The sequence below is a fragment of the Allosediminivita pacifica genome (assembly GCF_003054175.1).
GTDB lineage: Bacteria > Pseudomonadota > Alphaproteobacteria > Rhodobacterales > Rhodobacteraceae > Allosediminivita > Allosediminivita pacifica.
This window is the reverse complement of sequence record NZ_QBKN01000011.1, coordinates 54,518-106,827: the sequence shown is the minus strand read 5'-3', so window position 1 is coordinate 106,827 and position 52,310 is coordinate 54,518. Positions and strand designations below refer to the sequence as shown.

The 52,310-nt window shown below is 67.1% G+C and carries 63 protein-coding genes, 2 tRNA genes and 1 pseudogene (2 of these 66 running past the window's edge); 26 read left to right on the top strand and 40 right to left on the bottom strand.

The window, feature by feature from the left end; genetic code table 11:
* Positions 1 to 880 carry the 5' portion of an alpha/beta hydrolase gene (locus C8N44_RS10530; RefSeq protein ID WP_107976228.1) on the bottom strand. It extends 143 nt beyond the left edge of the window, so the window shows 880 of its 1,023 coding nt (coding positions 1-880); its start codon is at positions 878 to 880; the stop codon falls past the left edge of the window.
* Positions 881 to 1,051: 171 nt separating this feature from the next.
* On the opposite strand from C8N44_RS10530, the gene C8N44_RS10525 reads away from it, so the two are divergent.
* Entirely contained in the window at positions 1,052 to 1,354 is a 303-nt protein-coding gene (locus C8N44_RS10525) for an FtsB family cell division protein (RefSeq protein ID WP_107976226.1), read from the top strand.
* A gap of 2 nt (positions 1,355 to 1,356) precedes the next feature.
* Here C8N44_RS10525 and C8N44_RS23365 read toward each other — a convergent pair whose 3' ends face one another.
* The gene (locus C8N44_RS23365; protein WP_158274037.1) at positions 1,357 to 1,494 is read right to left on the bottom strand and encodes a hypothetical protein; all 138 of its coding nucleotides are present in this window, start codon (positions 1,492 to 1,494) and stop codon (positions 1,357 to 1,359) included.
* Between the two features lie 221 nt (positions 1,495 to 1,715).
* On the opposite strand from C8N44_RS23365, the gene pdhA reads away from it, so the two are divergent.
* From pdhA to C8N44_RS10505, 4 genes are read left to right on the top strand one after another with little or no spacing between them, the layout of a single operon-like run.
* On the top strand, positions 1,716 to 2,723 hold the full coding sequence (pdhA, locus tag C8N44_RS10520) for a pyruvate dehydrogenase (acetyl-transferring) E1 component subunit alpha (RefSeq protein WP_107976224.1): 1,008 nt from the start codon (positions 1,716 to 1,718) through the stop codon (positions 2,721 to 2,723).
* Positions 2,724 to 2,727: 4 nt separating this feature from the next.
* Positions 2,728 to 4,083, top strand: a complete 1,356-nt coding sequence (locus tag C8N44_RS10515; protein WP_107976222.1) for a pyruvate dehydrogenase complex E1 component subunit beta — start codon at positions 2,728 to 2,730, stop codon at positions 4,081 to 4,083.
* A 5-nt stretch (positions 4,084 to 4,088) separates the two neighbouring features.
* Positions 4,089 to 4,343 (top strand): hypothetical protein, encoded by a 255-nt coding sequence (locus C8N44_RS10510; RefSeq protein ID WP_107976220.1) that lies wholly within the window; start codon positions 4,089 to 4,091, stop codon positions 4,341 to 4,343.
* A gap of 20 nt (positions 4,344 to 4,363) precedes the next feature.
* A complete protein-coding gene (locus C8N44_RS10505) occupies positions 4,364 to 5,491 on the top strand; it encodes a dihydrolipoamide acetyltransferase family protein (protein WP_107976218.1) in 1,128 nt (375 codons plus the stop codon).
* Positions 5,492 to 5,504: 13 nt separating this feature from the next.
* Here the strand turns inward: C8N44_RS10505 and cysE are convergent, their stop codons facing one another.
* Positions 5,505 to 6,314 carry a serine O-acetyltransferase gene (gene cysE / locus C8N44_RS10500; protein WP_107976216.1) on the bottom strand — a complete coding sequence of 270 codons (810 nt, stop codon included), beginning with the start codon at positions 6,312 to 6,314 and terminating at the stop codon, positions 5,505 to 5,507.
* 75 nt (positions 6,315 to 6,389) lie between these two features.
* Between cysE and C8N44_RS10495 the strand changes: the two genes are divergently transcribed.
* Complete coding sequence (locus C8N44_RS10495) at positions 6,390 to 6,734, top strand: TraR/DksA family transcriptional regulator (RefSeq protein ID WP_308421227.1); 345 nt, start codon at positions 6,390 to 6,392, stop codon at positions 6,732 to 6,734.
* Here C8N44_RS10495 and C8N44_RS24260 read toward each other — a convergent pair.
* From C8N44_RS24260 to C8N44_RS23825, 18 genes are all read right to left on the bottom strand, one after another.
* Positions 6,644 to 7,012 (bottom strand): DUF7742 family protein, encoded by a 369-nt coding sequence (locus C8N44_RS24260; RefSeq protein WP_444541752.1) that lies wholly within the window; start codon positions 7,010 to 7,012, stop codon positions 6,644 to 6,646. The genes C8N44_RS10495 and C8N44_RS24260 overlap by 91 nt on opposite strands.
* A complete protein-coding gene (locus C8N44_RS10485) occupies positions 7,009 to 10,911 on the bottom strand; it encodes a baseplate multidomain protein megatron (protein ID WP_107976212.1) in 3,903 nt (1,300 codons plus the stop codon). The genes C8N44_RS24260 and C8N44_RS10485 overlap by 4 nt, the downstream gene beginning before the upstream one ends.
* Positions 10,911 to 11,345: a C40 family peptidase gene (locus C8N44_RS10480; RefSeq protein WP_107976210.1), complete on the bottom strand. Its 435-nt coding sequence runs from the start codon at positions 11,343 to 11,345 to the stop codon at positions 10,911 to 10,913. The genes C8N44_RS10485 and C8N44_RS10480 overlap by 1 nt, the downstream gene beginning before the upstream one ends.
* Positions 11,342 to 12,220, bottom strand: coding sequence for a DUF2163 domain-containing protein (locus C8N44_RS10475; RefSeq protein WP_107976208.1), 879 nt, complete (start codon positions 12,218 to 12,220; stop codon positions 11,342 to 11,344). Before C8N44_RS10475 ends, C8N44_RS10480 begins: the two co-directional genes overlap by 4 nt.
* Positions 12,220 to 12,852 (bottom strand): DUF2460 domain-containing protein, encoded by a 633-nt coding sequence (locus tag C8N44_RS10470; RefSeq protein WP_107976206.1) that lies wholly within the window; start codon positions 12,850 to 12,852, stop codon positions 12,220 to 12,222. The genes C8N44_RS10475 and C8N44_RS10470 overlap by 1 nt, the downstream gene beginning before the upstream one ends.
* 10 nt (positions 12,853 to 12,862) lie before the next feature.
* Positions 12,863 to 13,510 carry a phage tail tape measure protein gene (locus tag C8N44_RS10465; protein ID WP_107976204.1) on the bottom strand — a complete coding sequence of 216 codons (648 nt, stop codon included), beginning with the start codon at positions 13,508 to 13,510 and terminating at the stop codon, positions 12,863 to 12,865.
* Positions 13,507 to 13,704 carry a rcc01693 family protein gene (locus tag C8N44_RS10460; RefSeq protein ID WP_107976201.1) on the bottom strand — a complete coding sequence of 66 codons (198 nt, stop codon included), beginning with the start codon at positions 13,702 to 13,704 and terminating at the stop codon, positions 13,507 to 13,509. Before C8N44_RS10460 ends, C8N44_RS10465 begins: the two co-directional genes overlap by 4 nt.
* Positions 13,701 to 14,021, bottom strand: coding sequence for a gene transfer agent family protein (locus C8N44_RS10455; protein WP_107976199.1), 321 nt, complete (start codon positions 14,019 to 14,021; stop codon positions 13,701 to 13,703). Before C8N44_RS10455 ends, C8N44_RS10460 begins: the two co-directional genes overlap by 4 nt.
* A complete protein-coding gene (locus tag C8N44_RS10450; RefSeq protein ID WP_107976197.1) occupies positions 14,021 to 14,434 on the bottom strand; it encodes a phage major tail protein, TP901-1 family in 414 nt (137 codons plus the stop codon). Before C8N44_RS10450 ends, C8N44_RS10455 begins: the two co-directional genes overlap by 1 nt.
* Positions 14,435 to 14,455: 21 nt before the next feature.
* Positions 14,456 to 14,863 carry a DUF3168 domain-containing protein gene (locus C8N44_RS10445; protein WP_107976195.1) on the bottom strand — a complete coding sequence of 136 codons (408 nt, stop codon included), beginning with the start codon at positions 14,861 to 14,863 and terminating at the stop codon, positions 14,456 to 14,458.
* Positions 14,860 to 15,198, bottom strand: coding sequence for a head-tail adaptor protein (locus C8N44_RS10440; protein WP_107976194.1), 339 nt, complete (start codon positions 15,196 to 15,198; stop codon positions 14,860 to 14,862). The genes C8N44_RS10445 and C8N44_RS10440 overlap by 4 nt, the downstream gene beginning before the upstream one ends.
* Positions 15,195 to 15,788, bottom strand: coding sequence for a head-tail connector protein (locus C8N44_RS10435; protein WP_107976191.1), 594 nt, complete (start codon positions 15,786 to 15,788; stop codon positions 15,195 to 15,197). The genes C8N44_RS10440 and C8N44_RS10435 overlap by 4 nt, the downstream gene beginning before the upstream one ends.
* Positions 15,789 to 15,884: 96 nt before the next feature.
* Positions 15,885 to 17,066: a phage major capsid protein gene (locus tag C8N44_RS10430; RefSeq protein WP_107976309.1), complete on the bottom strand. Its 1,182-nt coding sequence runs from the start codon at positions 17,064 to 17,066 to the stop codon at positions 15,885 to 15,887.
* Positions 17,067 to 17,097: 31 nt separating this feature from the next.
* Positions 17,098 to 17,643, bottom strand: coding sequence for an HK97 family phage prohead protease (locus C8N44_RS10425; RefSeq protein WP_107976189.1), 546 nt, complete (start codon positions 17,641 to 17,643; stop codon positions 17,098 to 17,100).
* Between the two features lie 23 nt (positions 17,644 to 17,666).
* Positions 17,667 to 17,912, bottom strand: coding sequence for a GTA head formation protein, RCAP_rcc01685 family (locus C8N44_RS10420; RefSeq protein ID WP_107976187.1), 246 nt, complete (start codon positions 17,910 to 17,912; stop codon positions 17,667 to 17,669).
* Complete coding sequence (locus C8N44_RS10415) at positions 17,887 to 19,086, bottom strand: phage portal protein (protein ID WP_107976185.1); 1,200 nt, start codon at positions 19,084 to 19,086, stop codon at positions 17,887 to 17,889. Before C8N44_RS10415 ends, C8N44_RS10420 begins: the two co-directional genes overlap by 26 nt.
* Positions 19,087 to 19,222: 136 nt before the next feature.
* Positions 19,223 to 20,539, bottom strand: a complete 1,317-nt coding sequence (locus C8N44_RS10410; RefSeq protein ID WP_373282705.1) for a DNA-packaging protein — start codon at positions 20,537 to 20,539, stop codon at positions 19,223 to 19,225.
* Positions 20,493 to 20,843 (bottom strand): hypothetical protein, encoded by a 351-nt coding sequence (locus tag C8N44_RS23825; protein WP_244641061.1) that lies wholly within the window; start codon positions 20,841 to 20,843, stop codon positions 20,493 to 20,495. The genes C8N44_RS10410 and C8N44_RS23825 overlap by 47 nt, the downstream gene beginning before the upstream one ends.
* Before the next feature lie 280 nt (positions 20,844 to 21,123).
* Between C8N44_RS23825 and C8N44_RS10405 the strand changes: the two genes are divergently transcribed.
* From C8N44_RS10405 to C8N44_RS10385, 5 genes and pseudogenes are all read left to right on the top strand, one after another.
* Entirely contained in the window at positions 21,124 to 22,311 is a 1,188-nt protein-coding gene (locus C8N44_RS10405; protein WP_107976181.1) for a pyridoxal phosphate-dependent aminotransferase, read from the top strand.
* Positions 22,301 to 23,134 carry an isocitrate lyase/PEP mutase family protein gene (locus C8N44_RS10400; RefSeq protein ID WP_107976179.1) on the top strand — a complete coding sequence of 278 codons (834 nt, stop codon included), beginning with the start codon at positions 22,301 to 22,303 and terminating at the stop codon, positions 23,132 to 23,134. Before C8N44_RS10405 ends, C8N44_RS10400 begins: the two co-directional genes overlap by 11 nt.
* Positions 23,131 to 23,367, top strand: a pseudogene (locus C8N44_RS10395) (TfoX/Sxy family protein); the annotation flags it as partial. The gene C8N44_RS10400 and the pseudogene C8N44_RS10395, both read left to right, overlap by 4 nt.
* 162 nt (positions 23,368 to 23,529) lie before the next feature.
* Positions 23,530 to 23,709 carry a YqaE/Pmp3 family membrane protein gene (locus C8N44_RS10390; RefSeq protein ID WP_107976175.1) on the top strand — a complete coding sequence of 60 codons (180 nt, stop codon included), beginning with the start codon at positions 23,530 to 23,532 and terminating at the stop codon, positions 23,707 to 23,709.
* A 3-nt stretch (positions 23,710 to 23,712) separates the two neighbouring features.
* Positions 23,713 to 24,156: a DUF4112 domain-containing protein gene (locus tag C8N44_RS10385; RefSeq protein WP_107976173.1), complete on the top strand. Its 444-nt coding sequence runs from the start codon at positions 23,713 to 23,715 to the stop codon at positions 24,154 to 24,156.
* A gap of 1 nt (position 24,157) precedes the next feature.
* On the opposite strand, the gene C8N44_RS10380 is transcribed toward C8N44_RS10385, so the two are convergent.
* The 6 genes from C8N44_RS10380 to C8N44_RS10355 all read right to left on the bottom strand — a co-directional run bounded on the left by C8N44_RS10380 (position 24,158) and on the right by C8N44_RS10355 (position 29,572).
* Positions 24,158 to 24,697, bottom strand: a complete 540-nt coding sequence (locus tag C8N44_RS10380; RefSeq protein WP_107976171.1) for an NUDIX hydrolase — start codon at positions 24,695 to 24,697, stop codon at positions 24,158 to 24,160.
* A gap of 40 nt (positions 24,698 to 24,737) precedes the next feature.
* The gene (ndk, locus tag C8N44_RS10375; RefSeq protein ID WP_107976169.1) at positions 24,738 to 25,160 is read right to left on the bottom strand and encodes a nucleoside-diphosphate kinase; all 423 of its coding nucleotides are present in this window, start codon (positions 25,158 to 25,160) and stop codon (positions 24,738 to 24,740) included.
* Between the two features lie 126 nt (positions 25,161 to 25,286).
* Positions 25,287 to 26,495, bottom strand: coding sequence for a beta-ketoacyl-[acyl-carrier-protein] synthase family protein (locus C8N44_RS10370; RefSeq protein ID WP_107976167.1), 1,209 nt, complete (start codon positions 26,493 to 26,495; stop codon positions 25,287 to 25,289).
* A complete protein-coding gene (locus C8N44_RS10365; protein WP_107976165.1) occupies positions 26,492 to 26,752 on the bottom strand; it encodes an acyl carrier protein in 261 nt (86 codons plus the stop codon). Before C8N44_RS10365 ends, C8N44_RS10370 begins: the two co-directional genes overlap by 4 nt.
* 36 nt (positions 26,753 to 26,788) lie before the next feature.
* Positions 26,789 to 27,880, bottom strand: coding sequence for a UDP-3-O-(3-hydroxymyristoyl)glucosamine N-acyltransferase (gene lpxD / locus C8N44_RS10360; protein WP_107976163.1), 1,092 nt, complete (start codon positions 27,878 to 27,880; stop codon positions 26,789 to 26,791).
* A 57-nt stretch (positions 27,881 to 27,937) separates the two neighbouring features.
* Positions 27,938 to 29,572 (bottom strand): L,D-transpeptidase family protein, encoded by a 1,635-nt coding sequence (locus C8N44_RS10355; protein WP_107976161.1) that lies wholly within the window; start codon positions 29,570 to 29,572, stop codon positions 27,938 to 27,940.
* A 327-nt stretch (positions 29,573 to 29,899) separates the two neighbouring features.
* Here C8N44_RS10355 and mepK point away from each other — a divergent pair, with 327 nt between their 5' ends.
* Positions 29,900 to 30,469: a peptidoglycan L,D-endopeptidase MepK gene (gene mepK / locus C8N44_RS10350; protein WP_170121078.1), complete on the top strand. Its 570-nt coding sequence runs from the start codon at positions 29,900 to 29,902 to the stop codon at positions 30,467 to 30,469.
* Between the two features lie 145 nt (positions 30,470 to 30,614).
* Here the strand turns inward: mepK and C8N44_RS10345 are convergent.
* Together C8N44_RS10345 and C8N44_RS10340 are read right to left on the bottom strand one after the other, a co-directional pair.
* Positions 30,615 to 30,691 (bottom strand) — tRNA-Asp (locus C8N44_RS10345).
* 35 nt (positions 30,692 to 30,726) lie between these two features.
* Positions 30,727 to 30,803 (bottom strand) — tRNA-Asp (locus C8N44_RS10340).
* 352 nt (positions 30,804 to 31,155) lie between these two features.
* Between C8N44_RS10340 and C8N44_RS10335 the strand changes: the two genes are divergently transcribed.
* Positions 31,156 to 31,908: a polysaccharide deacetylase family protein gene (locus C8N44_RS10335; RefSeq protein WP_244641062.1), complete on the top strand. Its 753-nt coding sequence runs from the start codon at positions 31,156 to 31,158 to the stop codon at positions 31,906 to 31,908.
* Between the two features lie 21 nt (positions 31,909 to 31,929).
* Here C8N44_RS10335 and C8N44_RS10330 read toward each other — a convergent pair whose 3' ends face one another.
* Positions 31,930 to 32,115 (bottom strand): hypothetical protein, encoded by a 186-nt coding sequence (locus C8N44_RS10330; protein ID WP_107976157.1) that lies wholly within the window; start codon positions 32,113 to 32,115, stop codon positions 31,930 to 31,932.
* A 368-nt stretch (positions 32,116 to 32,483) separates the two neighbouring features.
* On the opposite strand from C8N44_RS10330, the gene C8N44_RS10325 reads away from it, so the two are divergent.
* Positions 32,484 to 33,317, top strand: a complete 834-nt coding sequence (locus C8N44_RS10325; RefSeq protein WP_107976155.1) for a LytTR family DNA-binding domain-containing protein — start codon at positions 32,484 to 32,486, stop codon at positions 33,315 to 33,317.
* A 78-nt stretch (positions 33,318 to 33,395) separates the two neighbouring features.
* Positions 33,396 to 34,811: a 30S ribosomal protein S6--L-glutamate ligase gene (gene rimK / locus C8N44_RS10320; protein WP_107976153.1), complete on the top strand. Its 1,416-nt coding sequence runs from the start codon at positions 33,396 to 33,398 to the stop codon at positions 34,809 to 34,811.
* A 72-nt stretch (positions 34,812 to 34,883) separates the two neighbouring features.
* Here the strand turns inward: rimK and ubiG are convergent, their stop codons facing one another.
* Positions 34,884 to 35,588, bottom strand: a complete 705-nt coding sequence (gene ubiG / locus C8N44_RS10315; protein WP_107976151.1) for a bifunctional 2-polyprenyl-6-hydroxyphenol methylase/3-demethylubiquinol 3-O-methyltransferase UbiG — start codon at positions 35,586 to 35,588, stop codon at positions 34,884 to 34,886.
* Positions 35,567 to 35,785, bottom strand: a complete 219-nt coding sequence (locus C8N44_RS10310; RefSeq protein ID WP_146178836.1) for a hypothetical protein — start codon at positions 35,783 to 35,785, stop codon at positions 35,567 to 35,569. The genes ubiG and C8N44_RS10310 overlap by 22 nt, the downstream gene beginning before the upstream one ends.
* Positions 35,786 to 35,879: 94 nt before the next feature.
* On the opposite strand from C8N44_RS10310, the gene C8N44_RS10305 reads away from it, so the two are divergent.
* From C8N44_RS10305 to C8N44_RS10265, 9 genes are all read left to right on the top strand, one after another.
* On the top strand, positions 35,880 to 36,710 hold the full coding sequence (locus tag C8N44_RS10305; RefSeq protein WP_107976147.1) for a LysR family transcriptional regulator: 831 nt from the start codon (positions 35,880 to 35,882) through the stop codon (positions 36,708 to 36,710).
* Positions 36,711 to 36,787: 77 nt separating this feature from the next.
* Positions 36,788 to 37,150 carry an SUF system Fe-S cluster assembly protein gene (locus C8N44_RS10300; RefSeq protein WP_107976145.1) on the top strand — a complete coding sequence of 121 codons (363 nt, stop codon included), beginning with the start codon at positions 36,788 to 36,790 and terminating at the stop codon, positions 37,148 to 37,150.
* Between the two features lie 54 nt (positions 37,151 to 37,204).
* A complete protein-coding gene (locus C8N44_RS10295; protein ID WP_107976143.1) occupies positions 37,205 to 37,810 on the top strand; it encodes a hypothetical protein in 606 nt (201 codons plus the stop codon).
* Positions 37,811 to 37,850: 40 nt separating this feature from the next.
* Positions 37,851 to 38,609, top strand: a complete 759-nt coding sequence (locus C8N44_RS10290; RefSeq protein ID WP_107976141.1) for a DUF3307 domain-containing protein — start codon at positions 37,851 to 37,853, stop codon at positions 38,607 to 38,609.
* Positions 38,610 to 38,639: 30 nt separating this feature from the next.
* The gene (locus tag C8N44_RS10285) at positions 38,640 to 39,020 is read left to right on the top strand and encodes a HesB/IscA family protein (protein WP_107976139.1); all 381 of its coding nucleotides are present in this window, start codon (positions 38,640 to 38,642) and stop codon (positions 39,018 to 39,020) included.
* Positions 39,021 to 39,114: 94 nt separating this feature from the next.
* Positions 39,115 to 39,315, top strand: coding sequence for a hypothetical protein (locus C8N44_RS10280; protein WP_146178835.1), 201 nt, complete (start codon positions 39,115 to 39,117; stop codon positions 39,313 to 39,315).
* The gene (locus C8N44_RS10275) at positions 39,312 to 39,635 is read left to right on the top strand and encodes a TfoX/Sxy family protein (RefSeq protein WP_107976135.1); all 324 of its coding nucleotides are present in this window, start codon (positions 39,312 to 39,314) and stop codon (positions 39,633 to 39,635) included. Before C8N44_RS10280 ends, C8N44_RS10275 begins: the two co-directional genes overlap by 4 nt.
* A 76-nt stretch (positions 39,636 to 39,711) precedes the next feature.
* Positions 39,712 to 40,455: a triose-phosphate isomerase gene (gene tpiA, locus C8N44_RS10270; RefSeq protein WP_107976133.1), complete on the top strand. Its 744-nt coding sequence runs from the start codon at positions 39,712 to 39,714 to the stop codon at positions 40,453 to 40,455.
* Positions 40,456 to 40,605: 150 nt separating this feature from the next.
* Positions 40,606 to 40,947 carry a hypothetical protein gene (locus C8N44_RS10265; protein ID WP_107976131.1) on the top strand — a complete coding sequence of 114 codons (342 nt, stop codon included), beginning with the start codon at positions 40,606 to 40,608 and terminating at the stop codon, positions 40,945 to 40,947.
* Between the two features lie 238 nt (positions 40,948 to 41,185).
* On the opposite strand, the gene C8N44_RS10260 is transcribed toward C8N44_RS10265, so the two are convergent.
* The 3 genes from C8N44_RS10260 to C8N44_RS10250 all read right to left on the bottom strand — a co-directional run bounded on the left by C8N44_RS10260 (position 41,186) and on the right by C8N44_RS10250 (position 44,434).
* Positions 41,186 to 42,562 (bottom strand): TRAP transporter large permease, encoded by a 1,377-nt coding sequence (locus C8N44_RS10260; RefSeq protein WP_107976129.1) that lies wholly within the window; start codon positions 42,560 to 42,562, stop codon positions 41,186 to 41,188.
* Between the two features lie 3 nt (positions 42,563 to 42,565).
* Positions 42,566 to 43,258 (bottom strand): TRAP transporter small permease, encoded by a 693-nt coding sequence (locus C8N44_RS10255; RefSeq protein WP_210204152.1) that lies wholly within the window; start codon positions 43,256 to 43,258, stop codon positions 42,566 to 42,568.
* Positions 43,259 to 43,420: 162 nt separating this feature from the next.
* On the bottom strand, positions 43,421 to 44,434 hold the full coding sequence (locus C8N44_RS10250; RefSeq protein ID WP_107976128.1) for a DctP family TRAP transporter solute-binding subunit: 1,014 nt from the start codon (positions 44,432 to 44,434) through the stop codon (positions 43,421 to 43,423).
* A gap of 286 nt (positions 44,435 to 44,720) precedes the next feature.
* Between C8N44_RS10250 and C8N44_RS10245 the strand changes: the two genes are divergently transcribed.
* Complete coding sequence (locus tag C8N44_RS10245) at positions 44,721 to 45,293, top strand: HD domain-containing protein (RefSeq protein ID WP_107976126.1); 573 nt, start codon at positions 44,721 to 44,723, stop codon at positions 45,291 to 45,293.
* A gap of 10 nt (positions 45,294 to 45,303) precedes the next feature.
* On the opposite strand, the gene C8N44_RS10240 is transcribed toward C8N44_RS10245, so the two are convergent.
* The 3 genes from C8N44_RS10240 to C8N44_RS10230 form a co-directional block, all read right to left on the bottom strand.
* Positions 45,304 to 46,704, bottom strand: a complete 1,401-nt coding sequence (locus C8N44_RS10240) for a uracil-xanthine permease family protein (RefSeq protein WP_107976124.1) — start codon at positions 46,702 to 46,704, stop codon at positions 45,304 to 45,306.
* Between the two features lie 200 nt (positions 46,705 to 46,904).
* Entirely contained in the window at positions 46,905 to 48,146 is a 1,242-nt protein-coding gene (locus C8N44_RS10235; protein ID WP_107976122.1) for a sigma-54-dependent transcriptional regulator, read from the bottom strand.
* Between the two features lie 124 nt (positions 48,147 to 48,270).
* Complete coding sequence (locus tag C8N44_RS10230) at positions 48,271 to 50,016, bottom strand: sensor histidine kinase (RefSeq protein WP_107976120.1); 1,746 nt, start codon at positions 50,014 to 50,016, stop codon at positions 48,271 to 48,273.
* A 60-nt stretch (positions 50,017 to 50,076) separates the two neighbouring features.
* On the opposite strand from C8N44_RS10230, the gene C8N44_RS10225 reads away from it, so the two are divergent.
* Positions 50,077 to 51,255: a cytochrome P450 gene (locus tag C8N44_RS10225; protein ID WP_107976118.1), complete on the top strand. Its 1,179-nt coding sequence runs from the start codon at positions 50,077 to 50,079 to the stop codon at positions 51,253 to 51,255.
* Positions 51,256 to 51,264: 9 nt separating this feature from the next.
* Here the strand turns inward: C8N44_RS10225 and C8N44_RS10220 are convergent, their stop codons facing one another.
* Positions 51,265 to 51,894, bottom strand: coding sequence for an SAM-dependent methyltransferase (locus C8N44_RS10220; RefSeq protein WP_107976116.1), 630 nt, complete (start codon positions 51,892 to 51,894; stop codon positions 51,265 to 51,267).
* On the bottom strand, positions 51,891 to 52,310 hold the 3' portion of the coding sequence (gene infC, locus C8N44_RS10215; protein ID WP_107976114.1) for a translation initiation factor IF-3. Its footprint extends 261 nt past the window's final position; the window shows 420 of its 681 coding nt (coding positions 262-681); its start codon lies beyond the right edge, outside the window — the gene reads right to left on this strand; its stop codon occupies positions 51,891 to 51,893. Before infC ends, C8N44_RS10220 begins: the two co-directional genes overlap by 4 nt.

The window sequence follows — 52,310 nt, the reverse complement described above, 5'->3', positions numbered from 1 at the left end:
CTTCGATGGATCCGAGCCGCGACGGACGGCCGACAAGCCAGGCGGCCAGTTCCAGGACCCTGTCCCGCGCGGAAACCATCAGCACGAAGGGCTGCGGAAAGGGATCGATCCGCCGCGCCTGGGCGAGGAAGACATCCTCGTCGATGTCCGGGGACAGCAGCGCCACGGCCGAGACCTGCGACAGCGTCTGCCGGTCGCCCGCGATGGAGATCTGGCGCAGCGTCTCCATCACAAGCTGGCTGCCCATGGAATGCGCCACGATCGTGACCGTCCGGTCGCCGCCGCGCGTGAGGTCTCCGAGAAGCTGTTCGAGCCCGTCACGCGCGAAGATCACGCTGTCGCGGTCGTAGACGTAGCGCCCCGGCATCCCGGCAGAGGGCCAGGAGTAGGCGATGATCGGCTGAGGTGCATCGAAGTCCTCGGCGATCTGGGCGGTGCGGTAGACGGCCCTCGCGTGCGTGGTGTTGTAGCCGGGGACGAAGAGCACGACATCCTCGCCGCCGGGTGGCTGCCGATCGTCGATCGCGGCGAGCCATGGGGCCGGGTCGCTGTAGAGTTCTGAATCCGCCACGGTGAAATGCCGTGCCGGGTCGGCTTCGGTCTTGTCAGGCCATTCGATGCGGCCCTCGCGGTGGTCCGGCGGAATGCTCACGTCGAGACGCGCGTAGTGCAGCCGTGCATCCCGCACCGCCCCGAAGCGCTGCCGCGCGAGGGGGTCGTTGCCCCTGGGTGCGGGCTGACGGTCGGTGGCCACAAAGACCGGCCGGATCGACTGTCCGGGCACGGAAAGAATGCCGGCGTACTGCAACGTGCCGCGCGGGGTACATCCGGCAAGCGCGACGAGGATGATCAGGCAGGTCAGGCGGCGCATCATGTGCATATGAATGCGCGTTCCGATATGCCGCGTCGAGATGCAGATTGCCCGGGCGCCCCTTCACGCAGCAGGATGCGAAAAGGAAGATTGCGGGATTCCCTTTCGTTTCGGACTGTGGCATCCTCGGGACGTGCACCCGCAAGAGGTGCAGGCAGAGGCAGCAGTGACCACAGCCCCATGACAAGCCGACGCAGCCGCCCCGCACTCGGGGTCCTGATCTACTTCACGCTCGCTTCCGGACTGGCGGCGTATTTCGTCTTTGCCGCGGTGCAGGGCGATTTCGGCATTTTCCGGCGCGCCGAGATCCTCGGCGAGCAACACCAGCTCGACGCGGAACTGGCGGTGCTTGAAAAGGATGTCTCCCGCTTCGAGAACCTGACCCGGCGCCTGTCGGACGAGTTCCTCGACATCGACCTGCTGGACCAGCAGGCCCGCGACGTCTTGGGCTACATCCGCTCCGACGAAATCGTGGTGCGCTGAGCCTAGTAGCGGCCAGACCCGAAGGGCGGCTCGAGGTAGTCGCCAAGCGCGTCCTCGAAAGGCTCCATGGCCTCACCGGCGGCGCTCTGGCGGTCCTGATCGTGCCGGATCAGATCCCGGATGTAGTCGCTGGCGTCCATATAACGGTGCCCACCTGGGCGTCGACCCAGGCCTTGAGTTCGTCGGTCAGCTTGGCGGTGATCTCGGCCATCGAAGCGCCCCTTTCGCATCCTGTCATCTCTAGTCGGAACGCCCCGCGCGCCTTGCAGGTTGCGCGCCACGGCTTCCCTTTACCCCTTCCCTGCCCGGCGCTACTCTCGCCTGACCGTTCAGCCTTAAACCATCTTCCCGAAGGATGACCATGGCCGCCCGCAAGACCGACGCCGGATCGGAGCCATCCGGCGAGACCCTGACGCAGCTCTACCGCGACATGCTTCTGATCCGGCGGTTCGAGGAGAAGGCCGGGCAGCTTTACGGCATGGGCCTGATCGGCGGCTACTGCCATCTCTACATCGGGCAGGAGGCCGTGGCGGTCGGGCTGGAATCCGTGGCCGAGCCCGGCGATCGTCGCATCACATCCTACCGCAGCCACGGGCTCATGCTGGCCTGCGGCATGGACCCAAAGCGGATCCTGGCCGAGATGACCGGACGCGAGGACGGCTATTCGGGCGGCAAGGGCGGCTCGATGCACATGTTCAGCAGCGAGCATCAGTTCTACGGCGGCCACGGGATCGTGGGCGCGCAGGTGCCCATCGGTGCGGGGCTGTCTTTTGCCGACCGCTATCGCGGGACCGACCGCGTCACATTCTGCTATTTCGGCGATGGCGCGGCGAGCCAGGGGCAGGTCTACGAGAGTTTCAACATGGCCGCGCGCTGGTCGCTGCCAGTGGTCTTCGTGATCGAGAACAACCAGTACGACACCACGCCGCGGAAGGTCTCGGACGTGCCGCCGCCAGATCTCTGCACGCGCGGCGAGAGCTTCGGCATTCCCGGCGAGGTGGTCGACGGGATGGACGTGCTGGCCGTGCGCAAGGCCGGTCGCAAGGCAGTGGCGCGCTGCCGCGCCGGTCGCGGTCCCAGCATCCTCGAGGCCCGAACCTACCGGTATCGCGGGCATTCCATGTCGGATCCGGCCAAGTACCGCACGCGCGAGGAAATGACTCGGGTCAAGGAAGAGCGCGATGCCATCGAACTCGTGCGTGACAGGTTGCTTGCGGGCGGCCATGCCGACGAAGAGGACCTCAAGCTGATCGACCGGGACATCAAGGCCGTCGTGAACGAGGCCGCAGAGTTCGCCCGGCAAAGCCCGGAGCCGGGACTGGACATGCTTTTGCAGGATGTCCACGCGGCCCCTTCGGCGGGAAGGTAGGGCCATGGCGACCGAGATCCTCATGCCCGCTCTCAGCCCCACCATGGAGGAGGGCACCCTCGCCCGCTGGCTGGTGAAAGAGGGCGACGAGATCGCCTCCGGCGACGTTCTGGCCGAGATCGAGACCGACAAGGCCACCATGGATTTCGAGGCCGAGGTCGAGGGGCGGCTCGGGCGTATCCTTGTGCCGGAAGGCAGCGCCAACGTGGCGGTGAACACCCCCATCGCGCTGCTGCTTGCCGAGGACGAGCCTGCCGATCTGCTGCCGGAGCCCCCTGCCCCGCGACCCGACGCGGCGCCGGCCTTGCCCGCCACGCCGAGGCAAACGCCCGAGCCGAAGGCCGCCGCTGCGACATTCCCCTGGCCCGAAGGGACACAAACCCACCGCCTGACCGTCCGCGAAGCACTGCGCGAGGCGCTGGCCGAGGAGATGCGGCGCGACGAGGATGTCTTTCTCATCGGCGAGGAAGTCGGGGACTACCAGGGCACCTACAAGATCAGCCAAGGGCTGCTCGAGGAATTCGGCCGCCGCCGCGTGGTGGACACGCCGATCACGGAACACGCGATGGCCGGGCTTGGCGTTGGCGCCGCCTTTGCGGGTCTTCGCCCCGTGGTCGAGTTCATGACGTTCAATTTCGCCATGCAGGCCGTCGACCAGATCGTGAATTCGGCGGCCAAGACGCGGTACATGTCCGGCGGCGAAATGACCTGCCCGATCGTCTTTCGCGGGCCGAACGGCGCGTCGCCCCGCGTCGCTGCCCAGCACGCGCAGGACTACGCGGCATGGTACGCGCATATCCCTGGCCTGAAGGTGGCGATGCCCTACTCGGCCTGCGACGCCAAAGGCCTGCTGAAATCCGCCATCCGCGATCCGGGACCGGTGATCTTTCTCGAAAACGAGATCCTTTACGGGCGCGCCTTCGACGTGCCGAAGCTCGAGGATCACACGGTGCCCTTTGGCGTCGCCCGGATCTGGCGCGAGGGGGAAGACGTCACATTGGTGAGCTTCGGGATCGGCATGAGCTATGCGCTTGATGCGGCGGACCGCTTGGCTGCCGATGGGATTTCCGCCGAGGTGATCGACCTGCGCAGCCTGCGTCCGCTCGACAACGAAACGGTGATGGCCTCGGTGCGCAAGACCGGTCGCTGCGTGACCGTGGAGGAGGGTTTTCCGGCGGGCTCCATCGGCCAGCAGGTCGCGACGCTGTTGATGCAGCAGGCCTTTGACTGGCTTGACGCGCCGGTGCTGACCGTCACCGGAAAGGACGTGCCGCTGCCCTACGCTGCCGCGCTGGAGCGCGCCGCGCTCGTCACCACGGACGAGGTCGTGGCCGCGGTGCGACAGGTCTGCTACCGGTAGCGGCCATGTCAGGGGATCGCGTGCAGGTGCTGGGGCGGGACGTGGCGGCAGAGGCCTACCGGATCGAGACCGCGCACGGACAGGCGCTTGTCCCCGAATACCTGATGGAGGGCATGCGTCCGGGGGAGCGGCCCAGCCACCAGGAGGCCTACGAGTGGATCGCGGCCCATCGTGGCCGGCTCACGCGGGCCGTCGCGCGGCTGGCGGCGGGCAAGGTGCCCCGCCCGCCCTACGATACGCTTACGCTTGTGAAGAGCTGAGGGCCCGAGAGGAACGCGACATGCCCTACCAGATCCTGATGCCGGCCCTGTCTCCGACTATGGAGGACGGCACGCTCGCTCGGTGGTGCGTCGGCGAGGGAGACCGGATCGCCCCCGGCGACGTGATCGCCGAGATCGAGACCGACAAGGCGACGCTCGAGTTCGAGGCCGACCGGGCCGGCACGCTCAGGCGGATCCTCATCGCGGAAGGCTCTGCCGGGGTCGCGGTCAACACGCCGATTGCCGAGCTGCACCCAGATGTCGCCCGGCGGGATCCGGTGCGTGCACGGGTCGCGGCCTCGCCCCGCGCCCGCAGCATGGCGAAGGAACGAGGGATCGATCTTGGCGCGGTAACGGGCAGCGGTCCCGCCGGCCGTATCATCGCGCGGGATCTCGAGGCGCCGGGTTTTGCCGGGAGGTTGGGCGACGAAGCGCCCGGCCAGCGGGTCTGGAGGCGCCGGGCCTCTGATGTGCCGATCGACCAGAAGCGGAAGGCCTTCGTCGCGCTCATGGCCGAGGCGAACCGCGACGTGCCGCAGTTCTGCCTTCGGCGCGAGATACTTGCCGACCGGCTGCTCGCCACCCGGGATGCGCTCAACGAGGGAACCGGCCCTGAGGGCCCGCGGCTCTCGATCACGGATTTCGTGCTGAGTGCCTGCGCGCTGGCCCTACAACAGGTGCCCGAGGCCAACGCGATCTGGCAGGGGGACCGCATCCTGCGGCTGAGTGGATCGGACCTCTCCATCGCCATCGCGACCGGGGGCGGCCTTGTCGCGCCAGTGATCCGCGATGCCGAGACCAAGCGCCTTCAGGCGCTGTCGCGCGAGCTCACCACACTCAAGACACGGGCTCGCGCAGGGCGCTTGTCATTGGTGGATCTGGCGGGTGGCAGCCTCGCCGTCTCGAACCTCGGGATGCACGGGGTGGAGTCCTTCGACGCCATCGTGACCCCGCCTCATTCGGCGATCCTCGCGGTGGGCAGTGTCCTGAGGAAACCCGTGGTCGATGACCAGAATCGTATCGTGCCGGCCAGTACGATCCAGATGTCGCTGTCTGTTGATCACAGGGTGACGGACGGCGCGCTTGGCGCGGCGCTGTTGTCGGAGATCGCAGCGGGTCTCGAAGACCCGCAGAGGCTGCTAGCCTGAACGGTCGGCGCCCTCAGGCGCCGCCGGAAATCAGGTGATCCATGCTGATCGAGGGCTGCGCGCAGCCCGCCTCGCCCACGACCCGGGCCGGAACGCCGGCCACGGTCTTGCAGGACGGAACCTCGTCCAGCACCACCGAACCTGCCGCCACGCGCGAGCAGTCGCCGACACGGATGTTGCCCAGTACCTTGGCCCCGGCCCCGATCAGCACGCCGTTGCCAATCTTGGGGTGGCGGTCTTCCTCTTCCTTGCCGGTGCCGCCGAGCGTCACCGAATGCAGCATCGACACGTTGTCGCCCACCACCGCGGTTTCGCCGATGACGATGCTGTGGGCGTGGTCGATCATGATGCCGCGTCCGATGTGGGCCGCGGGATGGATATCGACGCCGAAGACCTCGGAGCTGCGCATCTGGAAGAAGAAGGCGAGATCCTTGCGGCCCTCGCGATAAAGCCAATTGGCGACGCGGTAGGACTGCACCGCCTGGAAGCCCTTGAAGAAGAGCATGGGCTGGAGGAATCGGTGGCAGGCGGGATCGCGCTCGTAGGTGGCCACGATGTCCGCCCGCGCGGCCAACGCAAGCTCGGCATCGGCGCCATAGGCCTCGTCGCAGATCTCGCGCAGGATTTGTTCGCTCATCTCGCCGTTGGCAAGCTTCAGAGAGATCCGGTAGGCCAGCGCCCGTTCGATCGTCTGGTGGTGCAGGATCGAGTAATGCACCATGCCGCCAAGCAGGGGCTCGTCCAGCACGGCCTGCTCCGCCTCGGATATGATCCGGCCCCAGACGGGATCGAGCTGGGCAATCTTCGCGCGTGTCTCTGCCATACGGGTCACTCCTTTGACGGCGGCAGGATAGCAGATAGGGTCTGTGGGCAGAAACGCAAAACCTTGATGGATCGAATGCCGGATGATGATGAGAGAACGGCGCGTTTCCGTGACGTGATCGCCACGCGGCTGGCGGAGCTCGATGCCGAGGATGCGCTTGGCCGCGAGGGGCAGTCCACCGTCGCGCTCGATCAGCAGGCCGTGGGGCGGCTGAGCCGTCAGGATGCGCTTCTCAGTCAATCGATGGCCAAGGCCACGCAGGCGCGCAGGGATAACCAGCGCCATGCACTGCACGCGGCGCTGGACCGCCTGGCCGAGGATGAGTTCGGCTATTGCGAGGAGTGTGGCGAGGAGGTCGCGGCGCGCCGGCTCGAACTGGACCCGACAGCGCGCCGCTGCATCTCCTGCGCGTCGGGCTGAGGTGCCTTGTCTCGCAGGGTGCCGAGCATCACGCAGAGCGCATCGAGAAAACTCGGATCGCCAAGCGGCGGCGTCGGCGGCAAAGGGGCCAGTCCCGCCGCGGCCATGAGCGTGCCGTTGCCCCAGCAGCGATGCGCCCTGCCCCGCTGGGCCCGCCAGCGGTCCGCGGCAGTGGCGCGCTGCACGAGGCTCCGAGCGGCCGCATGACGTGACCCCGGTTCGAACAGTAGGAGGTAGCGCGCCGCGCAGAGCACATCACCGATGGTAAAGGGCCTCATGCGCCGACCTCGATCCGGGCGAAGGGCCCTGCCCCGTAGCTCGCCGAGATCTGCGCCACCTCCAGCGCGTAGCCGCCCGCGATGCCGTCGGCGCTGCGCTCCGCATCCGTGTAGGTGAACTCGGTCCTGTCGGTCAGCACCTCGCGCCGCACCTCGCCGCCATCAAGCACCCGGACAAGGTAGCTCTCGCGCTCCTCGCCCAGGGGGACCTCGATGCCGTCCCAGTCGTCGCCGCCGATCCGGGTCCTGCGGACCCAGCGAAAGACCGCGTCGCCGGCCTGAACGACATGGCCAAGATGCGCTGGCCGATAGGGCCTCAGGCCGTTACCAGCGAAGGTCTCGACCATATGCCGGTAGGTCGCGTCATCGTGTGGCCGCTGCGCCGGGCCGATGCGGAAGTGCCGCTCCTGCCGCCAACGGGCGCGGGCGAGGTCGATCTGCACGGGCGCCCCGTCGAGCAGGACGATGCGGGATCCGACCGGCCAGGCCGTTGGCATGACCGCGTCGGAGCCACACTGACCACGCAGGCGGTGGCTGACCTCCCATGTGTCCGGCGCCACAAGCGTGGCGTCGCGGAACTGGAATACCTCCCAAAGGCCAGTGGAGTCGTCGCCGATGGCGATCAGGTTCGCGCCGGACAGGAAGGCCGCGGCGCTCACCGATTGCAGCGCACCGCCGGGTAGCGACATACACAGCGGAGCGCCCCGGTCGACAACGCCTGCGGGCGCGGCTGGCAGCGGGGTCAATGTGGCACCGATGGTCGCACGCGTGCCGATCCGCTGGTTCAACCGGTAGTCTGCGTCCGTCGCCGCGTCGAACACCGCGACCTCGCCGGGCCAGGGCCGTGCCGTGACCGCGAGATGCGGTGCATGGGGCACCTCCTCGCCCGAGATCAAAGGGAGGTCGAGGAACTGGGCGGTCACCGGAACGGACCGGCTGACCCTCGCCAGCTCCGGAGCGGCGCGATCCTCCGGCGCCGGACGGTAGAGATCGGGATCGAGGCGCACCGCCTCGGCCAGCAGAAGCTCAGTCGCTTCAAGCCGGTCGATGCGTGCGAGGATCGGCCCCGACGATCCCGGCAGCGACACGACGTCCCCGGCGCCGATAGTCGCCTTCGAAGGCGGCAGCGCAAAGCGCAGGCTGTCGCGCGCGAGCCGCGCCTCGGACAGCCAGCGGTCCACGGTCTGCCGTCCGTCGCCACGGGTCAGAGACAGGGGAAGCTCGCTTTGCGACACGGAAGGAAGATCACCGCCCGGCAGCACGGCCTCTTCCTGCGCCACCTGGAAATCGGCGTCCGAGAGGACAAAACTCGCCCGCACCCGGCCCGCCATCTCGGCCTCGCTCGCGCGGGTTTCGATCAGGTCGGCGTCGAGATCCCCGCTCACGGCGAGATCCTGACGCGACAGGGGAATGGCCCCGCGCCCCGTGCGGCTGCGAAACACGAGCGTGCCGTCACGCTCCACCGCATCGAACCCGTGCGCCAGCATCAGCGGCTGCAGCGCCTGCCGCGCGGTTCCGGTCTCGGAAAGCGTGAAGCCACGAACGATGCCATGCAGTCCCGAAGTATCAATATCGGTCACACCTGCCCGTGCGCAGATCTCCGCAACCACAGAAGCCAGGGTGCGAGACGAGGCCCGGCCGCTGATCCAGTGGCCACGCTGGTAGTTCGGCCCGTCAGACCAGAGCGCGGTATTGCCCGGGAACCAAGGATAGGGCCGCGCGTCCCAGGCCCAGACGAAGCTGCGCGAGAGGTCCACCATCGGACCGCCGTAGTGCGGGGACACCGGATTCTGCGCGGCCTCGCCCCAATGGCGATACATGGCCCGCAGGTATTGCCGCTGGATCAGGTCGTCACGCTGCCCGCCCGAGAAATGCGGCAGCGCGGATTCCGAGGATTTCGGATCGACGAAAACGTTGGGCTGGTTCGTGCCCTTGTCGACGGCGGGGCAGCCGAGCTCCGTGAACCAGATCGGTTTGCTGCGCGGCTGCCAGTCGGTGGGCGCGACCTGCCGAACGCCGCCGATGCGGTCATGATGGGCATTCTCCCACCAGCTGCGGATGTCCTTGTAACGCCAGACCCACGGCTCGCTGTAGGCACCATCGGTGATCGGCGTGCGCTTCTGCGCGGCGCGATCGGCCTCAGACGCATAGTACCACGCGAAGCCCTCGCCCCCGGCCACGTTGGCCGCAAGGTAGTCGGCGTTGTGCACGGTCCCCCAGGCGGCGTCGGCCTGATCCTCGTCGTCGCGCCAGTCGGATAGCGGCATGTAGTTGTCGATGCCGATGAAGTCGATCGTGTCATCCGCCCAGAGGGGATCTAGGTGGAAGAACACGTCGCCCGGGGCATCGGAGGGGTGATAGCCGAAATACTCGCTCCAGTCGGCGGCATAGCCGATCTTCACGTCGGGACCGAGGATCGCCCGGCATTCGGCGGCGAGATCCCGCAGGGCCTGTACCGCCGGGAAACCAGTGGTGCCGCGCAGCGTCGTGAGGCCGCGCAGTTCGGAGCCGATGCAGAAGGCCTCCACCCCGCTCGCCTGTGCGCAAAGCGCGGCCTGGTGCAGCACGTAGCGCCGATAGCGCCACTCGTCCGGGCCGCCGTAGGTGATGCCATCGGAGGTCACGACGAAGTCGCCAGCAGAGGCCGTGCCGAAGAAATCCGCGACCTCGGCATCGACCTGCGCCGTGCCGTCGGGTGTTCCTACCTGCCCCGGGGCCAGCGATGCGGTGATCCGCCCGCGCCAGGGCAGCCGCGCCTGCTCGGTGCCGCCATATGGGTCGGGGAGAGCATTCCCCGACATCTGGTCCATCAGGATGAAGGGATAGTAGACAACCTCGAGGCCGCGGTCGCGGGCATGGCGGATCGCCTGCACCACCGAGCGGTCCGAGGGCGTGCCGCCGTAGACCGGGCGCTCGTCCTCGACCGGGACCTGCTGCGCCGTGGCGCGCGAGAGCCCCGCCACAGACCACGGCATGTCGTCGGCTTCGGCCTCCGGGCGTTCGTACTTGGGCCGGATCGTGCAGTCGCCGCAGCGCAGGTCGTCACCGAACCAGCTCACCACCAGCGAAACGGCCCCGCAGGCCGGCAGCTCGTCGCGGAGCTGGTCGAGCGAGATCTCGATGTCGGGCCTTTCGGAGGGGGAGTTCACGTTCGCTGCAAGGGTCCCGTCGCTTCCGGCCACGAAGACCTTGTCTGTCGCCAGGGCATATTCGCCGCTGCCGGGAATGAGCGCGACGCCTCGCACCGTCTGCGTCAGGTCCTCGGGATCCGCCAGTTCGGGCCGCGTCACCTCGAAGCTGAACTGCGGGACGCGGTTGCCAAAGCGCTCGAGCCTGAGATCCTCGATCACCAAGTAGGCCGTGCCGCGGTAGGCGGGCACGTTGCCGGTGCCCTCCACCGCCTCGATGCAGGGATCGGGCATCTGGTCCGCCGTGCCGCGATAGACCCGCATGTTCAGGTCGGGCACCGAGATTTCGGCCCCGTCGGCCCAGGCGCGGTTCACGCCGGCGATCTCGCCCTCGCAGAGCGCGAGGGCGAGGCTGACCGAGTAGCTGTAGCTGCGCACTTCGGGCTGGCTGGGCGCCCCCTTGCCACCGCCGCCACCGCTGGTCGAGGCGTGCTCGCGGAAGTTGCTCGCCCAGATGATGTGCCCGCCCACACGCATGCGCCCGAAGACCTGCGCCACGGGCGCGCCCTCCCCCGCACCGCTCAGGCGAAAGCGGTCGATACGGCCGGTCTCGACCGGCTCGGCCCCGCGCCCCAGAACGCGCTGGTCGATCATCCGCCCCAGCGTCGCGCCCGCGAAGCGGCCCACCGCCGTCATCGAGAGGCCAAGGACCGTGCCTCCGACGGAACTGCCAAGCGCCGCGCCAGCGGCGGAAAGCACCAGTGTTGCCATCATTCGCTCCTTTCGGGAAAGGCCAAGCGCGCCACGATTCGCCGCCGCCACGGGGCCGTCAGCGCGCTCTCGATCACGCCGTGGCCGCTGTAGGCATGGATGAAGCTGACCTCCGGGCCGACGCACGCCTGAAGCCCGAGGTGCTTGGCCACGGCGCCCGACCGCATGCGGAACAGCAGGACGTCGCCAGCGTGCTCCTGCGTGAGGGGCTTCGGCTGCAGATGCCGCAGGGCCGCGGCCCAGAGCCGCTCTTCGCCCTGCGGTTCGGACCAGTCCGGGCTGTAGGCGGGCGGCAGCTCGGGCTCAGGCCCGAGCACCTCGCGCCAGACACCGCGCAGCAGGCCGAGACAATCGCAGCCGCCGGTCTTGCACGAGGCCTGGTGGAGGTAGGGCGTGCCGATCCAGCCGCGCGCCGCGATTACATAGGCGCTCATCTCCGGCTGCCCCCGTCGCGGCGGGCGGCATGCGCGGGCGAAACCGTCATCCAGTCTTCTTCAGGAATATCTGGAAAGCCCTGAAAATTCAGAAGATTTCCGAACTTCTCGCGACAGGTCTCCACCCGCTTGTCGCATCCGGCCACCAGCCGAACCATGTCGCCCGGGGCAATCTCGGCGCGCACCGGCGTCCAGAGGTCGATCCGGCGTCCGACGGGATCGGCGAGGTCACGCTTGATGCCTTCGCTCAGACCCGCTGCCTCGCCGGTCAGCACTGTCAGGCTGCCGCGCGTAAACCAGCCCTCGGCATGCGCAGCCCCGAGCCAAAGCCTGCGGCCCTCTTCCGCCGCCTCGACCGGCCCTTCCCAGGAAAACGCGCTGTCGCTGGTATCGACACCGCAGGCGCTGTCGCCGAGCACGGCGTCGCAGACCTTCTGGTAGACGCGCCCGAACGGCCGGTTCAAAGCTTCGCTCAAGCCGCGCAGCTCGGCGTGAAAGGCGCCGCCGCCACGGCGGATCTCGCCCAGTGTGCCGCGGAAGATCACCTTGCGCGCTGCAACGTCCGCCCAGTTCACCGTCCAGGCAACGACCTCGGCCCCGTCGTAGCGTCCCGCCGCGATGTCCGTCTCGCGGATCGCTGCATCGCTCAGCGCGCCCATGGCCTCGGAATTGTCGACCGACAGCCCCGTCGAGGTTTCCAGCGCCCGCGCGGTCAATCCCGTCCCAACCCGGAATACGAGCCCGTCAAAGGCAAGGTCCGCGTCGTGATCGGTGAAGCCGAGCCGCACGCCGTCGCGCCGGGTGATCGCCCAGCAGCGCGCCACCGTCGTGCAACCGCCGGCAAGATGGGCGTGCAGATCATCCCTGCCCGCCATCAGACCCGCAGCTCCACCACCGGCACGCTGGGCACCTGTCCCGCCTGGAAGGTCGCGGCGCTGATCTCGATCCGGTCGGTGTCGAAACGCACCGGCACGTCAAAGGCGAACCCTGCGGTCACCGCAACACCCACCGCCGGGGCCGAGGCCATCGTCACGAGGCCCTCGGTTTCGTCCACCTCAAAGTCCGCGCCCTGCACCTGCAGGACGCCACCGACGGCCACCAGAACCGACCCCACGACCGGCTTGGCGATGGGACGCACATACTCCGCGCCGCCCGAGCGATAGGTTTTCGTCAGCGAGAACTCGTCCGTCGCGCCATCGCCGGTGCCGATCACCTGGTCGTCCGCGGCGGGCTCTCCCGAAGGTGCACAGGACTTGTGATCCGCCCAGTCCTTCCAGCGGAAGCCGTGCAATTGCCCGCGACGTGCCTCGAAGAAGGCGATCAGCGCCGCAAGATCGTCGAGCGACTGCAGCCCCAGTCCCGCGTCCCACCGCCTGCGCGAATGGGCCCAGGGTGTGTTTCGCTCTTCGAAACCGCTGGTCAGCGTGACGATATCGGTCCTGCGTTCCGGCCCGCCGAGCGCGCCGAAACTCAGGTTCGCGGGAAATCTCACCTCGTGAAAGCCCATGACCCTCTCCTCACCTGTTGCGCGCGCCGGCGCTCAGCGCCCGGCCCATCTGCGCGGCGATCTGGCTCTGGCTGCGGCGGAAGCCCTCGACATCGGGCGTCGAGATATTGATGACGACCTGCGCAGGCGCCGCCTGCCCCTGCATCCGCACGCCAAGTGCCCCGTCGGCTCCGCGCGACAGCGGCAGCACCGCCTCGGGGCCCGCCTCGCCCATGAGCCCGAGGCCTCGGCGCATCGGAAAGGCGGTCGGCGCCCCGACGACGCCACGCTCCCGTCCTTGCGAGAAACTGCCCCCCTTCGCGAAGGGCGTGACCGCGCCAAAGAGACTGCCGATGCCCGATGTGACCGCACCACCGATGTGGTCCGCCACGGGCCGCACGGCCGCGCGCCAGGCCGCGTTCACCATGGAATCCGCGACGCCGCGCAGCGCGTCCGACAGGCTGATCCCGTCCAGCACCAGCCCGTCGATGGCCCGCGCCACGCCGCGGCTGAGCGAGCGTTCTAGCGATCCCGCCGTGCGTGCCGTTGCACCGAACGACGAATGCACCCGCCTGAGCTCGGCATCGAACGCCGCTGCCATGCCGGCCACGCCGCCGAGCGAGGTTTCGAGCGCCGCGATCTCGTCGCCCAGCTCGCCGATATCTTCGAAATCCATCATCCCTCATCCTCCGTCCGGTCGGGATAGGCCGCCATCATCCGCTCCAGCGCACCGCGCCCCATGGCACCACCGCCCTGCGGCTGCCCCAGCATCAGCGAAAGCTCTGCCGGGGTGAGCGCCCAGAACTGCTCGGGTCGAATCCGAAGCTCCTGCAGCCCCGCGCGCAGCAGTCCCGGCCAGTCAAAGGCACTCATTCCGGTCCTGGCGTCGCGAAGGCGCGGGCAAGCAGCGTCGCTGCCGCCTGCGCCGCCGCCAGCGGCCCGCCCTCGATCTCGGCGCAGCGCAGGTCTGCCGCATCACCGCGCCAACCGCCGCCGCGCAGGCCGGCCACCACCAGTGCGAGCACATCGCGCGCGCAGTAGCGCCCGCCCTCGAAGCGTTGCACGAGATCCACCAGCGATCCTTCGCCAAGCTCGGCCTCCAGCTCGGCCAGCGCGCCGAGTGTCAGCCGCATGATCCGGCGCTTGCCATCGATGACCATCGGCACCTCGCCTCGCCAGGGGTTCGCCATCAGGCTGCCGTGAAGCTCAGGGCGCCGGCCGAGGCCAGAGACAATTCGTAGGTCGCCTCGCCGTCGTGATTGCCGGCATATTCGATGGCGGTCAGCTGGAACGGCCCCTCGACGGTGCCGAAATCGGGGATCACCACCTGGAAGTCCGGCATCTGCGCGTTGAAGAAGACCTCGCGCGCCCTTGCATCGGTCTGCGCATCCTTGAAGACCCCCGCACCGGTCAGGCTCGCCGATTTCACCCCGGCCCCGGCCAGCAGCTCGCGCCAGCCGCCCTGGCTTTCCAGAGAGGTGACATCCACCGTCTCGGCGTTGAAGGCGATGCGGCTTGCCCGCAGCCCTGCCAGCGTCTCGAACTGGCCCGCACCGCTCACGTCCATCTTGATCAGAAGATCCTTGCCGTTCTGGGCACTCATGGTCCCGTCTCCTTGCTGAAATCAGTCGTCTTCCACATGCGCGCGGAAGGTCATGTCGATGCGGCGCAGCCCGCCGCTTTCGCGCGTCGCCCGCGCTTGGCGGAACCACAGCCCCACAAGGTGGCCGCGCCCCAGCGTCATCGCCGCGCCGTTGAGCGCGTCGCTCACGGCCCCGGCGGCGGCCTTCGCGGTCTGGAACCCCGCGCTTTCGGTCACCACCGACACTGTGAAATCGTGCCTGGCGGCGGCGGTTGCCACGTCCGATGCATCGCGCACCTTCTCGGGCCCCAGCGCGACGTAAAGCGACGGCATCGGCCCCGGCGGCAGCTCGTCATAGACGGCACTCCCGACGATCTCCGTCAGCTGTGCACTGCCAAGCAGGCGCGCGTAGACGGCCTCCTGCAGGGCGGCGGAAATCCCGTAGCTCACGTGGCAACCTCCTCTTCGGCATCGCAGACGAAGTAGAGAGCCCGCGGCTCGACCTCGGTCACGCTCTCGATCAGGAAGCGCCGCGGCCCCATAGCAAAGCGCTGGCCTGCGACGGGTCGGGCCGTCGATCCGTGAACCGCCGCCCGCACGACGATCCGGAAGGCCGCGACGGAAACCGAACCGACCTCTCCGCTGGTGACGCGCCCGGTGCGCGGCTGGATCTCGGCCCAGAGCGTGCCGAGCGGCACCCAGATCTCCACGAACCCCCCGGCCCCGTCGGCCACGCGCTCCGGCGCCTCGAGGGTCAGGCGGCGATTGAGCTGCGGCACACTCATCCCGCCGCCCCCAACCGAAGCGGACGATAGCGCGCCACCAGCGAGGCCACGCCGAAGGGCATGCAGCCTTCGCCAAGCGAGGTCTCGTCGCGGTATTCGTAATAGTGCGCCGCCAGCAGCATCACCGCCTGCGCGAGGTCGGCAGGGACATCCGTGAAGGCCGCGCCGAACCCCGCGCGAAAGCGGATCTCCACCGCGCCGGCGCCGGCCACCCGCGGCAGCGCCGCGCCGCGCGGGCGCAGGCGGGGCGCATGCGCGTCGGGTTGCAGCCGGTAGAGCGCCGGATCGACCGTGGTCGCCACACCGTATCCGTCCACCAGCGTCACGTCGGTCACGCTCTCGACCGGGGCAAGCGGCAGGACCTGCGCGCAGGGATCCCGCCAGTCGTTCAGAGTCAGGACGAAACCGCGCGTGATCAGCGCCTTGGAGGTCCGGGCCTCGACCGCCGCCATGGCCGCCCGCAGGAAAGAGCCAAGCACCCCGTCCTGAACGCTTTCCTCGTCAAAGCCCGTTCCCAGCCGCAGATGCGCCTTCAGCGCATCGACCGGAAGGGCCGCCTCGGGCACTTGGCCTTCTTCCACCAACATCATGTCTCGTCTCCCGCTCGGGCGGCCATCCCGGCACGAAGGTCCGGTCCGGCCCGAAACGGGAGGGCCTCCGTCGAAGACCCTCCCGACGGCTCAGCTTCAGCTCACCGCGCAGCGCAGCAGCTTGATCGCGGCGAAATCGGTCACGTCGCCGCCGACACGCTTGGTGGCATAGAAGAGCACGTGCGGCTTGGCGCTGAACGGGTCCCGCAGGACGCGCAGATCCGGCCGCTCGGCGATGGTGTAGCCCGCCCCGAAATCGCCGAATGCGATCGGGTACGTTCCCGCGTCGATGTCCGGCATCTGCTCCGAGATCAGCACCGGGTAGCCCAGAAGACGGGCCGGCTCGGCCGCGGCAAGGCCGTCGGACCAGAGATGGCGCCCGTCGTTGTCCTTGAGCTTGCGCAGCTCGCCTGCCGTGCGGGAATTCAGCACGAAGGTGGCCTTGGCCCGGTACTGCGCGCCCAGCGAATACACCAGGTCGATCAGCGTATCGCCGCTGCCGATGGTGTCGGCGATGCCGGTGGGCACGTAGCCGATATTGCCCCAGGTCCAGACCTCATTGTCCACGGTGGCATGGTTCAGGAAGCCGCGCGGCTTGTCCTGCCCGTCACCCGACACGAAGGCCACCGCCTCGGCACGGGCGAACTTGTCGGCGATGCGCCCGGCCAGCCAGGCCTCGACGTCAAACGCCGTGTCGTCCAGCAGGCGTTGCGAGATCTTCGGCAGCGCGTTCAGCTCGTAAAGCGGGATCGAGATCCGCTCGACGGTCGGCGTGCCGGTCTCGGCGGTCGCATCGGTTTCGTTCGCCCATCCGGCACTTGCGTCGTTGCGGTCGATCAGCACGTCGAAGCTGCCCGCCTCGACGTTCACGATGCTCGCCACGCTGCGGATCGAGGCCGTGCTCGCAAGCGTCGAGCGGATCGTCTCGGCGGTCTGCGGATCGACAAGATAACCGCCGTCCGAGTTGATCGCCGTGGACATCGCCTTGCTTTCGAGTTCGAGCCCGCGCAGCCCGTCATCCTCGCCACTGCGAAGGTAGGCGTCGAAGGCCTTCTGATGCGGCGCGTCGGGTTCGGCCGCGGTGGACAGCGCCGGGCGCGCGTGATGGGCGGTCTTGTGATCCAGCATGGTCAGTCGCTCTTCCTGTTTCTGAAGCTTGCCCTGCAGGTCTGCCTGCATGGCCTTGAAGTCCCCGATCAGCCCCGCCATCGCGGCGCTCACCCGGGCGGCCGGGGACAGATCCTCCCCGGTCCGAGACGAGGTCCCGGTCGTGCTCATGGCAAAATTCCCCATGTCGATGGGCGGCGCGTCAGCTGTCCGCCAGGTTGCGGCGCGCGTCCTCGAGGACACTCGCCAGGTCGCGCAGCATGACTTCCTCGGGCGCGTCGCCCTTGGCCGCCACGCGCGCACTGGGCAGCATCGGGAAGGTCACCAGCGACACTTCCCAGAGCTCCAGTTCCGTCAGGACGCGGTGACCCGCCTCCGATTTGCGTGATTTCACAGTGCGGTAACCAATCGACAGGCCGTCGATGGCCCCTGCCTCGATCAGCGCCTTCGCCTCGCGGGCGCGGCTCACGTCTTCAAGCAGCCGCCCCTTGACGAAAAGCCCGCGACCGTCCTCGCGGACCTCCTCCCAGATGCCGATGGGCTGGGCCGGGTCGTGCTGCCAGAGCATCTTGACCGACCGCCCCTCGGACTGAAGCCGCTGAAGGCTGCGCGCATAGGCGCCCTGCGCCACCACGTCGCCACCCTGGTCGCACGCCCCGAAAAGCGAGGCGTATCCCTCGATCCGGTGCCCCTCGGCCACCGTCACCTCCGCCTCGAAGCGGCAGAATTTCATTTCGAGATCCAGCATCCGTTCCCTTTCTTTCCCGCCACTCAGGGCGCAGCCTGCAGCAGCCCTTGAAAGGCCTGGGCCAGGATCACCCCGACCACGCCGTAGACCGTCAGCCAGAGCCGCTTTTCAAGCCGCTCCATGATCATCTCGAGCCGGTCCAGCCGGGCGTTCAGCGCCTCGAACTGAAGCTTGCTGACCCGCTCATGCGCTTCCAGCCGCATCCCGGGCGCGCAGGCGAATGGCTCGTATTTCACTCGTCCATCAGGCACTTGAGGCCCCACCTTCATCTAGCGGAGGAAGCCCGAGCATATCCCGCTTCTCGGCTGTGGTCAGGAAATCGGCCTGCGCCACGCGCGCCCATTGCGCGTCGCGTTCGGAGGCGAGCGCCGGCACCCTGTCGGGGTCGGGGACAAGCGAAACTTCCTCGCCGGCGAACTGCGCCAGCCAACGTCCCAGCGCCGCCGCCACACGGCCGGCGAGCGGCAGAACCGTCAGGCGATAGAAGGCGCGGTGCGCTTCCTGATAGTTGGCGTAGGTCGCCTCGCCGGGGATCCCCAGCAGCATCGGCGGAATGCCGAAGGCTACCGCGATCTCTCGTGCCGCCGCCTCCTTGGTCTTCTGGAACTCCATGTCCGAAGGCGAAAAGCCCATCGGCTTCCAGTCCAGACCGCCTTCAAGCAACATCGGCCGTCCGGCGTTCCGGGCGCCCTGGTGATGCGCCTCCATCTCGGCGACGAGGCGTTCATACTGGTCAGGCGCCAGGCTGCTCTGCCCGTCCGGGCCCTTCCAGATGATGGCACCCGACGGGCGCGCCGCGTTATCCAAAAGCCCCTTGGACCAACGACTTGCGGCGTTGTGCACATCCACTGCCTGAGCCGCAGACTGCAGCGGACTCAGCCCGTAATGATCGTCCTGGGGGTGGAAATTCCGGACGTGCAGGATCGGTGAGACCGGCCCGGTCGCGTCGAACCTGTGCTTGCGTCCACCAACCGCGTATTCGTAGCCCACGGGCCAGCCATCGCTGCCAGGGATCACCCGCATCCGGTCGGACCGCAGCACATGCAGTTCAAGCGGCACGGCCCCGCTGCCCGTCACAGCCTCGACGTAGCCGTCACCCGACAGCAGCAGCTGCCCGTAAAGCGCCTCCAGCAGCTCGGCCCGCCCCTGTGCCGGATTCGGGGCCGTGACCAGTTGCAGGATCGGATGATCGGCATAGCGCGCCGAGGCATCCTGCAAAATCAGCGGCAGCGCCGCGGCGGCTTCCGCGATCAGCTTGACCGCGCGAAAGCCCACCGGATTGCCCGCGAAGGCCTGCTTGGTCAGCGAAGCCGTGTCGCGCGGCGACCAGGCGATCCGCCCCGAGGTCACATGCGCCACCAGCGGTCCGGTGGCCGAGGCTTTTGCGGCCGGTGCCGCCTGGGGTTCCGACCGGCCCCGACCTGCGAGAAACTGCAATACCATCGCGCCGCGCTCCTTTCCGATTTCCGTCGGCGGGGCCTTGTGTGCCCCGCGGCTTGGAAAGAAACCTAGACCGAAGGATTTAACGGCCCTCGACGCCACCGAACGGTGCCGCGCCTCAGCGCAACACCATTGGGAATCAAAGGCTTCTGACCCGCGGCGGAGCCTTTGCACCAAGCATCAACTCGCTCAGCGCCCAGACCAGCGCATCGACGCGGTCAGGGCTCCCGCCGCCCTCGAACCCCTCGGGCGTCATCAGGCACATCTGTGCCTCGAGCGCCTCCATCCCTGCGACATGCGCCACGCGGCCCTGCTCGTAGAGCGCCGCCACCGGCTCGGCCCGCGCGGCCTTGCTGCGGCTCGCATGCACCGCCGTCACGGGCAGCATCGGGTCCACCTGCGCCAGCACCGTCTTCACCATGGCGCCACCCTGATTCACCTCGGCCACGACGCGGTCGGCCTTCCAGCGGTCGTAGGACTGCGCCGCGGCCTTGGCCCAGCCGAGCGGCGAGGCGCCCTGCACGCTCGCGTCCTCAAGCACCACGGCGCGCCACTCCTCGGGCGGTCCGGACCGCACCACACCGGCCACGACGATCCCGCAGGCATCGGAACCCGCGCCGGCACCGGCCGGCGGGTCGACAGCCACGACGATCCGGTCGAACTCCGGCAGCCGCCCCGCCCGACAGGCATCCAGCATCTCCCGCGACCAGAGCGCGCCGTCCGCTTCGTCCAGCAGCACCCCATCCAGTTCCTGCAATCCCAACCGAGAGCCCGCATAGCGCGCACGCACCTCGGCCAGGAAAGCCTCCGCAAGGTAGGCCCGGTTCGCCTCGGTGGGCGCTCGGGTCACAACCGTCGACGGCAGATCGAGCAAACGTTTCAGGACTGCCACGTTGCGCGGCGTCGTGGTTGCGCAGACCCTCGGATCGTCACCAAGGCGAAGCCCGAATTGCAGCATGTCCCAGGTCGCCTGCGCGTTGCGCCACTTCGCCAGCTCGTCCACCCAGGCGCCATCGAACTGCGGCCCGCGCAGCGCCTCGGGGTCATGCGCCGAAAACGCCATGGCCTCGGCCCCGTTGGGCCAGACAAGACAACGGCGCGTCGCGTTCCAGCTCGGCCGCCGGTCCGGCGGCGAACAGTTGAGGATGCCGCTGTCGCCGAAGACCATCACCTCGCGCACCTGGTCTATGGTCTCGCCCACCAGCGCCAGCCGCCGCGCGCGCCCTGCATCGAGGGGCCGCGGCCCTTCGACCATGGAGCGCACCCATTCGGCCCCGGCCCGGGTCTTGCCCGCCCCACGTCCGCCCAGGATCGCCCAGCAGCGCCAGTCGCCCTCAGGCGGCAACTGGTGCGGGTGCGCCCAGAAATCGAAAAGAAAGGGGAGCGCAAGGCGCTCCCCCTCCGTCAGTTCACTCAGGAAGCTCTCCTTCACCGCAGCACCGGCGGATCCGATCAAGCCGGCACCCGATATCAGCCCGCGCCCGGTCGAGGTCGAGCCCGTATGCCCCCGAGATCCCGGCTCTTTTCCTTCTCTGTTCTGCAAGTTGAGCCTCCGTTTCATTTGCGGCCTTCAGCCAGTAGCGCAGGTGGCCCAGCAGCTTGCCGGCCTCCTGCGAGTCCTTCAGGTCGCCCTCGCGAACGCGGGCGCGTAGATCACGCAATTCCTGGCTCAGTTCCCGCAGCGTTTCCGCGATTTCGTCGCGTTGTTCTTCAAGGCGTGCGGTCTCGTCCCGGACCAGGATCAGTACGTCGTTTTCCATTGCTCGATACCCTTCTTGCCTGTGCGACTTCCCCGCTCAGACATGCGAACGAAAAACGCGGCCATGGATCTCGCCATGGCCGCGTGCCTCAATTCGTCCAGCATGTCGGGAAACCTACGCCCGACCGCGCGTTCGGTCAAATCAGGGACCGTCCGTAACAGGCTGACTTCATTTACCTTTACGCGTCCGAAACCTGAAAGGATGCGGCGATGAAACCCGTGTTCACTTGCCGGGGGTCCACCGCTCTGGCATCACTCCGGTGTCAAAGAAGGACCTCTCCATGCCACAACTCTCGGACCGCATCACCACGCTGAACAAGGGCGGCTCGGACGGCTGGGAGGTCTTCTACCGCGCCCGGCAGATGGTCGCCGAGGGCAAGGACGTGATCGAGCTGACCATCGGCGAGCACGACATCGGCACCGACGCGGCAATCCTTGTGGCGATGCACACCGCCGCGCTGAACGGCGCCACCGGCTATGCCATGGTGCCCGGCATCGCCCCGCTGCGAGAAGCGCTTGCCGAACGCGTTGCCGCCCGTACCGGCGTGCCAACCACAGCCGACAACATCATCGTGACGGCGGGCGGGCAGCCCGGGCTTCTCGCGACGCATCTGGCCACGGGTGATCCCGGCGACGCGGCGCTCTACGTCGATCCCTACTACGCCACATACCCAGGGACGATGCGCGCGGCCTCGCGCCCACCTGTCGCCGTGGAGACCAGCGCCGAAGCCGCGTTCCTACCCGACGCGGCAAAGATCGACCGTCTCGCAGTGGAAAGCGGTGCGAAAAGCGTGCTCATCAACACGCCCAACAATCCCACCGGCACGGTCTATCCAGGCGACACGCTCGACGCGATTGCCCGGGTGACGCAGGACCGGGATCTCTGGCTCATTTCCGACGAGGTTTACGATACGCAGATCTGGGAAGGCGATCACCGGAGCCCCCGCGCCCTTCCCGGCATGGCAGACCGCACGATGGTCATCGGCTCCATGTCCAAAAGCCACGCCATGACGGGCTCGCGCGTGGGCTGGATCTGCGCTCCCGAGGCCGCGGTCGACGCGCTCATCGACCTGGCCACCGTGACCACCTACGGCGTCCCCGGCTACATCCAGCAGGCGGCACTCTTCGCCCTTCAGGAGGGCGATCTTCTCGAAACCGGCATCGCCACGCCGTTCCGCCGCCGCCGCGATCTCGCGCTCGCGGCGCTCAAAGGACAGACCGCGGTCGGCGTGATTCCCTCGCAGGGAGCCATGTACCTCATGCTCGACGTGCGCAGCACAGGTCTGTCGGGGCGCGACTTCGCCGAAGCGCTGCTCGACGCGCACCACATCGCGGTGATGCCGGGCGAAAGCTTCGGCACCTCGGCCGCCGGCCATATTCGCATTGCGCTCACCACCGAAGATGACCGCCTTGTCTCAGCGATCGAGACGCTCGTCGCCTTTGCCGGAACGTTCGCTCATGCAGCCTGATCCCGGCGCCGCCTTTCGCGCCCTGCACCGTCGCGGTGATCCTTTCATCCTCGCCAACGCCTGGGACATCGGAAGCGCCAGGATGCTTGCAGCCCTCGGCGCCCGCGCGATCGCCACCAGCTCCGCAGCCCACGCATTCACCCTCGGCCGTCCGGACATGGGCACTGTCACGCGCGACGAAGCACTCGCCCACGCCGAGAGCCTCGTCTCTGCTGTCGCCGTCCCTGTCTCGGGCGACTTCGAAAACGGCTTCGGCGAGGCACCGGACACCTGCGCCGAAACCGTGCGGCTCGCAGCCGAGGTCGGCCTCGCGGGCATCTCCATCGAGGACACCGCCCTTCCCGGCGCAACACCCTATGCCAGAAATCTCGCCGTGGAGCGCATCCGCGCCGCCGCAGCGGCCGCGCGGGCCCTGCCGCGTGATTTCGTGCTCTGCGCCCGCGCGGACGGGGTGATGAATGGCCAGTACGACCTGAACGAGGCCATCGCGCGCATCACGGGCTACGAAGAAGCCGGCGCCGACTGCGTCTACATTCCCCTGCCGCCGCATTTCGAGGATCTCGCCACGATCTGCAGCGCCACGTCCCTGCCTTTGAACGCGCTCGTCGCGGGGCCCTACACCTCACATGACCGCTCAGGCTTTGCCAGCGCAGGCGTCGCCCGCCTTTCCCTCGGCTCCGCGCTGGCCCGGGCGACGCATCGGCTTATCTACGACGCCGCGCACGAGATGTTCGGCGAGGGGCATTTCGACATCCTCTCGCACGGCATCTCCGGCGACAGGGTCGACGCGCTTCTCTCTGCCGGGGCCAAGGACAGAAAATGAGCACGCCGGTCTCCTCGATCGGCAATCTTGGTCCCGCGGTCGAGGCCGCCTGCACGCGCGCCGGCATTCCCGACGCCGAGACGCTGCGCACCCTCGGGGCCGACGAGGCTTACCGACGGATGCTCGCCACCGGCACGAAGCCCCACTTCATCGGCTACTACGTCGTGCATATGGCGCTTCAGGGGCGCCCCTGGAACGACTGCAAAGGCAAGGAAAAAGACGCTCTGAGAGAAGCTTAAGACGCGATTCTCAATGAATCCGAACCGCTGCCGCAGGGCTTTCCGCCGCCCCTTGCGCGCTTTCTGCGCGAGATCGGCCTGCTGCGATAAGGGAACCAGCGAGAGCGCAGCGTGTTGCTTTGGCAAGACTGACACATGTCACCAAGGAGAACCCCCGTGGACCTTATCCGCATCATCCTCGCGATCATCCTGCCGCCGCTGGGCGTCTTCTTCCAGGTCGGCATCGGCAAACATTTCTGGATCAATATCCTGCTGACGCTTCTGGGCTACATCCCCGGCATCGTGCATGCCATCTGGATCATTGCACGCGTCGGCCCCGACAGCCGCACGGCCTGATCGATGGCGCTGCATCCCGATTTCGAGCACGTGGAGCGGGCGGAAAAAGTCGCCCGCATCATGGACAATGCCTTTCGCGTGCCGGGGACCAGGATCACGCTGGGCTGGGATGCGATCATCGGCCTGGTGCCCGGCGTCGGCGACGCTCTGGCGCTCGCACCTTCGCTCGTGGTGCTGGACGGCGCGCGCAAGACCGGGGCTTCGCAAGCCCTGATGGGTCGCATGATCATGAACCTCGGGATCGACTGGGTCGTGGGCCTTGTGCCGCTGATCGGCGATGTGCTTGACGTTGGCTACAAGGCCAACCTTCGCAACGCGGCTCTGCTTCGAGCCCATGTCGAAGCGCGTCATCGGGATGGAGGGAACAATGTTCCGGGGAGAGCCCCCTTCGCCCACAACGGCGCCAGCGCCTCGCCGGGTGATCGCCCGGCGATGGCCCCGCGCTAGCTCAGATCAGGTGGCGGCGGGCAAAGGCCCAAGCCGCCGCCGAATGCACGATACCGAACTCGCCCCGATCCAGAGCCGCATCGAGTTCCTCGACACTCCGGGTCTCGACCGACATCTCTTCGAGATCGCCCGCATCAGGGTCGCGCTCCCATTGGCATTCCTTCGACAGGAAGAAATGGCCCTCGCTGCCCCGCTGGTTGCCGTTGTCGACGTAGCGACCCAGTGAGATCAGCTCATCGCAGCGATGCCCCGTTTCTTCCATGAGTTCACGGCGCGCGGCGTCATCCGGCTGCTCCCCTTCGTCAACGAAGCCCGCGGGAAAGCTCAGCACGACTTTACCCGCGCCATGTTTGTAGCTGCGAATGACGAGGATGCGTCCATCTTCCAGGACCGGCACGATCAGCGCGAAGCTGTTCAGATGCACCTGGTAGAAGTCATCGACGGTCCTGCCGTCAGGTAGCGCGACCGCCTGTTGCACGACGCGCACGTAGGGCGCCGCTTCGAAGACCGTCTCTTCTTTCAGTATTTTCCACGGATCCATGAAATAAGAAGGGCCGCCCCATCGGGCGGCCCCTTTATTCTCAGCCGACGATCTCGAGGCCGGAGAAGTAGAAGGAAATCTCTTCCGCCGCGGTCTCGGGGGCGTCGGATCCGTGGACCGAGTTCTCGCCGACGGATTCGGCGAACTCGGCGCGGATGGTGCCGGGCGCCGCGTCGGCGGGGTTGGTCGCGCCCATCACTTCGCGGTTCTTCGCGATGGCGCCTTCACCTTCGAGCACCTGAACGACAACCGGCGCCGACGCCATGAACTCGCAGAGTTCGTCGTAGAACGGGCGCTCCTTATGCACGGCGTAGAACTCGCCCGCCTGTGCCTTGGTGAGCTGGATGCGCTTCTGCGCGATGATGCGCAGGCCGGCTTCCTCGAATTTCGCGTTGATCTTGCCGGTCAGGTTGCGGCGCGTCGCATCGGGCTTGATGATGGAGAGGGTGCGTTCGGTCGCCATGTGGTTCGTTTCCCGTGTTCGCCGGTGGGCCCCTGCCCGCCGGACTGCCTATTGATTGCGCGCGGCGATACCACGCACGGTTTCGATTGGAAAGCCCTCGCCGGCCCCGGAAAGCCCCTTGCGCGGTCAGACGCGCTTGAGCGCCAGCACCGCGTTCAAGCCGCCGAAGGCAAATGCGTTCGACAGCGCGACGTCGACCCGCGCCTCGCGCGCCTCGTTGGGCACCACGTCCAGCGCACACTCGGGGTCGAATTCCTCGTAGCCGATGGTCGGCGCGATCACGCTGTCGCGCAGCGCCATGATGCAGGCCAAGAGCTCCACCGCCCCGGTGCCACCGATCAGGTGACCGTGCATCGACTTGGTGGACGAGATCATCAGGTCGTCGGCATGGGTCCCGAAGACATCCGCCACGGCTGCGCATTCGGTCTTGTCGTTGGCGGCCGTCCCGGTGCCATGCGCGTTGATGTAGCCCACGGCCTCCTTCGGGAGCTTGGCATCCGCCAGCGCCCCCTCCATGGCCCGCGCCGCGCCCTGCGCCGAGGGCATCACGATGTCCGAAGCGTCCGAGGTCATGGCAAAGCCCGCGACCTCGGCCAGGATCTCGGCCCCCCGCGCCTTTGCGTGCTCGTATTCCTCGAAGACGAAGACACCCGCGCCCTCGCCCTGCACCATTCCGTTGCGCGTCGCGCTGAAGGGCCGGCAGCCGTCCTTCGACATGACCCGCAGCCCTTCCCAGGCCTTGATCCCGCCAAAGCACAGCATGGATTCCGACCCGCCAGTCACCATGGCCTCGGACATGCCAAGCCGCACCATCTGGAAGGCCTGCGCCATGGCGTGGTTCGAGCTCGCGCAGGCGGTCGACACCGTGAAGGACGGGCCCTTCAGGTTATAGGCCATGGAAACATGGCTCGCCGCGGCATTGTTCATGAGCTTGGGCACGACGAAGGGATGAACGCGGTTTTTACCCTCCTCGTAGACGGTTCGGTAGTTCTCGTCCCAGGTGTGCACGCCACCCCCGGCGGTACCCAGCACGACACCGGCCCGCGCGGCCAACTCGCCGCGGAACTCCAGCCCCGACTGGGCGATGGCCTCGCGGGCCGCCGTCAGCGTGAACTGGGTGAACCGGTCGTAGAGCGCCATTTGCTGGCGGTTGAACATCGCCTCGGGCTCGAAGCCCTTGACCTGTCCACCGATCCGCACACCCAGCCGGTCGAGATCGCGCGTCTCGACCTCGGCGATGCCGCAGCGTCCCTCGCGCATGGCCTCGAGCGTTTCGGGCACGGTCTTGCCGATGGCGTTGATCGTGCCCGCCCCGGTAATGACGACGCGCTTCACGACTTCTGCTCGGCGATCAGCTTTTCGATGCCGGCGACGATGCGGCCGACCGACGAGATGTCGAAGTCGGATTCAGACGGGTCATTGGCGTTGAACGGAATCGAGATGTCGAAAGCCTCCTCGATCGCGAAGATGGATTCCACCAGCCCGAGACTGTCGATCCCGAGGTCCTCGGGCGTGCTCTCCATCGTCACGTCGGACGTCTCCAGCATGGCCTGCTCGGCAATGATCTCGATCACCTTGTCGCGGACGGTCATGTTTCGGGCCCCGGTATCTGTCGAATTGTGCACCGCTTAGTCATTCCCGGTGAGCTTGGAAACCGCTTTCTTGAGCTCGGCCACGTCCCGGAAAAGGCGCGGCAAACGGCGGATGCCCTTGTAGCTCTCGACGTGGGCATCCATTTTCATCGCCGGGTAGCCCAGTACCGCGCGGCCTGCCGGAACGTTGGACAAGATGACACTGGCGCCCCCGGCAATCACGTTGTCGCCGATGGTGATATTGTCGCTGACCCCCACCTGCCCGGCAAGCACGACCGAGTTTCCGATCGTGATCGACCCGGCCAGGCCGGCGCAACCGCACAGAAGACAATCCTTCCCGATCACGCAGTTATGACCGACCTGGACAAGGTTATCGACCTTGGTCCCATCGCCGATCACCGTATCGCGGATGGTGCCACGGTCGATGCAGGCGTTGGCCCCGACCTCGCAGTCGTCGCCCAGCGTCACAGCGCCCAGACTGTAGATCCGCGCCCACTGCTGCGAATGGCGCGCCGTCTCCCCGGAAATGTCCTTGCGGGCCACTTCCACATCCGATGCTTCGGGCGTGACAAAGGAGAAGCCGTCGCCGCCGATGACGGCGCCCGGCTGGCAGATGAAGCGCTTGCCGATGGTGACCCGCGCGCCGATCCGCGCGCCCGCATGGATCATGGCGCCCTCGCCGATCGTAACTTCGGCCCCGATATGCACCTGCGGTCCGATCACCGATCCAGCACCGATCTTCGCGCCCGCGTCGATCACGGCAAGCGGCCCCACGGCCACGTCCTCGGCAAGCTCGGCCGAAGGATCGATGACGGCGCTGGGGTGGCGCCCGGCGCCGTAGCCCGGCCCGGGATCCATCATTTGGCTCAGGTCGGCAAGCGCGTAGCGCGGGCGCGGCGACAGGATTGCTGCCTTCAGCCCAAAGCTTTCCCAATCCGCATCATGCCAGAGCATCGCGGCCCTGGCCTGCCCCTCGCCAAGACGCGCGGCATAGTCCGGCTTCATGGCAAGCGCGATCTCGTCGGGACCCGCCAGCGCGGGTTCCGCCACGCCGGTGACTTTCAGTCCGGTATCGCCCACGGGCGTCAACCCGAGGGCCTGTGCGATTTCGGCGATGGTATAGGCCATGGTCTCTCCCCGGTCTGGGGCGCCGCGACGGCGGCAGCGCCCGGTTGGGGGCGAGACTTAGCTGGCTCGACCCGTCAGCGCCACCCCTGCTGCCGCAAGTGCGTCCCACAACCGCGCATCGCGGCCATAGACGTCGCGGCGATACTGCACCGGACCCTTCGCCTGCGTGTAGGCGGTGCGATAGATCAGGTGCACCGGCACCTTCTGCTCGAGCGAGATCTTGCGCTCTCCCCCACCGCGCAGCGCGCGCTGGAAATCCCCGACGGGATCGGAGCTTTGACGGGCCAGCAGCGTGTAGGCGAACTCGTGCGGATCGCTCAGGCGGATGCAGCCGTGGCTGAAGGTGCGCACATCGCGATCAAAGAGGCTCTTGGACGGCGTGTCGTGCAGGTAGATCGCGTAGCGGTTGGGGAACATGAACTTCACCGTGCCAAGCGCATTGCCCGGTCCCGGCGGCTGCCGCATCGAGAACGGGAAGGACGAGGCACTGTACTGCGCAAAGCTCTGGTTCCGGCTCACCACGCGGCCCCGGCTGTCGACAACCTGGATGTGGCCCACGGCGCCAGGGTTCTGGCGCAGACGCGGCAGGTACTCGTTCACGATGATCGACCGCGGCACGTACCACGAAGGGTTCACCACCATGTGTTCCATCTCGTCCGAGAACTCGGGCGTCTGGCGGTCGCGGTCCTGGTGGCCGATGACTGACCGCGTGGCGAAGGTCAGCTTGCCATCGTCGATGATCTGCGCATGGAAATCCACGAGGTTCACCCGCACGTGGCGCTCCCCCGGCCCGCCCGGGAAATTCAGCCAGCGTTCGCGCTCCATCGCGACGATCACCGATTCCAGCCGCTCTTCGGCGCTGACGTTGATCTCGCTCAGCGTATTGCCGCCGGCGATCCCGTCGGTCTCGAGCCCGTGGGCCAACTGGAAGTCAATCACCGCGGCCTCGAGTGCGGCATCGTAATCCGCCGAAAGCGTCGGCTTCAGGTAGCCCATCGCGATCAAGCGGTCTCGCAGTTCGACCACTTCGCGCCCGCTGTCGCCCCGTTCGAGCCGCGCGTTCTGAAGGCTTGGCCCCCAACCGCCTCGTGAAATCAATCGCTCCAGCCGCATCTTCTCGCGCATGAGGCGGGCGTACTCGGGGCTCTGCGGCGCGAGTGTCCGGAACACGGCGCGCGGCTCCTCGTCAGTCAGCCTCGCCAGAAGTTCGGCATTGTCGCGCCGGGGCGGCTCGCGCTTGATCGCGCTGACCACCTCTCCGGGCTCGAGGATACCGGACTGGATGTCATGGGCGAACCGAAGGTAAAGCCGCGTGAGTTCGACCTCTAGAAGGCCACGCTCACGCTCGGTCCGTGCGTCAGACATCCTCCGCATCCAGGCTTTCGCATCGTAGCGCCCCTCCGGAAGACCATGCGCATGCGTCGTCGAGAAGGCCTCAAGGAGCGCCGCGCGCCGCGCCTGATCCTCGGCGCCCTCGCCCGTCCAGATCGGCGCGAAATCCCGCGCACGGTAAAAATCGGCCACACCGTCGCTGTCCGAAACCTGTTCCGCGACTGCTTGCTTGTAGGCAGTAAGTTGCAAAAGCGAGGTGCCCTCTGCCTTCGACATGACCGGCATGGCGGCCAGCAGCGCGGCGGCGAGACAACTTGCACGCATCAGGCGACCTGCCGTTACCCTTCTGTCATCGGTCATGCGAAATCCCTCTGAGATCCAATTTTTCAATACGACTCATACCTTTGGGGCGGTCGTGAACACTGTCTATTCACAATCGGGTAAGCGCCGGCCCGTCGCCTTACTCCGACATCGGGTGTTGCCGATAGGCAGCACCGCAACAGACTGTGCCATTTCAGCGAAATGCCGCCGAAATCGCTTGTCGGGTCCGTAAACCCCCACTTGTTCCTTTTCGGTTAACCCGATTCGTGACATAGAAGGTGGCACCTGGGGAGAACTGGCAGGGCGCGCACAACGATGCGCGCACACCGCAAGGCAACAACACGACGACGGGACAGGCGTTTCATCATGACCGACACCGCTTCAGGCAGCATTTCGCGGCGCGGACTTCTGCGTGCCTTCGCAGCAACCACCCTCGCTGCGGCACCAACGTACTCCAACGCGGCAGGGTTCCTCCGAGGGGGCGGCGATATTCGCCGGCTCCGCATGTATTCTGCGCGCACGGGCGAACGACTCGACATGATCTACTGGGTCGAGGGCCAGTACATCGCCGACGCCCTGAACGAGATCAATCACTTCATGCGCGATTGGCGCACCAATGACGTGAAGCAGATCGACGCCCGCACGGTCGACCTGATGGCCGCGGCGCACAACCTTCTCGACGTTTCCGAGCCCTACATGCTCATTTCCGGCTATCGGTGTCCGAAGACGAACGCGATGCTTCGCTCGCGCTCCAGCGGTGTGGCCAAGAACTCGCGCCATCTTCGCGGTCAGGCTGCGGATCTCCGTCTCGCCTCCCGCTCGGTCAACCAGATGGCGCGTGCGGCTCAATCCTGCAACGCCGGAGGCGTCGGACGCTACACCGGCTCCAACTTCGTGCACATGGATTGCGGACCGGTTCGCACCTGGGGAAGCTGACCACCGGACCATTACCAAGACACCACGTATCAATCTGCCAAGGGCGCCCTACAGGGGCGCCTTTTGCGTTTCATCGCCGAGCGAACGACAAGACCGCACAGATGGTTCCCCTGCGCCTCGCATCATTTTCGTATGTAAGGGAAAGTGGCGCGGTTGACGGGGCTCGAACCCGCGACCTCCGGCGTGACAGGCCGGCACTCTAACCAGCTGAGCTACAACCGCGCACAGCGCCGGAGCTTCGGAGTTCGGGGCAGTGGTGGCGCGGTTGACGGGGCTCGAACCCGCGACCTCCGGCGTGACAGGCCGGCACTCTAACCAACTGAGCTACAACCGCTCACTGCCGCCGAAGCCCTTGGCCTCTGGCGTGAGAGGCCTTTTAGGGATGCGCCGCAGGAGCGTCAAGCGTTTTGCCGGGCCCCTTTTGCCAATTTTTCGACCTGCCGCGACGTCGCCCACCCACCCCATCCCGAGACAGCAACAAAACATTGAACTTGAAAGGTTTTCCCAAGCGAAGAACGCACGCGCGGACCGCAGCACCCGGCTCCGGCAACGCACAGCTTACGTGACCCTACGGCAACGAAAAGCGCCCTGAAGTGCACGCATCTGAAATATGCCTTGCCCGACAACAGGCTGGGCGGCTTTCCTGAGACCGCCTGCCATTTTTGCTATCGGGGGGATAGCTTCCAATGCCTTTCATCACGCGACGGACTATTTTGTCCGGCGGCCTTTCGGCCATTGCCCTGGGGGTTCCCGGGCTGGCTCATGCCGCGCCCCGCATCGCCCTGCCGGACGACCTGGTCCGCGATGCGGCCACCATCACCGGAATCCGCACTGCATCGCCTGTGGTTGCCATGACCTTCGACGACGGCCCGCATCCGAACCTGACGCCGCGCCTGCTCGACCTGCTCAAGGCACGCGGCCTGCGGGCCACCTTCTACCTGATCGGCAACCGCTGCGTGACCTGGCCCGACATCGTGCGCCGGATCAGCGACGAGGGGCACGAGATCGGCAACCACAGCTGGTCGCATCCCGACCTCTCGCGGCGCAATGACGGCTCGGTGCTGTCCGAGATCGACCGCACCAGCGACGCGATCTTCCGGATCACCGGGCGCCCGCCGGTGACCTTCCGCCCGCCCTACGGCGCCTTCACGCGCCGCCAGCGCAACATGCTCTACGACTCCCGAAGGCTTCCCACCGTGCTCTGGTCCGTCGACCCAGAGGACTGGCGCCGCCCCGGCGCCGGCGTCGTTGCCCGCCGGATCCTGTCGCATTCACGTCCCGGCGCGATCATCCTGAGTCACGACATCCAGTCCGGCACGGTCTCCGCCATGCCGCAGACCTTCGACGGGCTCGCCGCGCGCGGGCTTCAGTTCGGACGATCTCGCAGATGGTGGGATGGCCGCTCTGGCAATCGCGGAACTTCCGACGGGTCGCGGTGAACGAGTAGGGACAAAGCGCCCCTATTCCTCATGCTCCATCTCCGTGACCATCCGGTCAAGCTCGGCCGCCGTGAGGATAAGCCGCGAGACCTCCTTGGCGTTGTCGTGCCGCGCCATCTCGAAGGCCGCGTTCTCGATGAGAAGCGACGCGGCCCTGAGCGACTGGCAGATCGCCTCGTCGCTTCGGTGCTCTCGGACGCGGGTCATGAGCCGGTCGACTTCCTCCGAAACCTCCGGAGCGGTCTTGAATAAGTCTCGTGTAGGGGCGTTCATTCGCTCAACCTGAAGTAGAAGTAGTGGCCTGCGGCCCTTTTAGATCCTGTTTCGGACCAGAGGCAGTTACGCGTTTGCGTGACTGCCCTACGCAATGTTTTGTCGGACGATCTCGGACACTGAGCACGGTCAGCAGCGCCACCCCTGACCCGGTCTCATTCAATCTACGGGCACTCCAACCACCATATGCAGCAGGACCGATACGGATATCAGGAATGCTAGTTGCGGTGTATGCATCTGATGGTTAACCAATCGTTAACGTCCGAGCTGCCACTCTCACGTGGGGAAAGAAACCGGCCGAAATGCCCTTTGAACACCCGGTATCCTTGGTGGATGTGGCCGGCACGAGATTTTGCCTCTCCGCATGCGATCTGCAGCGACTGCTCCGGTCGCGCCAGGGGCTGCTATTCCTTGGCATCGTCCTCTTGTCGCTGGTGGTTTTCGATCCACCGCAGGTCGTTCCCCGTCTCAGCCTGCCAGCGCTGGCGCTCGTTTCCGGTCTCTGCATCGCGCTCTTCGTTCTCGCACTTGGCGGATGGCTCGTCGCGGCAGCCGGGTTGCAACGGCGGTTCGGTCTACCCCGCGTTCCCCTGCCCCTTCTCAATCTGCTGGCCGTCATTCCCGCTCTCGGCTTTGGCGAGGCGCTCGCATATGTCCTGTCCAACGGCCGCGCAGGCGCGCTCGTCCCGCCGGACTTCCCCGTGCTCTGGATCTTCACCGAGATCTTCACCTTCATCTTCATGCACTACGTGCGCCCGATGATCCTCGGCCGGGAAAACGGTCAGGACGGCACAGCCAAAACCCGCGTAAGGGAGCGCCGCATCCTGATCGGCGCCGAGCCGGTGCCCCTCGAGAAGCTCCGCGTGATCGAGGCCCGCGAGCATCACGTGCATGTCACGCTCGACGGTCGCACCCTCACCCAGCGCGCGCGCCTCGGCGACATCGTCGCCCAGACCGGCCCCGACGACGGTGTCCAGCCACACCGATCGTGGTGGGTGGCAAGCGGCGCTGCGCACACGCTGGTCCAGGACAACGGTCGTCCGGTGCTTGTCCTGCACGACGGGCGACAGATCCCCGTCGCCCGCGCACGCCTTCCGGCAGTGCGAGACTGGCTTGACGCCCAGACATCGGCCTGAACCAGGAATCCGGCCCCGCTTGCAGCCTGCGCCCCCGGTTGTTAACCCTTAAAGCCCATCCGGCAGGAGGAACGGCCCATGGACGATACCCCAGATCCCGCGCAGAACCTGATCCGCTTCGGATGGGAGGAGTGGGTGGCCCTGCCAGATCTCGGCCTGCCCGCCATGCGCGCCAAGGTAGACACCGGGGCCCGCACTTCCGCGCTGCACGCCTTCGACATCGAGACTTTCGGCCCCAGCAGCGCACCCCGCGTGCGCTTCACCGTCCACCCTGTGCCTGGGCGCGACGACCTGGTGATCCCCTGCTCCGCCAAGATCGTGGACCGGCGCACGGTCACCTCCTCCAACGGCGAAAGCGAGCTGCGCTACGTGATCGCCTCGACGCTGCGCGTGGGCGAGGAAAGCTGGCGGATCGAGCTCACGCTCACCGACCGCTCCACCATGGCCTCGCGCATGCTACTCGGTCGCGAGGCGCTCAAGGACCACATCACCATCGTGGCCACCGACCGCTTCCTGCTGCCGCAGCTCAGCTACGACGTCTACACGACCTCCCACGTCCGTCGCGCCGCGCCCAACCGCGCGCTGCGCATCGCCGTCATGTCGCGCGAGGACAACTATTCCACCCGGCGCCTTGTCGAAGAAGGCGAAAAGCGCGGCCACACGGTCGAGGTCATCGACACCACGCGCTGCTACATGGCCATCAACGCCATGGCCCCCGAGGTGCATTACGACGGCAAGCGCCTGCCCCGCTACGACGCGGTCATCCCGCGCATCGGCGCCAGCGTGACCAGCTACGGCACCGCCGTCATCCGCCAGTTCGAAACCATCGGCACCTTCTGCGTGAACGGCTCCGAGGGCATCACCGCCAGCCGTGACAAGCTCTACGCCCACCAGCTCATGGCGCGCCACCGCATTGGCATGCCGAACACTGCCTTCGCGGCCTCGCCCAAGGACACCGACAGCCTCATGCGGCTCGTGGGCACCGCGCCGCTGATCGTGAAGCTGCTCGAAAGCACGCAAGGCAAGGGCGTCGTGCTGGCCGAAACCAAGAAGGCCGCTCAGTCGGTCATCGACGCCTTCCGGGGTCTCAAGGCCAACTTCCTCGTGCAGGACTTCGTCAAGGAAGCCGCGGGCGAGGACATCCGCTGCCTTGTCGTGGGTGGCCGCGTGGTCGCCTCGATGAAGCGCACCGGCGCCGAGGGCGACTTCCGCTCCAACCTGCACCGCGGCGGCTCGGCCAAGGTGGTCCGCATCACCAAGGAAGAGCGCGAGACCGCAGTGCGCGCGGCCAAAGCCTTCAAGCTGAACCTGGCGGGCGTCGACCTGCTGCGTTCCGAAAGCGGCCCCAAGGTGCTCGAGGTGAACTCCTCCCCGGGCCTCGAGGGAATCGAGACGGCGACCAAGAAGAACATCGCCGAGCGTCTTTACGAGCACATCGAGGGCAAGGTCCGTCCCACCCCGGTCCGCTCGCGCCGCAACCTCACGGACAGCTAGGCTCGACGTTCGGGGCCGATGTCGATCTCGCCGTGAAAATATGGGCCCGCCGCCACGCCGGGCCCAAAGGCCTCACGCCAGCTTCCGCGCGACGCCCATGTATTGCACGGCACTTCCCGGCAGGCGTCCGAACACCAGGTCGCCGCGCCGGTTTACCCCGCGCGGCCCCAGCCCGGTGCGCGCCTCGGGATCAAGCCCCACCTGCCGCATCCCCTGCTCCAGCTCGGCGGGTCTCAGGAACATCTCCGGATCGTGCGCCCCCTTCGGCAACAGCCCGATCACGTTCTCGGCCATACCCACCGCAAGAAGCCGCGCCACCACGTTCCGGTTGATCGTGTCGTAGAAGAACCGCCCGCCGGGTCGCAGCACGCGCGCGGCCTCGGCCAGCACCCGCAGGGGGTCATCCACGTGCTCCAGCACATCGACGCAGACCACCGCGTCGTAGGTCCCGTCGTCGTAGGGCAGGTTCTCGCCCGAACCGCGATCGTAGGAAATCGACAGGCCGTTCCGCGCCGCGTGGGCGCGTGCGGCCTTCAGAGCCTTCTCGGCCGGATCGATGCCCGTCACCTCGGCCCCGGCGCCCGCAAGTGCCTCGGCCATGAAACCGCCCGCGCAGCCCACGTCGAGCACACGCTTGCCGGTCCACCTCACGTGGCGCGAGAACCAACGCATCCGGGCGGGCACCAGGTTCTTCAGTGTCCTTACCCAGCGGATCTCGTCCGACCACCACTGCTCCGCAGCACCGTCGTAAATGCTCAGGTCGTTCCGCTCCGCCATCGTCTTTCCCGCACTGCCCAGAAGCGGCCAGCTAGGCCGCGCCGCGCCCGCGTCCACCGCAGCAGGCGCAGCAGCAGCCTGCGCCGCCGGTTCGCCCGCTGCCGCGCCTTCCGCCTTGCCCAGAGCGCGCGCTCGCGCGCATGGGCCGTTTCCAGCGCCGCCTCGGGCAGACGCGTGACCCACACAGACACCATCATCTCCGCCTCCATTGCATTCCCGAAAACCTGCACCCAACATGGCAAGGCAACATTCGTCGCAGCAGCCCATGTTTCCGCAGCCGGACTTTCAGAAATGAAAGAGCCTGACCTCGACGACCTCCGCCTCTTCCTCGCCGTGGCCGACGCGGGCGGGCTCGGCAGCGCCGCGCGCGCGACGGGCACCTCCGCGCCCACGCTGTCGCGCCGCATGGCGGCCCTCGAACGCAGGCTGAACGAACGGCTCTTCGAACGGGGCCCGCGCGGCTATGCGCTCACCGCCGCCGGGCGGTCACTGGCCGAGGACGTCGCGGGCCTGAGGCAGGTGCAGGCGCGGCTGGCACGCCGCATGTCCTCGCCCACCCTGCCCCGCGTGCGTATCACTGCGGGCCTCTGGACCTCGCGCTTCATCGCCCGGCAACTCGGCACCGCCCGTGCGCCTGACGCGGCTTGGGTGCCCGAGATCGTCGCCTCGAACGCCACCGTGGACATCGCCCGGCGCGAGGCCGACATCGGCATTCGCAACCGCCGCCCGGACCAGCCCTGGATGGCCGCCCGCCGCACCATTCCCATCCGCTACGCCGTCTTCGCCAAGAACCCCGACATCACCGGTTACATCGCCCTGCCCCGTGGCGCCGCCGATACACCCTCCGGCCGCTGGCTGCGCGCCCACCACGAAAGCGAGATCGTCACGACCGCCTCCGACATGGCCTTCGCGCGCGAAATGGCCGCATCGGGGCTGGGCCGCGTGGTACTGCCCACCTTCGCGGGCGCGGAGTGCGATCTGGTGCAGATCGGCCCCGTCATCGACGCGCTCACCCACGATGAATGGCTGGTCTCGCACCACGACGGCCGGCACGATCCGCCGGTGCGCGCGGCGCTCGATTGCCTTGCCGGCCTGCTGGGCGACGCCACGCTGCGCCCCTAGCATTCGAGACACGCCCTTTACCGGCTGGCCCGTATTACCTATATCCTTTGGTCAGGAAAGACGTGGAAGGACCGGTCATGAACGAAGCCAGCCCCCAGATGGAAGGTGCGCCCCTCATCGCGCCCTCCAGCACCGATCACCCCCTGCACGAGCAGGTGGTCGAGGCCTGCCGGACCGTCTACGACCCCGAGATCCCGGTGAACATTTTCGACCTCGGGCTGATCTACACCATCGAGATCAGCGCCGAGAACGAGGTCCGCATCATCATGACCCTGACCGCGCCGGGCTGCCCCGTCGCGGGTGAAATGCCCGGCTGGGTCGCCGAGGCCATCGAGCCCCTCCCCGGCGTGAAGCAGGTCGATGTCGAAATCACCTGGGATCCGCCCTGGGGCATGGACATGATGAGCGACGAGGCGCGCCTCGAACTCGGCTTCATGTAAGACATGCAAGCGTTTTAACTTGCTTTTCGCATATGCAAGTCCTAGGACTTGCATATGCACGCAGTCCTGACAGGTGACATCGTCGACTCGTCTGCCCTCACCGGGACGGAAATCGACACCACGCTCGGCGCGATCCGTGACGCTCTCTCGGACATGCCCCCTTGGACCGGCGCCACCGGCTTTGCCCCACGCGCCGGCGACGCATGGCAAGTGGTGCTCACCGATGCCCGCCACAGCCTGCGCGCCGCGCTCCTCATCCGGGCCAGCCTGCGCCGCCTCGACGGCGACCGCACCACGCGCATCGCCATGGCCACGGGGGACGGCGCCCTCCCCAAAAGCGCGTTCGACAACCCCAACGAGGCCCACGGCCCCGCCTTCACCGCTTCGGGCCGCCTGCTCGAAACGCTCTCCGACCCGATCCACATGGCCCACGCCTCCGGCGGCGCACAGAACGCCACCTGGATCCTTGCCGATCGCATCGCCGCCGGCTGGACGCAGGCACAGGCCCGCGCGCTCTGCGAGATGCTCCCCCCCGATCCCGGCCCCCGCAGCGCCGCCGCCAGCCGGCTGGGCATCTCCCGCCAAGCCGTCGACCAGGCGCTTCACGCTGCGGGCTTTCCGGCACTAGAGGCGGCCCTCACCGCGCTGGAGGCCGAATGACGCAAGCGAATTTACCTGCATTTGCGAAAGGCAAGCCCTGATGCCTGCCCTGCCCGAGGTCATCCAGACCGCAGCCCCCCTCCTGCTCGCCCATGTGATCGCCGATTTCCTGCTGCAGTCGGACCGGATGATCGAGCGCAAGACCCGGCCCGCCACGCTGGCGCTGCACGCGGGGCTCGTTCTGCTTACCGCCGCGCTGCTGCTCGCGCCGACCACCCAAGAAGGCACCATCGCCCTCGCGATCCTCACGGTCACCCACGCCGCCATCGACCGCATCAAGCTGCACTTCGGCGACACGCTGCGCCCTTACCTGATCGACCAGGCGGCACACCTCCTCACCATCGCCGCGATCGCCCTCGTCACCCCCACGCTCTGGTCCGACAGCCTCTGGACGGCGCTGACCGAAACCTCGCCGCTCACCACCGCCATGCTCTGGCTCGCGGGCTTCATCGCCGCCGTCACCGCCGGTGGCCACGCGGTGGCCAAGCTCATGGCCCCGTACCATGCCTTCTGGACCCGCCGCCGCATCCTCGGGGGCGGCCTGAAGGATGCCGGAAAGATGATCGGACAGCTTGAACGCGGGCTCACCTACCTGCTGGTGCTCGCGGGCCTGCCGTCGGGCGTCGCCTTCCTGATCGCGGCCAAGTCCATCCTGCGCTTCAACGCCACCAAGGACGACCGCCACGTGGCCGAATACGTCATCATCGGCACGCTCGCCTCCATCGGCTGGGCGCTCCTCACTGCCCTGTGCGTCACGGCCCTCACCGCATCCCTTGAGATTGCCGCCGCAAACCCCTAGTTTCTAAGGGAACGAAAGGAAGGTGCGCCCATGTTCGGCATCCCCGGCAAACAGGCGGTCACCATGACCCCCGCCGCCATCACCCAGATCCGCAAGCTCATGGAGACCAAGGGCCACCACGGCCTGCGCATCGGCGTGAAGAAGGGCGGCTGTGCGGGCATGGAATACACCATGGACTACGTGGACGAGGCCGATCCCAACGACGAGGTCGTGGAACAGGACGGCGCCCGCGTGCTGATCGCCCCCATGGCCCAGATGTTCCTATTCGGAACCGAGATCGACTACGAGGTCTCTCTCCTCGAATCGAGCTTCCGGTTCCGCAATCCCAACGTGGCCGACGCCTGCGGCTGCGGTGAATCGATCACCTTCAAGGATGTCGAGGAACTGCAGGCCGAACGGCAACAGGGCTGACATGGCCACCGTGGCGGCGGCTCTCCTGCTCGCCGCCATGTGCGTTATCGCGTTCCGCGCGAACCAACACCTGTCAGACCGCGCAACGCTCCCCATGAACATCGGAATGGACGGCCACGCCGGCTGGCGCGCCAAACGCGGCGTGGCGCTTGCCTTCATCCCGGCCCTCGCGGCACTGATCGTGCTGCCCACGCTCATCGCGGGGCTGGCCTCCGGAACGGCCGCCCTCGTGATCACGCTCGCCTGCCTCGGAGCGCAGCTGCTGCACCTGCGGCTCGCGGCACGCCTGCCATGAGCGTCACGCCCGAGGAGATCGCCTTCGCGAGGGATCTCTTTTCCGACGCAGGCGACATCACCACACGCCGCATGTTCGGCGGAATGGCGCTGTATTGCGAGGGCACGGTCTTCGCCATCCTCCGGTCGGACGGCGAGCTGCTCATCAAGGGCGCGGGCCCCTTCGCCGAGGCGCTCGAGGCCATGGGCTGCACCCGCTGGACCTACACGCGCAAGAACGGCACCCAGGCCGCCATGCCCTACTGGACGCTTCCGCCCGAGGCGCAGGACGATCCCGAAGCGGCCTCCGATCTAGCCCGCCGCGCGCTCGCCCACCTGTGACGCCCGCCCTTGACTTCCCCCGCCCGGTCCATGTGATTGGCGGCAACAAACGACACAATTGGCAGAGGAGAGCCGCATGAGAACCAAACTCGCCGCGGGCAACTGGAAGATGAACGGCAGCCGCGCCGCGCTGACCGAGCTCGACGCGCTAGCGGAACCCGCGAAAGGCCCCTGCGAGGTGCTGATCTGCCCGCCCGCCACGCTCATCTCCGAGGCCGCGGGCCGGGTCGAGGGCGTCGCCGTCGGCGGCCAGGACTGCCATTCCGAGGCCTCGGGCGCCCATACCGGCGACGTGGCCGCCGCGATGCTTGCCGATGCAGGCGCAAGCTACGTCATCCTCGGCCACTCCGAGCGCCGCGCCGACCACGACGAACACGACGAGGACGTGCGGACCAAGACGCTCGCCGCCTGGGACGCGGGCCTCAAGGCCATCGTCTGCGTCGGCGAGACGCTCGACGAGCGCGAGGCCAACAACACGCTCGACATCATCGGCGGCCAGCTCGCCGGGTCGATCCCGGATGGCGCCACGGGCCACAGCCTCGTCGTCGCCTACGAACCCGTCTGGGCCATCGGCACCGGCAAGGTGCCCACCACCGACCAGATCGGCGAGGTGCACGATTTCATCCGCGCCCGGCTCGAACGCCGCTTTGGCGAAGGCGTCGGCCGCTCGGTGCGCATCCTCTATGGCGGGTCGGTGAAAGCCAAGAACGCGGCCGAGATCTTTGCCGTCTCGAACGTCGACGGCGCGCTGGTGGGCGGCGCCTCTCTCAAGGCCGAGGATTTCGGGCCGATCATCGAGGCGCTGAACGTCGCCGAGTGATGCGACCGTGGAAGCGAGGGGCCAGCCCCTCGCGCTCCCCGGAATATTTTCACCAAGAAGAAGCGGCAGCGTGCGCTCACTTGACGTACCGTTCGGACCGCGTCACCCTCGCAGGCATTGATCCCGTTCTTTTCCCGGAAAATGCCTGCCATGACCCGATTTTTTCTTGCGGCCCTTGCTGCCTGCGCCGCCAGTGCCGTCTCGGCCCAGAGCTGCCCGCAGATCCGCTTCGCCCCCGGCGCCTATTCCGGCGAGATCTCGGGCCACGTCACCCAGGATGATGTCGACTGCTACACCTTCGGCACAGGCAACGGCCAGACCGCGCGCCTGCAGATTTTCGGCAGCGACAACACCTGCTTCGCCGTCATCGGGGTCGTGGACTGCCAGGAGGATTTCAGCTTCATCACCCGCGCCGGCACCTACCAGGTCAACGTCAGCGCGCTTTTCCGCACCCTCGGCGAAAACTACACCCTGCGCCTGACCATCCGCTGAGATCCGGGCGCGCCACTCCGGCAGGGAGCTCCCTCCCCCTGTCGGGGAAAGGCCGGGGAGGAACGAACGGAAAAGCGCGTCTCCCCTTCAGGACATACTCTGATTTCCTTCCAAAGAGTTAAACCGCCCAGCTAATCCATTAGATTAATTAGGATACAAACCAGCTAATCCATTAGATTAATTAGGATACAAAAATGTCCCTGCCCGGGACAGGGGCGGCCGAAACCGCCCCCGCCCGTCAGTTGGTGATCAGTTCCGGCCCCATGAAGGTGGTCGGCAGCCAGGTCGACAGGACCGGGATGTAGGTCACCATGATGAGGAAGACGAAGAGCACCGCGAGGAAGGGCAGCGCGGCCTTCACGACCCGCATCATCGGCATCCCCGCGACGCCCGAGGTCACGAAGAGGTTGAGACCCACCGGCGGCGTGATCATCCCGATCTCCATGTTGACCACCATGATGATGCCGAGGTGGATCGGATCGATGCCGAGCTCGATCGCGATTGGAAAGACCAGCGGCGCCACGATGACGATGAGACCCGAGGGCTCCATGAACTGGCCGCCGATCAGCAGGATCACGTTCACGATCACCAGGAACATCACCGCGCCGAAGCCCGCGTTGATCATCGCCCCCGCGATCTGCTGCGGGATCTGCTCGTCCGTCAGCACGTGCTTGAGGATGAGCGCGTTGGCGATGATGAACATCAGCGTGATGGTCAGCTTGCCCGCCTCGAACAGCGTGTCTCGCGTGTCGCGATGGAAGAAGGCCGTGACCAGCGCCTGCGGCTTGCGCCAGAGCGGCGTGTTCGGCGCCCCGTCACGGCCTGCGAGCGGACCCATGTCGCGGTAGACGAAGCAGGCGATCAGGAAGGCATAGACCGCCGCCACCGCCGCGGCCTCGGTGGGCGTGAAGATCCCGCCGTAGATGCCGCCGAGGATGATGACGATCAGCAGAAGACCCCATACCGCATCGGCGCCGGACTCGAAGACCTCGCCCCAGCCGAGCCAATCACCTTTGGGCAGGTTGCGCATCCTCGCCATGACATAGATCGTCGTCATCAGCATGGTGCCCGCCATTATCCCGGGGATGACACCCGCCAGAAACATCCGCCCGACCGAAACATCGGTGGCCGAGGCATAGACCACCATCACGATCGACGGCGGGATCAGGATGCCGAGGGTGCCCGCGTTGGCGATCACGCCCGCGGCGAAGTCGCGCGAATAACCCACCTGCCGCATGCCCGCGATCACGATGGAGCCGATGGCGACGACGGTGGCGGGCGACGATCCCGAGAGTGCTGCAAACAGCATGCAGGCAAAGACCCCCGCGATGGCAAGCCCGCCCGGCAGGTGGCCGACCAGCGCGATGGAGAAGCGGATGATCCGCTGCGCCACCCCGCCCGTCGACATGAAGGAGGACGCGAGGATGAAGAAGGGAATGGCCAGCAGCGTGTAGTGCCCCGCCATCGCCTGGTAGAAGCTCTGCGCGATGGAGCTCAGCGAGGTATCCGAGAGCACCAGCAGGAAGAGGATGGAGGAAAAGCCCAGCGACACGGCGATCGGCACGCCGATCAGCATCAGGCCGATCACCATGGCAAAGAGAATGACGACATCCATGGATCAGTCCTCGCGGTTCATGTGCGCGACGTCGCGCACGTCGTCTTCGGCCTCGTGGCTAACGATCAGGCTCTCGTCCCGGCCGTGCCAGATGCGCCAGGAGGCCTGCACGAAGCGGATCAGCAGCATCAGTGCGCCGACCGGCAGGATGACGTAGGGGATGAAGCGTGGCAGCTTTTCGTAGTCCATGCCCTCGTTCATCACCGGCTGGATCCAGCGGAGCCACTCGGGGAAGGGAATGTCCACGACCTCGTACCAGCCACGGTACGAAGTACGGCCCATCTCTTCGAAACCGGTGGGAAACCAGCGGCCCGTGGTCTGCGGCAGGTTCGCAAAGTTGGCCCAGTAGTCCCAGGCGCCCTTCAGCAGCAGGAAGGCATAAGCCACGCAGACCGCCGCCGCGATCAGCGACAGCACCCGCCGCGTGCCCCGTGGCACGATGTTCAGCACCGCGTCCACGCCAAGGTTGGCGGTCTTCTTGACCGCGTAGCTCACCCCGAAGAGCACCAACCAGGCAAAGAGGAACGAGACCGCCTCGAGCCCCCAGATCAGGCCGGTGTTGAAACCGTAGCGCAGCACAACGTTGATGAAGGTGATGATCGTCATCGCGCCGAGGATCACGGCAATGACGGTCTCTTCAAGCTCGTCGACGAAGCGGTGCATGCCACCTCGATGATGGGGATCGGTATGGGACATGAAGACCTCCTGCCTCTGCCGCCGGCACGGCCCCTTGTCGCCGCACATCGCGCGGCGCCTCGGAGACATGACGGAAGAAAGGGACGGGCCGCTCGGGCCCGTGAAAGACCACACCGGCCCGCCGTGTGGGGACGGCGGACCGGGTTTTTCAGACGTCCCTTATCAGGAGCCCGAAACCTGCGCGTTCATCTCCTGGGCCGCGTCGATGTTTTCCTGGCCCACGTCCTCGACGAACTGCTCCCAGACCGGCTTCATCGCCTCGACCCAGGCTTCGCGCTGCGACGCGTCAAGCTCGCGCACGGTGCCGCCGGCGTCGATGATCGCCTGCTTGGCCTCCTGGTTCACGTTGTAGCTCTCGGTGTTCCGGGTCTCGGTGACCTCGGCAAGGATCGTCGACAGCTGGTCGCGCACGTCCTCGTCCAGGCCGTCCCACCAATCGACATTGGTCACGACAAGATAGTCCAGAACCCCGTGGTTGGTCTCGGTGATGCCGTCCTGCACCTCGAAGAACTTCTGGCCGTAGATGTTCGACCAGGTGTTCTCCTGCCCGTCGACCACGCCGGTCTGCAGCGCGCCGTAGACCTCGGAAAAGGCCATCGGCTGCGGACTCGCGCCCATGGCCGACATCTGCGCCTTGAGCACTTCCGACGCCTGCACGCGGAACTTCAGCCCCTCGGCATCCGACGGCTCGATCAGCGGTTTGTTGGCCGACATCTGCTTCATGCCGTTGTGCCAAAAGCCAAGGCCCAGAAGGCCGCGGCGCGCCATGCTCTCGAGCATGTCCTGCCCGGCATCCGAGGCCTGGAAGGCGTCGACCGCCTCGATGTTGTTGAACATGAAGGGCAGGTCGAAGATACGGAAGACCTTGGTGAACTGCTCGAACTTCGACAGCGAGGGTGCCGCCATCTGCACGTCGCCCTGCAGCATCGCCTCAAGCACCTGGTCATCGTTGTAGAGCGTGGAGTTCGGATAGACCTCCATGCAGGCGGTGCCGTCCATCTCCTCGTTGACGCGTTCCTGCAGAAGCGAGGCGGCGATGCCCTTGGGGTGACGGTCGGTATTGGTCACGTGGCTGAACTTGATGACCATCTCGCCATCGTCGCAATCGGCGAAGGCGGCACCTGCGCCCAACGTCATAGCGGTCGCCGTCGCGGCGGTCATAAGAAGTGTCTTCATGGAATCCTCCCTTGGATTTCTGATCGTCGGGTCGGCTCATCCTCCAGAGCCGATCTAACGCTCACAGAAGCGGCACCGATGAATCCAATCAAGCGACATGTCGCCGATTGGTGACCAATCTAAATTTATATTTTATAACAGAGGCTTACATATAACATTGAAACCGGACATGCCGTCGGCAGCATGCCCTTGTGCGACTTACCGCACAGGTGTTTGCGCCAACGGTGCGAAAATCCGCACACTTGCGCCATTGGCGAATCCCGAGAACCTCACGCAATCTCACGAAATGCAGACACCTCACCGCCATGACCGCATTCTCGCCTTCCTGCAGGAGGCAGGCGCCCTCAAGGACACGCTCCGCTCGGCCCATACCCGCGCCGGCCGCCCCGAAAGCGTCGCCGAACACAGCTGGTCGCTCTGCCTGCTCGTGCTACTGCTCGAACCCGAAATGGACGGCATCGACGCGCTCAAGCTGATGCGCCTATGCCTCATCCACGACCTCGGCGAGGCGATCTCGGGGGACGTCCCGGCGACCGAACAGAGATCCGAGGACGGCAAGACCGACCGCGAGCGCGCCGATGTCGCCACCCTGACGGCCTCCCTGCCCGACGACCTGCGCACAGCCATCCGCGACCTATGGGAGGAATACGAGGCCGGCGAGACGCCCGAAGCCCGGCTTGCCAAGGGCTTCGACAAGCTCGAAACCATGTTGCAGCATGTCGCTGGCAAACAGGTCCCGGATTTCGACTACCTCTGGAACCTCGGCTACGGGCGCGACCGTACCGATGCCACGCCCCTGCTCACCGACCTGCGCGCGCGGGTCGACGCGCTCACGCGCGCCGCCGCCGCCGGGTCCTGAAGGCCGCGCATCAAGCCGGCGCGCCACCGCCTTCCTCGACCTCGGGGGTCTCGACCTCCGTGGCCGTCTCCTCGGTGTCGGGGATGACCAGCGACAGGATGATCGCGGACAGGCCCGCCAGCGTGATCGGCGTCGCCACCACCTGCCGCAGGAAGTCGGGCAGGTTCTGCGTGGCCTCCGGCACCAGCGTCACGCCCAGCCCCAGCCCGAAGCTCACCGCCATGATGTAGACCTTCTTCCGGTCGATCTCCTGCGTGGCGAGGATGCGGATGCCCGCGACCGCGATGGTCCCGAACAGAACCAGCGTCGCCCCGCCCAGCACCGGCTTGGGGATCAGCAGGAAGGCCTGCCCGATCACTGGCAGGAAGCCCAGCACCACGAGGATGCCCGCGATGTAGAGCCCCACGTGGCGGCTCGCGACGCCGGTCATCTGGATGACGCCGTTGTTCTGCGAAAAGGTCGTGTTGGGAAAGGTGTTGAACAGCGCGGCCAGCCCCGAGTTCACGCCGTCGGCCATGATCCCGCCCTTGATGCGCTGCAGGTAGACCGTCCCCTTCACCGGCTGCCCCGCGATCACCGAGTTCGCCGTCAGATCGCCCGAGGTCTCGATCGCGGTCACGAGGAAGACGAATGCCACCGGGATGAACAGCCCGATGTCGAAATCGAGCCCGTAGCGCAGCGGCTGCGGCAGGGCCACCACCGGCCCCTGCCCCAGCGACGAGAAATCGACCTGCCCCATCACCACGGCGACGATCAGCCCCACGACCAGCCCGATCATGATGGCCGAAATCCGCAGCATCGGGCTTCCCATGAAGGTCATGACAAGGATCACCGCCACCACGATGGCGCCCATCAGCAGGTTCACCGGCGCACCGAGGCTCTCGCCCGCGTTCGCCCCTCCCGCGAAATCGGTAAAGCCCACCTTAACCAGCGACAGCCCGATCACGGTGATGACGATCCCCGTCACCGTAGGCGTGATGATGCGGCCCAGCCTGTCGATGAACTGGCTCAGCACGATCTCGACAAGGCAGCTCGCAAGGCAGAGCCCGAAGATCATCGCCAGCATCTCGGCCGGCCCGCCGCCCCCGCCCTTCACGGCAAAGCCCGCGGCGAGCACCGGACCGAGGAAGGCGAAACTCGTGCCCTGCACGCTCAGCAGCCCCGATCCCACAGGCCCGATCCGGCGGCACTGGATGAAGGTCGCCACGCCCGAGACGAAGAGCGACATGGCGATCAGGTAGGGGATCTCACCCCCCAGTCCCAGCACGCCCCCGATCACCAGCGTCGGGGTCACGATGCCCACGATCGAGGCCAGGATATGCTGAACCGCCGCCAGCGCCGCCGCCGGCGGGGCCGGCCTGTCGTCCAGCCCGTAGATCAGGGCTCCGTTTCCAGTCCCGGCATCGCTCATGATGATCTCCCTCGCAGCCCTGCGGCAAGGCGGCGGCACCAGCGCCACCGCTCCACATGAATTTTTCGTGAGTGCAGGAACTTTTTCCATCTTGCCGCATCTGTCGCGCACGTCATCCCCGCCGACGCCCGTTCCGGGCGCGCAGGCGGCGCGCGTGGTCCAAAAAAGCGGCAACAGGATAAGAATGCACGGACGCCTTCTCAGCGGCGGTAGTCCTCGGGCCGAATCCCGTAGCGCGCCAACTTGTCGTAGAAGGTCTTGCGCGGCAGCTTCAGCGCCTTGGCCGCCTCGCTCGCCCGCCCGTTCTGCCGCCCCAGCGCCGCGATCAGCAGCGACCTTTCCACCTGCGCCATCTGCTCGGCCAGCCCCAGCCCCTGCGCCTCGCCCACCTCCTCGGGCATGCCCAGCACGAAGCGCATGGCCGCCGACATGAGCGAGCGCGCGTTGCCCGGCCAGTCCTGCGCCATGAGCGCGGCAAGATGGTCCGCGCCCACCTCCGGGGCCGCGATGCCCGCCTGCTCCGCCGCTTGCGCCACGTAGTGCCGGAACAGCACCGGGATGTCCTCGGGACGCTCCCGCAGCGCCGGGATGCGCACCTGGCAGACCTCGAGCCGGTAATAAAGCTCCGCCGACAGGGTGCCCGCCTCCACCGCCGCGGCAAGATCCTGCACCGACCCGGCGATCAGCCGCATGTCGCCCCGCTCCAGCGCATCCACCAACGCCACCTGCGTGTCCAGCGGCAGCGCCCCGATCTCGTCGAGGAACAACGCACCCCCCTCGCAGGCCTCCGCCAGTTCGAACAGCCCCGCCCGGTCCAGCCCCGCCGCCGCGCGCTTCTCGAAGGGCCCCTTGCCCCGGGCGGAACTCAGGTGGATCACTTCCGCCACCTTGGGAATGCCCGTGCCCGGCGCGCCCGTGACCAGCACGTCGGTCCCCGCCCGCGCCGCGCTGCGCACCCGCGCACGCAGGGCATTGGCCTGCTCCGAGACGCCGAAGATCAGCCGCGCCGCCGGATCGCCGGACTCCAGCTGTGCCTTCAGCGCCCGGTTTTCCAGCACCAGCCCGCGCGTCACCAGCGCGCGCGAGATCACCGCGCGCAGGTCCTTCGGATCACAGGGCTTCTCGAGGAAATCAAAGGCCCCCGCCGACATGGCCCGCACCGCCATGGGAATGTCCCCCTCCCCGGTCAAAAGGATCACCGGCAGTTCCGGGTCCTGCCCCCGTGCGTAATCGAGCAGGTGGAACCCGTCGCGCCCCGGCATCCGGATGTCCGAGACGATCACCCCCGCGAAGCCGGGACCGATATGATCCTTGGCCTCGACGAAGGACCCCGCCGTCAGCGGATCGAAATCGGCAAGCTCCAGCGTCTGCCCCAGCGCCTCGCGCACGGCGGCATCGTCGTCCACCAGCAGCACCCGCCGCAGCCCGGCCTCCTCGCTCATGACACCCCCGTCCTTCTTCTTGGCAGAAATATTCCGGGGGAGCGGCCCCGGGCCGCGGGGGCAGCGCCCCCAGCTTCACGGGACGGCGGGCGGGGCGATGCCGCAGGCGAGCGCCGATCCACCGTCACGCCGCATCCTCCTCGCGCCAGGGCTCCAGCACCACGGTGAAGACCGACCCGCCCTCCGGCGCGTTCAATCCCCGGATCGTGCCCCCGAAACTCTGCACCAATCCGTAAGAGATCGAGAGTCCGAGGCCCAGCCCCTCGCCGCCCCCCACGCTCTTCGTGGTGTAGAAAGGATCGAAGATCCGCTCCGGCGCCTCGATCCCGGGGCCGGTGTCTGCGACACGCACCTCGGGCCGCGCACCGCCATCCACCTCCATTCTCAGCCGCCGATCATCACGGCCTTCCATGGCGTCACAGGCGTTTGTGATCAGGTTCACGAAGACCTGCCCCAGCCGCACCTCGCCGCCGCGCACCCATACCGGACCGTCGGGCGCCGCGTAATCTAGCGAAACGCCCATCTCGCGCCGCCGCGCCTCGGTCAACTCCACCGCGCCCGCCAGCACCTGCGAAAGGTCCACACGCCCCACCGGCGCGCTCTCCTGCCGCGCAAAGGCGCGCAGGTTCTGGATAATGCGCCCCATGCGACGCGCCATGTCCCCGATGCGCGACAGCGTCTCCACAGCCTTCTCGGTGTTACCCCGGTCGAGGAAGGCCGCGCCGTTCTCGGCATAGGACCGGATCGCCATAAGCGGCTGGTTCAGTTCGTGGCTGATACCTGCAGACATCTGCCCCAGCGCGCTCAGCTTGCCTGCCTGCACCAGCTCGCCCTGTGCGCGTTTCAGCGCAGCCTCGGCCTCCTGCCGCTCGACAACTTCGCGGCGCAGCGCCTCGTTGGCCTCCTGCAGAGCCCGGGTCCGGGCAAGGACACGCTCTTCCAGCACGGCATTCGCCGCGGCCAGCGCGCGCCGCCGCTCGGTGGCCAGGAACAGCAGCGCCCCGAAGAAGAGGCACAGCGCCGCCACCGTCGCCGCCTGCAGCCAGGCAATCCGGCGCGCGGGGGAGGTGTCGATCAGCGCCTCGGCGGTCAGCCCCACCACCGGCAGCGCCATCGTCAGATGAAGCGCGCGCTCGGGGATGTAGGGCCCGAACTCCATGGACCAGACCTCGCGCCCGCCCACGCGATCAGACCCGATCCCGTGCAGCGTCCCATCTCTCTCGCGCAGGCCCTCGGGCACCCGCTGCGCGCCGAGCATCTCCGAGCGGTTGGTGATGAAGATCTCTCCGCCCGCGTCGGTGAACCAGACCGTGGGCCAGGCCCCGCGCCAGTCCTGCTCCAGCCGCGCCACGTCGACCACCACCACCAGCACGCCCAGCACGCGCCCGCCGGGTCCAAAGCTGGGCGCGGCAAAGGAAAAGCTCCGCGCCTCGGGATCGCTGCTTTCGTCCCGCGCTGCCCCCAGCGCCCCGTCCAGCGCCCGCAGGAAAAAGGGCCGTGCAGCCAGATTTTTCGGCACCGCTCCGGACACCGAGGCCAGCACCCGACCGTCGGGGGCCGCATAATAGGCCGCCAGCGCCGAGGTCTTGTCGACGGTCTCGAGCAGTAGCGCCTCCGCCTCGCCGCGTTCACCGCCCCCCGCAAGCGCCATGAGCACCGGGTGATCGGACATCAGCACAGCCGTCTCGCGATAGCGCGTCAGCTGGGTCACAAGACGGTCGGAGGCCAGCGCAAGGTCCGCCGCGCCCCGCGCCGCCACCTGCTCCAGCGCCTGCCCGCGCCCGTAGGTCCAGACCCCGGCCGAAACCAGGGCGACGGTCAGCAGGTAGAATACGGCGAGGGCCGCGCGTGGGACGGGAAAACGACGCATGGCGCATCCTAGCAACCTCGGCCTTGCCAAGGAAAGCGCCCGAGGGCATTGGTATGCACCATGTTGTCAATGTCGCAGGACCCCACCGCCCCCGACTTCGTGCAGTCGCCCTACCCCTTCTACGACAGAATGCGCGCGGCTGGCGATCTCGTCTGGTGGGAGGACTACGGCATGCCCTGCGCCGTCTCGCACCGCGCCGTGCAGGCACTGCTGCGCGACCGCCGTTTCGGGCGCGAGGTTCCGCCCGAAATGGCGCCGGAAATCCCCGAACACCTCGCCCCATTCTACGCGATCGAGAACCACTCGATGCTCGAACTCGAGCCGCCGCGGCACACCCGGCTGCGCGGACTCGTCCTGCGGGCCTTCACCTCGCGCCGCATCAAGGCGCTGGAGCCCGACATCCGTCGTGCAACGCATACCCTGATCGATGACTTTCCCTCCGAAGGTGGCTTCGACCTGCTGCCCGCCTTCTGCCAGCCGCTGCCCGTAATCGTGATCTGCCGGCTGCTGGGCGTGCCCGAGAACATGTCCCGCCAGTTCCTCGACTGGTCGAACGACATGGTCGCCATGTACCAGGCGCGCCGTAACCGCGCGATCGAGGACGCCGCCGCGCGTGCCGCCGCCGATTTCGCAACCTACCTGCGCGGCCACATCGCCTTCCGCCGCAACGCACCCGGTGCTGATCTGCTGTCAGATCTCATCGCGGCCGAAGAAGCGGGTGACAAGCTCTCCACCGACGAACTCATCGCCACCTGCGTGCTGCTGCTGAACGCCGGGCACGAGGCGACGGTGCACACGCTCGGCAACGGGATCACATCGCTCCTGCGGTCCGGCACCGAGGTCACGCCAGACAATGCCGAGCAAGTGGTCGAGGAAATCCTCCGCCATGATCCGCCGCTGCACATGTTCACGCGATACGCCTACGAGGACGTGACCCTCTACGGCCACGAGTTCCGCCGGGGCGACAAGGTCGCTCTGATGCTCGGCGCCGCCAACCGCGATCCGCAAGTCTGGTCCGATCCCGAAAGCTTCTGCCCCCACCGCGCGCAGGCCCAGAACACCAGTTTCGGCGGCGGGCCGCACTTCTGCGTCGGCGCTCCTCTGGCCCGGCTCGAAATGCAGATCGCCCTGCCGATCCTGCACGCACGCTGCCCCGACCTCATGCTGGCCGAACTGCCGCGCTACGCGGATCTCTACCATTTTCACGGGTTGGAACGGCTTATCGTCCGCCGCGCCTGAGGCGAAACCTCAGGCCGGCTTGTCGGCGATGAGGTCGATCAGCGCGGACGGCCCAGCGTGCCCGGCCCCTTCCGAAAGCTCTTTCTCGTAGGAGCCAAGGCGCAGGATCTCCATGTCGCCAAAGGCCTCGCGCAGAAGCGCCTCGGTGTACATGTGATCGGGATCGCGCGGACCGCCGGTGCCAAGCGCCACCTGCTCGGGCGTATAGCCGTGCAGCATCAGACGTCCGCCGGGGGCCACCGCCCGCTTGAGGTTTTCAAAGAGAACGGCCCGCGAGGCAGGCTCCGCGAACTGGATGAAGACGGCGACGACAAGATCGTAGGTCCGGGACCAGTCCCAGTCCTCGATCGTCGACACCTGAAGATCCAGCGTCACGCCCGCCTTCTCGGCAAGCGCACGGGCCTTGCCAAGCGCATTCGGCGACAGGTCGAAAGCCGTCACCTCGCAACCGCGCGCGGCGGCCAGCCAGGTCCCGTTGCGACCCTCGCCGTCGGCAACGCAGAGTGCACCTGCACCCCGCGGCACCAATCCTTGGTTCGATGTGAGGAAAACCGACGGCTCCGTCCCGAAGACGTAGTCGCCGGTATCAAATCGCGAGTCCCAGTCGACCGTGTTGACGGGACCCGCCTGCGCGCTCACTTGGCGGCCGGCCCGATCATCATGACCATCTGGCGGCCTTCCATCTTCGGCATGTTCTCGACCTTGCCGATCTCCTTCACGTCTTCGGAGATCCGCTGCAGCAGCGATCGACCAAGATCCTGGTGCGCCATCTCGCGGCCCCGGAAGCGCAGGGTGACCTTCACCTTGTCGCCGTTCTCGAGGAACTTGAAGACGTTGCGCATCTTGACGTCGTAGTCGTGCGTGTCCGTGTTCGGCCGGAACTTCACTTCCTTGACCTCGATGGTCTTCTGCTTCTTCCGGGCCTCGGATTCACGCTTCTGCTGTTCGTACTTGAACTTGCCGAAATCCATGATCTTGCAGACGGGCGGCGTGGCATTCGGCGAGATCTCGACGAGATCGAGCCCGACCTGTTCGGCCAGCTCCATCGCCTTCGC

Excerpts from the sequence above, each read along its gene's own strand:
- C8N44_RS10280 (WP_146178835.1), top strand. The coding sequence starts at position 39,115 with ATGAACATCGGAATGGACGGCCACGCCGGCTGGCGCGCCAAACGCGGC.
- C8N44_RS10250 (WP_107976128.1), bottom strand. The coding sequence starts at position 44,434 with ATGAAGACACTTCTTATGACCGCCGCGACGGCGACCGCTATGACGTTG.
- C8N44_RS10245 (WP_107976126.1), top strand. The coding sequence starts at position 44,721 with ATGCAGACACCTCACCGCCATGACCGCATTCTCGCCTTCCTGCAGGAG.
- C8N44_RS10265 (WP_107976131.1), top strand. The coding sequence starts at position 40,606 with ATGACCCGATTTTTTCTTGCGGCCCTTGCTGCCTGCGCCGCCAGTGCC.
- C8N44_RS23825 (WP_244641061.1), bottom strand. The coding sequence starts at position 20,843 with ATGGAAAACGACGTACTGATCCTGGTCCGGGACGAGACCGCACGCCTT.
- C8N44_RS10430 (WP_107976309.1), bottom strand. The coding sequence starts at position 17,066 with ATGAGCACGACCGGGACCTCGTCTCGGACCGGGGAGGATCTGTCCCCG.
- C8N44_RS10240 (WP_107976124.1), bottom strand. The coding sequence starts at position 46,704 with ATGAGCGATGCCGGGACTGGAAACGGAGCCCTGATCTACGGGCTGGAC.
- C8N44_RS10425 (WP_107976189.1), bottom strand. The coding sequence starts at position 17,643 with ATGCTGGATCTCGAAATGAAATTCTGCCGCTTCGAGGCGGAGGTGACG.
- C8N44_RS10505 (WP_107976218.1), top strand. The coding sequence starts at position 4,364 with ATGCCCTACCAGATCCTGATGCCGGCCCTGTCTCCGACTATGGAGGAC.
- C8N44_RS10475 (WP_107976208.1), bottom strand. The coding sequence starts at position 12,220 with ATGGCGGGCAGGGATGATCTGCACGCCCATCTTGCCGGCGGTTGCACG.
- C8N44_RS10275 (WP_107976135.1), top strand. The coding sequence starts at position 39,312 with ATGAGCGTCACGCCCGAGGAGATCGCCTTCGCGAGGGATCTCTTTTCC.
- C8N44_RS10420 (WP_107976187.1), bottom strand. The coding sequence starts at position 17,912 with ATGAAGGTGGGGCCTCAAGTGCCTGATGGACGAGTGAAATACGAGCCA.
- C8N44_RS10460 (WP_107976201.1), bottom strand. The coding sequence starts at position 13,704 with ATGAGTGCCTTTGACTGGCCGGGACTGCTGCGCGCGGGGCTGCAGGAG.
- tpiA (WP_107976133.1), top strand. The coding sequence starts at position 39,712 with ATGAGAACCAAACTCGCCGCGGGCAACTGGAAGATGAACGGCAGCCGC.
- C8N44_RS10480 (WP_107976210.1), bottom strand. The coding sequence starts at position 11,345 with ATGAGCGCCTATGTAATCGCGGCGCGCGGCTGGATCGGCACGCCCTAC.
- C8N44_RS10380 (WP_107976171.1), bottom strand. The coding sequence starts at position 24,697 with ATGGATCCGTGGAAAATACTGAAAGAAGAGACGGTCTTCGAAGCGGCG.
- C8N44_RS10295 (WP_107976143.1), top strand. The coding sequence starts at position 37,205 with ATGCACGCAGTCCTGACAGGTGACATCGTCGACTCGTCTGCCCTCACC.
- lpxD (WP_107976163.1), bottom strand. The coding sequence starts at position 27,880 with ATGGCCTATACCATCGCCGAAATCGCACAGGCCCTCGGGTTGACGCCC.
- C8N44_RS10485 (WP_107976212.1), bottom strand. The coding sequence starts at position 10,911 with ATGGCAACACTGGTGCTTTCCGCCGCTGGCGCGGCGCTTGGCAGTTCC.
- rimK (WP_107976153.1), top strand. The coding sequence starts at position 33,396 with ATGGACGATACCCCAGATCCCGCGCAGAACCTGATCCGCTTCGGATGG.
- C8N44_RS10440 (WP_107976194.1), bottom strand. The coding sequence starts at position 15,198 with ATGAGTGTGCCGCAGCTCAATCGCCGCCTGACCCTCGAGGCGCCGGAG.
- C8N44_RS10385 (WP_107976173.1), top strand. The coding sequence starts at position 23,713 with ATGGCGCTGCATCCCGATTTCGAGCACGTGGAGCGGGCGGAAAAAGTC.
- C8N44_RS10400 (WP_107976179.1), top strand. The coding sequence starts at position 22,301 with ATGCAGCCTGATCCCGGCGCCGCCTTTCGCGCCCTGCACCGTCGCGGT.
- ubiG (WP_107976151.1), bottom strand. The coding sequence starts at position 35,588 with ATGGCGGAGCGGAACGACCTGAGCATTTACGACGGTGCTGCGGAGCAG.
- mepK (WP_170121078.1), top strand. The coding sequence starts at position 29,900 with ATGACCGACACCGCTTCAGGCAGCATTTCGCGGCGCGGACTTCTGCGT.
- cysE (WP_107976216.1), bottom strand. The coding sequence starts at position 6,314 with ATGGCAGAGACACGCGCGAAGATTGCCCAGCTCGATCCCGTCTGGGGC.
- C8N44_RS10335 (WP_244641062.1), top strand. The coding sequence starts at position 31,156 with ATGCCTTTCATCACGCGACGGACTATTTTGTCCGGCGGCCTTTCGGCC.
- C8N44_RS23365 (WP_158274037.1), bottom strand. The coding sequence starts at position 1,494 with ATGGACGCCAGCGACTACATCCGGGATCTGATCCGGCACGATCAGGAC.
- ndk (WP_107976169.1), bottom strand. The coding sequence starts at position 25,160 with ATGGCGACCGAACGCACCCTCTCCATCATCAAGCCCGATGCGACGCGC.
- C8N44_RS10470 (WP_107976206.1), bottom strand. The coding sequence starts at position 12,852 with ATGGGCTTTCACGAGGTGAGATTTCCCGCGAACCTGAGTTTCGGCGCG.
- C8N44_RS10305 (WP_107976147.1), top strand. The coding sequence starts at position 35,880 with ATGAAAGAGCCTGACCTCGACGACCTCCGCCTCTTCCTCGCCGTGGCC.
- C8N44_RS10290 (WP_107976141.1), top strand. The coding sequence starts at position 37,851 with ATGCCTGCCCTGCCCGAGGTCATCCAGACCGCAGCCCCCCTCCTGCTC.
- C8N44_RS10330 (WP_107976157.1), bottom strand. The coding sequence starts at position 32,115 with ATGACCCGCGTCCGAGAGCACCGAAGCGACGAGGCGATCTGCCAGTCG.
- C8N44_RS10225 (WP_107976118.1), top strand. The coding sequence starts at position 50,077 with ATGTTGTCAATGTCGCAGGACCCCACCGCCCCCGACTTCGTGCAGTCG.
- C8N44_RS10310 (WP_146178836.1), bottom strand. The coding sequence starts at position 35,785 with ATGATGGTGTCTGTGTGGGTCACGCGTCTGCCCGAGGCGGCGCTGGAA.
- C8N44_RS10435 (WP_107976191.1), bottom strand. The coding sequence starts at position 15,788 with ATGATGTTGGTGGAAGAAGGCCAAGTGCCCGAGGCGGCCCTTCCGGTC.
- C8N44_RS10260 (WP_107976129.1), bottom strand. The coding sequence starts at position 42,562 with ATGGATGTCGTCATTCTCTTTGCCATGGTGATCGGCCTGATGCTGATC.
- C8N44_RS10355 (WP_107976161.1), bottom strand. The coding sequence starts at position 29,572 with ATGACCGATGACAGAAGGGTAACGGCAGGTCGCCTGATGCGTGCAAGT.
- C8N44_RS10515 (WP_107976222.1), top strand. The coding sequence starts at position 2,728 with ATGGCGACCGAGATCCTCATGCCCGCTCTCAGCCCCACCATGGAGGAG.
- C8N44_RS10235 (WP_107976122.1), bottom strand. The coding sequence starts at position 48,146 with ATGAGCGAGGAGGCCGGGCTGCGGCGGGTGCTGCTGGTGGACGACGAT.
- C8N44_RS10415 (WP_107976185.1), bottom strand. The coding sequence starts at position 19,086 with ATGGTATTGCAGTTTCTCGCAGGTCGGGGCCGGTCGGAACCCCAGGCG.
- C8N44_RS10510 (WP_107976220.1), top strand. The coding sequence starts at position 4,089 with ATGTCAGGGGATCGCGTGCAGGTGCTGGGGCGGGACGTGGCGGCAGAG.
- C8N44_RS10255 (WP_210204152.1), bottom strand. The coding sequence starts at position 43,258 with ATGTCCCATACCGATCCCCATCATCGAGGTGGCATGCACCGCTTCGTC.
- C8N44_RS10455 (WP_107976199.1), bottom strand. The coding sequence starts at position 14,021 with ATGGCGAACCCCTGGCGAGGCGAGGTGCCGATGGTCATCGATGGCAAG.
- C8N44_RS10325 (WP_107976155.1), top strand. The coding sequence starts at position 32,484 with ATGCCCTTTGAACACCCGGTATCCTTGGTGGATGTGGCCGGCACGAGA.
- C8N44_RS10285 (WP_107976139.1), top strand. The coding sequence starts at position 38,640 with ATGTTCGGCATCCCCGGCAAACAGGCGGTCACCATGACCCCCGCCGCC.
- C8N44_RS24260 (WP_444541752.1), bottom strand. The coding sequence starts at position 7,012 with ATGAGGCCCTTTACCATCGGTGATGTGCTCTGCGCGGCGCGCTACCTC.
- C8N44_RS10450 (WP_107976197.1), bottom strand. The coding sequence starts at position 14,434 with ATGAGTGCCCAGAACGGCAAGGATCTTCTGATCAAGATGGACGTGAGC.
- C8N44_RS10465 (WP_107976204.1), bottom strand. The coding sequence starts at position 13,510 with ATGATGGATTTCGAAGATATCGGCGAGCTGGGCGACGAGATCGCGGCG.
- C8N44_RS10300 (WP_107976145.1), top strand. The coding sequence starts at position 36,788 with ATGAACGAAGCCAGCCCCCAGATGGAAGGTGCGCCCCTCATCGCGCCC.
- C8N44_RS10525 (WP_107976226.1), top strand. The coding sequence starts at position 1,052 with ATGACAAGCCGACGCAGCCGCCCCGCACTCGGGGTCCTGATCTACTTC.
- C8N44_RS10365 (WP_107976165.1), bottom strand. The coding sequence starts at position 26,752 with ATGACCGTCCGCGACAAGGTGATCGAGATCATTGCCGAGCAGGCCATG.
- C8N44_RS10495 (WP_308421227.1), top strand. The coding sequence starts at position 6,390 with ATGCCGGATGATGATGAGAGAACGGCGCGTTTCCGTGACGTGATCGCC.
- C8N44_RS10405 (WP_107976181.1), top strand. The coding sequence starts at position 21,124 with ATGCCACAACTCTCGGACCGCATCACCACGCTGAACAAGGGCGGCTCG.
- C8N44_RS10230 (WP_107976120.1), bottom strand. The coding sequence starts at position 50,016 with ATGCGTCGTTTTCCCGTCCCACGCGCGGCCCTCGCCGTATTCTACCTG.
- pdhA (WP_107976224.1), top strand. The coding sequence starts at position 1,716 with ATGGCCGCCCGCAAGACCGACGCCGGATCGGAGCCATCCGGCGAGACC.